Raw genomic sequence first — 57,671 nt, 5'->3', positions numbered from 1 at the left:
TCAGAATCTGCTAATACATGTGTTGTATATGGTATGCCTAAAGCGGCATTTGAAACCGGGTTAGTCGATAATGTTGAAGATGTTGATGATATTGCACAAACAATTATGAAATATATTCCATAAGAGGAGGCTTAAAATATGGATACAAACCAATACTTAGAAGTATTCATTGATGAAAGTACGGAACATTTACAATCATGTAACGAAAATTTATTAGCACTGGAGCAAAATCCACATGATTTATCAATTGTAAACGAGATTTTTCGTAATGCACATACATTAAAAGGCATGTCTGCAACAATGGGATTTGAAGATTTGGCGGATTTGACGCATAAAATGGAGAATGTTTTAGATGGGATTCGTAATGAAAAAATCGAAGTTTCACCTGAGATTTTAGATGTTGTTTTTGAGTCTATTGATCACCTTGAAGCCATGATTGGAGATATTTCTGAGGGTGGAGATGGAAAAAGAAATGTTAGCGAGACTGTTGAAAAATTAAAGCGTATTGAAAATGGAGAACTAATTGATGGTTCAAATGCCAAAGCTGTTGTAGAGGATAGCAGTGAAGATAGATTGGTTTCAGTAACAGCACTTACTTATGATGATTTTGAACGTACAATTATTGAACAATCTAATGAACAAGGTTTTGGCACATATGAAATCGCAATTACTCTACGCGATGATTGCTTACTAAAAGCAGCACGAGTATTTATGGTATTTGAAGTTCTTGAAAAATGCGGAGATGTAATTAAATCTGTCCCTGCAGTAGAACAATTAGAAGCAGAACAGTTTGATACAGATTTTTCAATTGCTTTTGTTACAAAAGAAGCTATTGAGACTGTAGAAGAAGCTATTAAAAAAGTGTCAGAAGTAAAAGAAGTAGTTGTTAAAAAAATGTTCTTTGATTTAGTAGAGGAAAATGTTTTAGAACCTGTTGTTGCTTCTTCAACAGCCAAAAGTATTGATGTGGAAGTGATTTCCCAAGAAGCAACAAAAGTCGTAACCAACTCAACTGCTAAGCAATCTGAAAAGCCAGTTAAATCTTCTCATGCCACAAGTAAAACAATTCGAGTAAATATTGAAAGACTGGATATACTGATGAATTTATTCGAAGAATTAGTAATTGACCGAGGACGTTTACAATCAATTGCAGCAGAGCTTAATCATAATGAATTAAATGAATCAGTTGAACGCATGTCGCGCGTTTCGAGCGACTTACAAAATATTATTTTGAATATGCGTATGGTACCAGTAGAAACGGTCTTTAATCGCTTTCCTAAAATGGTTAGACAATTATCACGTGATTTAAATAAAAAAATCAAATTAGATATTATTGGTGCAGAAACTGAATTAGATCGAACAGTTATTGATGAAATCGGAGATCCTCTTGTTCATTTAATTCGAAACTCACTTGATCATGGTATTGAAAGTCCAGAGGTTCGAGTAGCAGCTGGAAAACCTGAAGAAGGACGTGTTGAACTACGTGCTTATCATAGTGGGAATCATGTGTTTATTGAAATTGAAGATGATGGTGCCGGTATCAATAAAGAACGTGTTTTAAGTAAAGCATTAGAAAAAGGCGTCGTTACCTCAGAGTTAGCATCAAAACTAACAGATACTCAAATTAATGAATTAATCTTAGCTTCAGGATTCTCAACAGCTGAAGTATTATCGGATATTTCTGGTAGAGGTGTTGGCCTTGATGTTGTAAAATCAACAATTGAATCATTGGGAGGAACCATTACAATTGAATCGGAAGAAGGAAAAGGTTCGTTATTTTCTGTTCAATTACCGCTGACTTTATCAATCATCTCGGTTATGTTAATTGAAATTGAACAAGAAATTTATGCAATTCCTTTAACGTCAATTATTGAAACGTCAATTATTCATAAGGCAGATATAATGAATGCTCATAATCAGAAAGTGATTGATTTCCGTGGGAAAGTAGTACCACTTGTGTTTTTAGAAGAAATTTTTGAAGTTCCACGCACTGATGATCCAGGAGATGATTTCCACTCTGTTGTTATTGTACGAAAAGGGGACAAAATGGCGGGATTAGTTGTTGGTTCATTTATTGGTCAACAAGAGATTGTTCTTAAGTCTCTAGGGAATTATTTGACAAATGTTTTTGCGATTTCAGGAGCAACAATTTTAGGGAATGGTCAAGTAGCACTAATTATTGATTGTAATTCACTTATTAAATAAGAGAGGTGTTAGAAATGACAGAAAATGTAGCAATGGACGTCGAAGTAATGAAAGTAATTGTTTTTCAATTAGGAGACAAGGAATATGCATTACCTGTTGAACAAGTTCAAGGAATTGAAAAAATGATGCATATTACGCGTGTACCACGTACAGCGCATTATGTAAAAGGCGTCATTAATTTACGTGGAGTTGTAACACCAATTATTGATTTACGTGATCGTTTTGGTGTTACAACAACTGTGAGCAGCGAAAATACGCGTATTATTATAATTTCTGAAGAAGATATGGAAGTTGGATTTATTGTAGATGCAGCGAACGATGTAATGGATATTCAAAAAGAGACAATTGAACCACAACCAGAAGTCGTTGGTTCATTAGAAGAAGAATTTATTTCAGGTGTCGCAAACATAGGAAATCGTCTATTGATTCTATTAAACTTAGAAAAAGTACTAAGTACGTTAAAATAAGAGAGGATTTTTAGATGGATATTCAACAAAATATTACCTCTTTTCATTTAGATGTCCTGAAAGAAATTGGGAATATCGGAGCTGCACACGCGGCAACAGCTTTATCTACATTACTTAATACGAAGATAGATATGCATGTACCTCAAGTAGAAATGGTATCATTCAACGATATGATGGAACGTGTAGGCGGAGCAGAAACTTTTGTTACCGGAATTTATTTGAGAATCGAGGGGGATGTAGCTGGAGGAATGTTTTTTATCATGCCAGTAGAACAAGCGAACCAATTAATTCGAAAATTAATCCATGAAAAATCTTTTGATTTTGCGCAATCACCTTCAGAATTAGGACTCTCAGCTATGCAAGAAATGGGAAATATTTTATCGGGTTCGTATTTATCTGCACTTTCGGACTTTACAAAGCTAAAATTATATCCAACTCCTCCTGCGTTAGCGAGCGATATGTTTGGTGCAATTATTAGTATCGGATTAATAGAAGTATCTCAAATTAGTGATTATGTAATTGTAATAGATACATCAATTATTGAACATGAAGAAAATGCTAAAGAAGAAGTCAGCGGTCACTTTTTCTTGATTCCAGACCCAAATTCATTTTCTACAATTTTTACATCATTAGGTGTTGGATAATATGTTTACAAGTCTAGATGTTGTTAAAGTAGGGATTGCACAATTAGATGTAGCAACGCAAAAGCAGACGATTCGAACATCAGGATTAGGTTCTTGTGTAGGTGTTGTTATATATGATGAGGTAAAGCAAGTAGCAGGTCTTGTCCATGTTATGTTGCCAGATTCATCTTTGAGTAGAGGTGGTCAGCTGACCGTTGCGAAATTTGCTGACACAGGTGTTCCCGCTTTAATTGATGCAATGAAATTGAAGGGCGCTAATGCAGTTAAGTTGAAAGCTAAAATTGCTGGTGGCGCGCAAATGTTTAAATTCACATCAAATCAAGATTCTATGCGTATAGGACCACGTAATGTAGAAGCCGTAAAAAATCAACTACGAAAGTTTGGTATTCCAATTGTTTCTGAGGATACTGGGGGTAATAGTGGTCGTACGATTGAATTTAATCCTCAAACCTCAAAATTACAAATACGTACTGTAAATCAAGGAGTGAAAGATATTTAATGGCAGGCTCATTTTATATTAATTGTTGGGCAGCACTTGGATCTTTTGCCATTTACTTTTTATTAATATTTCAAACAGCTCGCACACCAGGTGAGATTCTTATTCAATCTTTCACTGTAGCATTTGTTGTATTTATTACAACGTTCGTTGTTCGATTCTTAATAGGTTATGCTTTCTATAATCCAAAATCAGAAGAAATTTTAATAGAAGAACAAGTAGCTGAACAACAAGAACAAAATCAAGTAACAAACCAGTCAATAACTATAGAGAAAAATGATATAGAAGAAACACAGGCAAAAGAAGTAGCAAAAGTAGTGAAAACGTTAATGGCCCAAGAAAGCTAAAAAAGAAGGATTATCCCTATTTCTAATCACCTTAAGAATCTGAAAATTGTAAAGAGAAATTTTATTAGAAGATTTTTCTCTGAATTCTACAAATTCTTAAATGGTAAGTAAATTTATTAGGGGTAATCCTTTTATTTACGCATATTCTGTTGTATATACATTCCAAAATATAGGTGAGATTTGCTATAATAATTGAAGGGAATGTAGATAGAGTGAGGAGGGTAATTTGATGCAAACAACTTCAGTAGAAGAGCAAAAACTATGGCAAAGTTGGAAGGCCAATCGAGATCCTCATGCAGGAGACGTACTAATGCGAAAGTATAAGCCATTAGTATCTTACCATGTGCAAAGAATTGCTGTTGGATTACCTAAAAGTGTGTCGCGTGATGAACTAAATAGTTTAGGTATGATGGGATTATTTGATGCTTTAAATAAATTTGATCCTACACGGGATTTGAAATTTGATACGTATGCTTCATTTCGAGTGCGTGGTGCTATTATTGATGGACTTAGAAAAGAAGATTGGCTACCACGTTCAGCGCGTGAGAAAACAAAGAAAATGGATATGCTTATTGAAGAAATGGAACAAAGATTGCAAAGGCATGTGACACCTGAGGAAGTAGCGATTGAATTAAATATAACGGTTGATGAAGTGTTTCAAACGGTTCGAGAACATTTTGCTTCAAATATTTTATCAATGGATGAACAATTACAGGATGATGAATCAGATAATAAAACTTTTTCAATTCGAGATGATTCAATCAAAACACCGGAACAAGAAGCAATGCAAGCAGAGTTAATACAAGATTTATCTGCAAGTATTTTAAAATTAAATGATAAAGAGCAATTAGTATTAAGTCTTTTTTACACAGAAGAAATGACGCTAACAGAAATAGGTGAAATGTTAGAACTATCAACTTCCAGAATTTCACAAATACATTCAAAAGCCTTATTTAAATTACGTAACTTACTAACAAAAGAAATGAGAAACTTATAATTTAATGGGGGGAATGTAATGTCATTAAAAAGTATTGAACTTCAAATTGCGTTACCTAAAACGTTTGAAGCTGGTAAGATGGCTGATAATGCGCAGCAATATGTTAATGGTAATCAATCAATGGCTCAAATGGCTACAGAAAAACAGACGTTGAAAAATCGGACGACTGTTTTAAAGTCAGAAGATACATCGAAAGTCGGAGATGAACACCCAGATAAACGAAAAAAATCTAATGAATCATCACATTCAAAAAAAGAAAAATACCAATCAAAAGAACATTCAACGCAACATCCATTTAAGGGTAATTTTTTTGATTTTAGTGGTTAGGAGATACAATGATGCTCAGCATAATTATTATTTTTCTTGTCATTGCTCAGTGTCTAAGTTTTTATTTTATCGTTCTTTTAAACCTCAAGATTTCTTCTTTAAAAGAAGTAGAAGAAAAACAACAGCGCATGAAAGACGATATGGATGATGCCATAGGAGCTTATTTAGCTGAAATGAAAGATGAAAATAATCGTTTGATTCAAGAGATGAAAACGATAAAAAAACAATCTACGAATAGCTTATCATCGTTTATTAATAAGCAAGATAGCTCAGTGTATACAAAAAATACAGCTGATCGTGACGATGAAATAGAAACAATACAAAACAACTTCAAGGTCCCTAAAGCCTATGTTAAAAAAGCATATCAAACCAAACAATCTGATGAAAATAAACTTACAGTTGAAGAGCAAGTAATTCAAATGTATAAAAAAGGACTTTCTATTTCAGACATTGCTAAAAGAGTAAATAGAGGTAAAACAGAAATTGAATTATTACTAAAATTTCAACAATAACTAAATAAAAATAGTTGCTAGTGAATAGGGACTATGGTATATTAACAATTGGTGTTATTATTACACACGCATTCTGATATATAGGGTGGTGCTTTGAATAATTAAAGTTCTCTATATAAATGATGAATGCGGAGGAAAATTAAATCAAAAACCTTTAGGAGGAACCAAATCATGTCAGTAATTTCAATGAAACAATTACTAGAAGCTGGTGTACACTTCGGTCACCAAACTCGCCGTTGGAATCCAAAAATGAAAAAATTCATCTTTGTTGAACGTAACGGTATCTACATTATCGATTTACAAAAAACAGTTAAAAAATTAGAAGAAGCTTATAACTTCATGCGTCAAGTTGGCGAAGAAGGCGGTAAAGTTCTTTTTGTTGGTACTAAAAAACAAGCTCAAGAAGCTATTAAAGAAGAAGCTGAACGTTCAGGTAACTACTACATCAACCAACGCTGGTTAGGTGGTACATTAACTAACTTCGGTACTATTCAAAAACGTATCGCTCGTTTAAAAGAAATCGAACGTATGGAAGAAGACGGTACTTTCGAAGTACTTCCTAAAAAAGAAGTTGTTCAACTTAAAAAACAACATGAACGTCTTGTACGCTTCTTAGGCGGTATCCGTGATATGCAAGCTATTCCAGACGTAATGTTTGTTGTTGATCCTCGCAAAGAACGTATTGCTGTTGCAGAAGCACACAAATTAAACATTCCAATCGTGGCTATGGTTGATACTAACTGTGATCCAGATGAAATTGATTACGTTATTCCATCAAACGATGACGCAATCCGCGCTGTAAAATTAATCACTTCTAAAATGGCTGATGCTTTAATCGAGTCTAAACAAGGTGAAGAAGAAGCGCAAGTTGAAGCTACAGAAGCAGCTTCAGCTGAGTAATTTCTTATTTTAGAGACAGGTGATAAGCGGATAATCCCTCTTATCACCTTTTTTTGAGAAAAATAAACTTTTCAATTGTATAGGAGGAACTATCAATGGCAGTAACTGCTAAAATGGTTAAAGAATTACGTGAAAAAACTGGTGCTGGAATGATGGATTGTAAAAAAGCATTAGTACAAACTGATGGAGATATCCAAGCGGCTGTAGATTTCTTACGCGAAAAAGGCTTAGCTGCAGCTGGTAAAAAAGCTGACCGTATTGCGGCAGAAGGTACTACTTTCATCGCTGAAAAAGGTAATGAAGCTGTACTTTTAGAAGTAAATGCTGAAACTGATTTCGTTGCTAAAAACGAAGGTTTCCAAACTTTAGTTAAAGAATTAGCTGAACAATTATTATCTGCAAAACCTGAAAATGTTGAAGCAGCTTTAGAATCTAAAATGGAAAGTGGCGCAACTGTTGCTGAACATATTTCATCAGCAATCGCTACTATCGGTGAAAAAATTACTCTTCGTCGTTTCGTAATCGAAACTAAAACAGATGCGGATGCTTTCGGTGCTTATTTACACATGGGCGGTCGTATTGGTGTATTAACTGTTGTTGAAGGCACTACTGACGCTGCTAAAGCGAAAGATGTAGCTATGCACATTGCTGCAATCAACCCTAAATATGTTTCTCACGACCAAATTTCTTCTGAAGAAGTTGAACACGAACGTAAAGTTTTAACTGAACAAGCTTTAAATGAAGGCAAACCAGAAAACATCGTTGCTAAAATGGTGGAAGGCCGTTTAAACAAATACTTCAAAGAAATTTGCTTACTTGACCAACCATTCGTTAAAAATCCAGATGAAACTGTTGCTAAATTCTTAGGCGACGCTAAAGTAACTGAGTTTGTACGTTACGAAGTAGGCGAAGGTATCGAAAAACGTGAAGATAACTTTGCAGAAGAAGTTATGAACCAAGTTAAAGGTAACTAATTTTTTCAATCAAATAGTTTTATTAAAGTAGGGAGCACAGTAACACCGTGTTCCCTATTTTTCAAGAAAAAAATATGGAGGTCTAAAGAGCTTATGCCAGAACAATATAAACGCGTAGTCATTAAATTAAGTGGGGAAGCATTAGCTGGTGAAGCAGGTTTCGGCCTAGCACCAAAAGTTGTTAAATCAGTAGCAGCGCAAATTAAAGACGTAGTAGACTTAGGAGTGGAAGTTGCCTTAGTAGTAGGCGGTGGGAACATTTGGAGAGGTAAAATTGGAGCAGAAATGGGTATGGAGCGTGCCAATGCAGATTACATGGGCATGTTAGCGACTGTTATGAATGCTTTAGCTTTACAAGATTCATTAGAAAACCTAGGTGTACCAACTCGTGTACAATCTTCAATTGTGATGACACAAGTTGCTGAACCTTACATTCGACGTAAAGCAGTTCGTCATTTAGAGAAAAAACGTGTAGTAATCTTTGCTGCCGGTACAGGTAACCCATACTTCTCTACTGATACAACGGCTTCATTGCGTGCAGCTGAAATTGGCGCAGATGTCATTTTAATGGCGAAAAATAATGTAGATGGTGTATACTCTGCAGATCCACAAGTTGATGAAAATGCTGTTAAGTACGAAGAATTGACATATTTAGATGTTATTCAAAAAGGATTACAAGTAATGGATTCAACTGCTTCAACGTTATGCATGGACAATGATATCGATTTAGTAGTATTCTCATTATTAGAAGATGGAAACATCAAACGTGCTGTAATGGGCGAAAAAATCGGTACTACAGTGCATAAATAAAACTCAGGAGGATTAAGCATGTCAAAACAAGTTATCGATCAAGCAACAGATCGTATGTCTAAAGCAATTGATGCATTTTCTCGTGCACTTGCGGCAATCCGCGCAGGTCGTGCAAATGCTTCACTATTAGACCGTATTTCTGTTGACTATTACGGAGCTCCAACACCATTAAATCAAATGGCAGGTATTTCAGTTCCTGAAGCTCGACTTTTAGTCATCCAACCATATGATAAAACAATTTTAGGCGATATTGAAAAAGCAATCTTAAAATCAGATCTTGGTATTACACCAACAAATGATGGTTCAGTAATTCGCTTAACAATCCCAGCGCTTACAGAAGAACGTCGTAAAGATCTTGTAAAAGTGGTGAAAAAAGAAGCTGAGGAAGCGAAAGTTGCTGTTCGTAATATCCGTCGTGATGTAAATGATGATTTCAAAAAAGCTGAAAAAGCTGGCGAAATTACAGAAGATGATTTACGTGGATATAGCGATGATGTTCAAAAATTAACTGATGATCACATCAAAGAAATTGATGAACTAGCTGCTGAAAAAGAAAAAGAAATTCTATCAGTTTAATAGAACTTTCCAAAATAAAAAGACGTCCTCTATATAATAGGGACGTCTTTTTTAGTGATATAGAGGAAAAAGAATGTTATTTTTGTTATGATAGATGAAGTATACGTTCCGATATGCAAGCTAGTGGAGGATTTTAAATGTTAGATAAACTCGGATGGAGAAAAACAGATAAAAAGGACGCTACATTACAAGAACGCATGTTAAAAGTGCGTAGTGAGAGCGTACCACAACACATTGCGATTATTATGGATGGCAATGGTCGTTGGGCACAAAAACGTGCTCTACCGCGTGTAGCAGGACATCATGAAGGGATGAAAAATATACGTACAATTACGCGCTGTGCAAATAAAGTAGGTATTGGTGCGTTGACATTGTATGCTTTCTCAACAGAAAACTGGAAACGTCCACGTAAAGAAGTAGAATTTTTAATGCGCTTACCAGAAGAATTTTTAACTTCATTTTTACCTGAATTAATGGAGTTAAATATTCGTGTTCGAATGATTGGCGAAATAGATGCATTACCTACACATACGCAAAAAGCTGTTCAAAATGCGATGAATACGACTGCAAGTAATACAGGTATGATACTTAATTTTGCATTAAATTATGGTAGTCGTCGTGAAATGGTTTTATCTGTTCAAGAAATTGTTACCCAAGTTCAAAATGGAACGTTAAGCTTGGAAGACATTTCAGAAGAAACAATTTCGAATCATTTAATGACATCACAGCTACCAGATCCAGATTTGCTTATTCGTACCAGTGGAGAGCTTCGCTTAAGTAACTTCCTATTATGGCAGCTTGCTTATAGTGAATTTTGGTTTACAGAAGTGCATTGGCCTGAATTTAGCGATAAAGATTTGCTAGAAGCAGTAGAAAGTTATCAATCGCGCAATCGCCGTTATGGTGGATTGAAAGGAGAATAAATCGTGAAACAGCGTATTATTACAGCCATTATTGCGGCATTATTATTTGTACCGTTTGTTGTATATGGCGGAACGCCATTAACAATCGTTATTTATATAATCGCAGCAGTAGGGCTTTTTGAAATGCTTAAAATGCGCAATCTATCACTATTCTCTGTACCAGGTATATTAGCATTAGTTGGCTTATTTGCTATGTTAATGCCTGAAGGATGGGAAAGTGCTATTATCGACGCAACAAGTTATTCAAAATTGGAATGGCTTGTCCTTGTTACAGCATTATTATTAATTTATGTTGTATTAAAGAAAAATAAATTTACATTTGACGATGTTGGTTTTTTACTTATATCTGTATTTTATGTTGGTGTAGGGTTTTATTACTTTATGGCAACACGAGATGCATCAGATGGCCTGTTATATATTGTCTTTGCATTAGTTGTTGTATGGTCAACTGACTCAGGAGCCTATTTTGTAGGGCGCAAACTTGGTAAAAATAAACTTTGGCCAGAAATTTCACCGAAAAAAACAGTTGAAGGTTTTGTGGGTGGTATTATTATCGCTATCATTGCTGTTTTTATTTTTGAAATGATTACACATCTTGAAGTACAGTGGTGGAAATTAATTGTTGTAACAATTATTGCTTCTATTGTTGGGCAAATGGGTGATTTAGTAGAATCAGCTATTAAACGTCATTATGGGGTAAAAGATTCAGGGAAAATCTTACCCGGACATGGTGGTATTTTAGATCGTTTTGATAGTCTATTGTTTGTATTACCACTGCTACATTTTTTACATTTTGTTGGATAGGAGATCATCATTATGAAGTCGATTAGTTTGTTAGGTGCAACAGGTTCAATTGGACAGCAAACACTTGATATTGTAAAAGATCATCAAGAAGAATTTGAAATTGCTGCATTAGCATCAGGGAAAAATATTGAAAAAACGAAGGAAATTATTCGTGAATTTTCTCCAAAACTTGTTTCTATGCAATCAGAAGAAGATGCACGAGCTTTATCAAAAGAATTTCCGGAATTAGAAGTAACACATGGGTCACAAGGATTAATTGATGTTGCGACATATAGTGATTCAAATGTGTTATTAAATGCTGTATTAGGTAGTATTGGATTGGAGTCTACCCTGGCTGCAATTCGTCAAAAGAAAGCTATTGCAATTGCAAATAAAGAAACCCTTGTGACAGCAGGGCATCTCGTAATGGCGGAAGCAAAAAAATATGGAGCACCTATTTTACCAGTGGATAGTGAACACTCAGCACTTTGGCAATCAATGAATGGCGAAAATCCAAAATCTGTAGAACGCTTGATTTTAACTGCATCAGGTGGTAGTTTCCGTGATAAAACACGTGAAGAGCTTGAAGGTGTGACAGTCAAACAAGCATTGAATCACCCGAATTGGTCAATGGGTGCAAAAATCACAATTGATTCAGCGACATTAATGAATAAAGGGCTGGAAGTAATTGAAGCTGCTGTATTGTATGGCATGTCATATGATAAAATTGATGTTTTAATTCATCGCGAATCAATTATTCATTCGATGGTTGAATATCACGATTCAAGTGTTATGGCACAGCTTGGTACAGCGGATATGCGTACACCAATTCAATACGCTTTAAGTTATCCAGAACGTTTACCACGTTCAACAGCTGAACGATTAGATTTAGCGAAGATTGGTCAATTACATTTTGAAAATGTTGATTTTGATCGTTTCCGTTGCCTAGGCTTTGCATATGAAGCAGGACGTATGGGCGGTACGATTTTAACAGCAATGAATGCAGCTAATGAAGCAGCTGTTGGTTCGTTTTTACAAGAAAAAATTACATTCCTTCAAATTGAAGATGTTATTGAACGTGTGATGCAAACACATGACAATGTTCAAAATCCAGATTTAGAAACAATTTTAGCTGTAGATAAGGAAACAAGAAAAATTGTTGAAGGCATGATAAAATAGCATACAGATGACGGGGCGTGCAATCTTGCATGAAAGTCAACTTTATTATTAAAGGTGGGATTTGATGCAATCAGCAATTGCATTTATATTCGTATTTGGTATGATCGTTTTTTTCCATGAGTTAGGACACTTTATTTTTGCAAAACGCTCTGGCATTATGGTACGTGAATTTGCAGTCGGTTTTGGACCGAAATTATTAGGCATTAAAAAGGGTGAAACACTATATACAATTCGTCTGCTACCAATGGGTGGTTATGTACGGATGGCTGGCGATGATTTAGATAATGTTGAATTACAGCCAGGTTATCGTATCGGGTTTACACTAAATGAAAATGATGAAATTACTCGTCTTGTCATGAATCAAAACAAGCAATTGCCCGATATGCTTTTTCTAGAAGTTGAGAAAGCAGAACTTCAAAAAAAATTATGGGTGGAAGGCTATGATGAAGATGAGCAACTCGTACGTTACAATGTCGCGCGTGACTGTATCATTGAGGAAAATGGTCAAGAAACACAAATTGCACCATATGACCGCACATTTAATGCAAAATCACTGGGTAAACGTGCGATTACAATTTTTGCAGGGCCGTTATTTAACTTTATTTTAGCGATTGTGATTTTCGTCATCATTGGTTTCGTGCAAGGGATTCCGACGAATGAACCTTTAATTGCTAAAGTAGTAGATGATAGTCCGGCTGCTGTAGCAGGCTTTGAAGAAAAAGATTTAATCACGTCTGTTAACGGTAAAAAAGTTGATAAATTCCAGGATTTATCAGCAGTTATTCAAGGAAGCCCTGGTAAGGAAATTACGATTGGTGTCGTACGTGATGGGCAAGATAAAACCTTGAAGGTAACGCCAAAAGAAGTGGAAGTAAATAAAGAAAAAGTGGGGCAAATTGGTATTCAGTATGCGAATACGTATGATAAAAATCCACTTAAAGCAATTCCATATGGATTTGAACAAACATGGACTTGGCTTGTTCAAATTGTGAAAATTTTAGTTGTGCTCGTAACAGGTGGATTTACGCTAGACGCTTTATCTGGTCCTGTAGGTATTTATGAGGCAACATCTGAAGTGGCTAAATATGGTTTCGTAACATTATTAAGTTGGGCTGCCGCACTTAGTGTAAATCTTGGTATTATGAACCTATTACCATTCCCCGCACTAGATGGTGGACGACTTGCATTATTTTTCTATGAATTAGTACGTGGTAAACCACTTGATAAAAATAAAGAAGGTATTATTACGTTTGTTGGCTTTGCATGTCTGATGGTCTTAATGGTCGCGGTAACATGGAACGACATTCAGAGATTCTTCTTTTAGATAGTGAGAAAAAAGTTCATTTGCACAGCAAATGAACTTTTATTGCTTAAAAACATAACAAAAGGCTCTTTGTCTTGTATAATAGAGTCAACTATATTCAAAGGTGAGGTTAAACATGAAACAATCTAAAACATTTATCCCAACTTTACGTGAAGTACCAGCAGATGCTGATGTAAAGTCACATCAATTATTACTTCGCGCAGGATTTATTCGCCAAAGTACATCAGGCGTTTATTCATACCTACCATTAGGTAAAAAAGTGCTTGCAAACATTGAAAAAATCGTTCGTGAAGAAATGGATGCAGTAGGTGGTAACGAAGTATTACTTCCAGCACTACAACAAGCTGAATTATGGCAAGAATCTGGTCGTTGGGAACATTACGGCCCAGAATTAATACGTTTAAAAGATCGTCATAACCGTGATTTTGCATTAGGACCAACTCATGAAGAAGTTATTACAGCATTAGTTCGCGATGAAGTGAAATCATATAAAAAATTACCATTAACACTTTATCAAATTCAAACAAAATTCCGTGATGAAAAACGTCCTCGCTTCGGATTATTACGTGGTCGCGAATTCATTATGAAGGATGCTTATTCTTTCCATGCAACACAAGAAAGCCTTGATGAAACATATGATGATATGGTTCAAGCATATAAAAATATTTTCACACGTCTAGGCTTGAACTTCCGTGCAGTTATTGCTGACTCAGGTTCAATTGGTGGTAAAGATACACATGAATTCATGGTGTTATCTGAAATTGGTGAAGATACAATTGCCTACTCTGATACATCTGATTATGCAGCCAACATTGAAATGGCAGAAGTAAAAGTAGATTATTCAGCACCAGATGTTGATATGACAGAACTTCAAAAAGTAGAAACACCAGATCAAAAAACAATTGAAGATGTTGCAGCATTCCTAGAAGTACCTGCTAGTAATATTGTGAAAACATTAGTATTCAAAGTAGATGAAGAATTAGTAGTTGTTCTTGCTCGTGGCGATCATGAAGTAAATGATATTAAATTAAAACATGCACTAGATGCAGAAACAGCAGAATTAGCAACAGATGAAGAAATCGTTGAATTATTAGGTAGCCATATAGGTTCACTTGGCCCAATTAAATTACCAGTTGGCGTTAAAGTGGTAGCAGATCATGCAATTAAATCGATTCGTAATGGTGTAGCCGGCGCAAATGAAGATGGCTATCATTATACAGGGGTTAACCCAGGTCGTGACTTTGCTGTTGATGCATATGAAGATATTCGCTTCATTCAAGTAGGCGATCCTTCTCCAGATGGTGAAGGTACAATTAAATTTGCTGAAGGAATTGAAGTAGGCCACGTATTTAAACTGGGCACAAAATATTCTGAAGCATTAAATGGCATGTTCTTAGATGAGAATGGTCGTAATCAACCATTTATCATGGGTTGCTATGGTATCGGTGTATCACGTGTAATGGCTGCAGTAGCAGAACAATATCAAGATGCATATGGTTTCACGTGGCCTCAACAAGTAACACCGTATGATGTGCACTTAATTACAGTGAATACAAAAGATGATGCACAAAATGAATTATCAGAAGATCTTTATAAACTATTAACTTCTTATCGTTATGATGTACTTCATGATGACCGTAAAGAACGTGCGGGCGTTAAATTCGCAGATTCAGATTTAATTGGGTTACCAGTGCGTGTAACAGTAGGTAAAAAAGCTGTTGACGGTATTGTTGAAGTAAAAGTTCGTCAAACAGGCGAAACATTTGAATGGGCAAAAGAAGAATTAATTGATCGTTTAAATAATCTATTAAAAACAACAAACTAATTTATAGATAGACTAAAAAAAGCTTGAGCAATCAAGCTTTTTTCTTTTGTCTAAATTGGAAGTATGAGCCTTTGTATGATGCTACGATTTCACGTACAATAGAAGATGAACGTTTAAAGAAAGTAGGTGCAAGCATGTCTAATGAACATGAAGCAAAACAACGTTTTCAGATCTTATTACAACAAATTGGTCTGACAGATGATGTTTACATGCCGTTTTTTGAAGCGGCAGAAATGACACGAATGACGGTGCATAAACAGCAACGTGTTTGGAAGTTTACTTTGAAAACACCAAATATTTTACCGTATCGTGTGTATCAATTATTTAAAATGAATGTGGAAAAAGCATTTTCACAAATTGCACAAGTACAACTGCAATTTACGACAGAACAACCACAAGTGACAGAACAATTAATTCAAGATTATTGGATGACAGTTGTTAATGATTTAGAAGAGATTTCACCACCATTACGAAAAGGTTTAGCAGAGCAAATACCGCAATGGAATGGTCAAAAACTTTCGTTAACATGTAAACGTGATTTTGAACTTGAAGCCTATAAACATAAATATACTGATAAAATCTCAATGAATTATGGTTATTATGGATTTCCAAATTTGCCTGTAGAGTTTGCTTTAAGTGAAGCTACAGAAGAATTGGTAGAGGAACAACAGAAATTTTTAGAGCAGCGTCGTATTGAAGAAGAACAATTTGCGAAAAAAGCTGTAGAAGATATGCAAAAACGTGAGCAAGAAAAAGCGAATAGTGGAGACGAAGATGATGACCGTCCATTCCAACTTGGTATTGCAATGAAGCCTGATGATACATTAATGGAAATTCAACAAATTCAAGATGAAGAACGTCGTGTGACAATTGAAGGATTTGTATTTGATGTGGAAGTGAAAGAGCTACGTAGTGGTCGTTCGCTCTTAACGATGAAAGTTAGTGACTACACGGATTCTATTTTAGTGAAGATGTTTTCACGTGATAAAGATGATGTATCAATTATGCAAAAAGCAAAAAAAGGCATGTGGGTACGCGCACGTGGGTCGATCCAAAATGATACTTTTGTACGTGATTTAGTGATGATGGCACAAGACATGCAAGAAATTCGTCCGCAAATTCGTTCGGATAAAGCGCCAGAAGGAGAACGTCGTGTAGAGCTCCATATGCACTCATCAATGAGCCAAATGGATGCGACATCTTCAGCGGCAGAGCTTGTGACACAGGCAGCTAAATGGGGACATCCAGCAGTAGCGATTACAGATCACGGTGGAGCACAAGCATTTCCAGAAGCTTATGGCGCTGCAGAGAAAAATGGCATTAAAGCGATTTTTGGCGTTGAAGCTAACTTAGTGGATGATGGGGTGCCGATTGCTTATGAACCTCGTCATATTGAGCTTGAGCATGCAACATTCGTTGTTTTTGATGTAGAAACGACAGGTTTATCAGCTGCATACGATACAATTATTGAATTGGCTGCTGTGAAGATTGTAGACGGTGAAGTGATTGATACATTTGAAAGTTTTTCAAATCCACATCACCCATTATCTGCTACAACAATTGAATTAACAGGAATTACAGATGACATGGTTCGTGATGCACCAAAAGTAGAAGAGATGATTGCAAAATTCCACGATTTTATTGGAGATGGAATTGTCGTCGCACATAACGCTTCATTTGATATTGGTTTTTTATATGAAGCATATAAAAAAGCGGGAATCGACCATTTTGATCACTCTGTAATCGATACACTGGAATTAGCTCGCATGCTATATCCAACGATGAAAAATCATCGTTTAAATACATTGTGTAAAAAGCTAAATATCGAACTAACGCAACATCACCGTGCGATTTATGATACAGAAGCGACAGGTTATTTATTACTTCATCTATTAAAGGATGCCGTGAAAGAAAAAGACATCGCATTCCATGATGATTTTAATAAATATGTTGGCGGCGGAGATTCTTATAAACGTTCTCGCCCAACGCATTGTACGATTTTAGCGCAAACACAAGACGGTTTGAAAAATATGTTTAAACTAATTAGTGAGGCGCATACAGAAACTTTTTATCGCGTCCCTCGTATCAAGCGTTCATCATTACAAAAATATCGCGAAGGATTATTAGTGGGTTCTGGTTGTTCAGATGGTGAATTTTTTACAGCTGTTATGCAGAAATCCGTTAATGAAGCGATGGAAGTAGCAAAATTTTACGATTATTTAGAAGTACAACCCAAGGGCGTATATAAGCCTTTATTAGAACGTGAATTAATTAAAGATGAATGGAATATGGAGGATATTGTGCGTAAAGTTGTGAAAATCGGTAAAAAGCTGGACAAGCCGGTTATTGCGACAGGAAATGTACATTACCTCCACAAAGAGGATTCGATTTTCCGTAAAATTCTGATTCGTTCACAAGGTGGAGCGAATCCATTAAATCGTGCGGAACTGCCTGAGAGTCACTTCCGTACAACCGATGAAATGCTAGAAGACTTTGCTTTCTTAGGCGAAGATTTAGCGAAAGAAATTGTTGTGACAAACTCACAAGCTTTAGCTGAATCGATTGATAAGGTAGTGCCAATTAAAGATGATTTATATACACCTAAAATTGAAGGGTCGGATGAAGAAGTAACTCGACGAACATACAAAATGGCACATGAAATCTACGGTGAGATACTACCGGAAATCGTAGAAAAACGAATTGAAAAAGAATTGAAATCTATTTTAGGACATGGATTTGGTGTTATTTATTTAATTTCTGCGAAGCTCGTAAAAAAATCATTATCTGATGGTTATCTAGTAGGTTCGCGTGGTTCTGTAGGGTCTTCCCTTGTTGCAACATTTATGGAGATTACAGAAGTAAATCCATTAGCACCTCATTATATTTGTCCAAACTGTAAGCACTCAGAATTCTTCGAGGACGGTTCGGTTGCTTCGGGTTATGACTTACCGAATAAGGATTGTCCAGAATGTGGTACGGCTTATAAAAAAGATGGGCAAGACATACCATTTGAAACGTTCTTAGGATTTAAAGGGGATAAGGTACCCGATATTGATTTGAACTTCTCTGGTGAATATCAACCGCAGGCACATAATTATACAAAAATTTTATTCGGTGAAGATTATGCTTTCCGTGCAGGAACAATTGGTACGGTAGCAGAAAAAACAGCTTACGGTTATGTAAAAGGATATGGTCAAGACCATAACATTAACTTCCGTGGTGCTGAGGTGGATCGTCTTGTACAAGGTTGTACGGGTGTTAAACGTACAACTGGGCAGCACCCAGGTGGTATTATTGTTGTACCAAGCTATATGGATATTTATGATTTTACGCCAATTCAATATCCTGCAGATGATCAAAATGCAGAATGGCGTACTACACACTTTGATTTCCACTCGATTCACGATAATATTTTAAAACTCGATATTCTAGGACATGATGATCCGACCGTTATCCGTATGCTACAGGACTTATCGGGTATCGATCCAAAAACGATTCCAACCGATGATACAGAAGTAATGAAAATCTTTACTGGTCCAGAAGTTCTTGGAGTAACGGCTGATCAAATTATGTGTAAAACAGGTACGCTAGGAATTCCTGAATTTGGTACGAAGTTTGTACGTGGTATGTTAGAAGAAACGAAGCCATCGACGTTTTCTGAGCTTGTCCAAATTTCGGGATTGTCTCATGGAACGGATGTATGGCTAGGGAATGCAAGTGATTTAATTGCCGATGGTACATGTGTGTTATCTGAAGTAATTGGTTGTCGTGATGATATTATGGTGTATTTAATTTATCAAGGTTTGGAGCCTTCATTAGCCTTCAAAATTATGGAGCATGTGCGTAAAGGGAAAGGTTTAACTGAAGAAATGGAAGCAGCGATGATGGCTGAAAATGTACCAAAATGGTATATCGAATCATGTAAAAAAATCAAATACATGTTCCCGAAAGCCCATGCGGCAGCCTATGTATTGATGGCGATTCGTATTGCGTACTTCAAAGTGCATTTACCAATTCTTTATTATTGTGCTTATTTCACTGTACGTGCTTCGGATTTTGATTTAATCGCGATGGTCAATGGACCAGAAATGATTAAAGCACAAATGAAAGAAGTGAGTGATAAAGGCTTAGATGCTTCTGTTAAAGAAAAAAGTTTATTAACAGTACTTGAATTATCACTAGAAATGTGTGAACGTGGCATGCATTTCCAAAAAGTTGACTTGTATCGTTCAAAGGCAACAGAATTTGTAATTGATGGGCAAAGTTTAATTCCACCATTTAATGCGATTCCTGGTTTAGGGAATAGTGTAGCAGAGATGATTGTCACAGCGCGGGAACAAGGTGAATTCTTATCAAAAGAAGATTTACAAATTCGTGGGCGTGTTTCAAAATCATTAATCGAGTATATGGACCGCTTAGGTTGTCTTGAAGGATTACCAGAAGCGAACCAATTATCACTGTTCTAGCCTATTCTATTGCATTGTAGCGCTATTTGTGATAGGATTTAAGTAATTATTTGTTGATAGTACGACGGCAAAAGAGTGGGATTTCCCGCTCTTTTCTGTTTGTCTATGACAATAACTAGTCAGGAGGAGAGTATGAGTAAAGTTACGTCTGAAATTGAACAGCTCGCAATGCCAATCGTTGAAGAGTTAAAACTAGAACTTGTCGATGTAGAGTTTGTGAAAGAAGGGCGCGATTGGTTTTTACGCGTCTATGTAGATACTCCTGAAGGAAATATTGATATTGATCAATGTGCCCAAGTTAGTGAAAAACTGAGCGAGAAGTTAGACGAATCGGATCCTATTTCGCAAAACTATTTCCTTGAAGTATCTTCACCAGGAGCAGAACGTCCTCTGAAAAAGGAAGCAGATTACATTAAAGCAATCGGCCAATTCGTTCACATGAAAACATATGAGGCAGTCAATGGAATGAAAGTCTTTGAAGGTTACCTAAAATCATTTACTGATGAAGGTGCCGAAATTGATATGCTAATTAAAACTAGAAAACTGAAAGTTCTTATTCCAAAAGATAAAATTGCCAATGCTAGGTTAGCAATCGACTTTTCGAAACACAAAGAATTTTAAATATTGTAGGAGTGAAAAAATAAAATGAGTAAGGAATTAGTTGGTGCATTAAAAGCACTAGAACAAAAAGGGATTTCTCGTGAAATTATCGTAGATGCAATTGAAGCGGCATTAATCAACGCTTACAAAAAAAATTATGAACAAGCTGCCAATGTACGCGTTGACTTAAACCTAGAAAAAGGAACAATGCGCCTTTATTCACGTAAAGATGTAGTCGGTATCGTAGAAGATGAACGTTTACAAATTTCATTAGAAGATGCTAAAGAAGTGAACCCATCATACGAACTTGGCGATGTTGTAGAAAAAGAAGAAGTTCCTCGTGATTTCGGTCGTATCGCAGCAACAACTGCTAAACAAATCGTTACACAACGTTTCCGTGAAGCAGAACGTGGTCTTATCTATGAAGAATACGTAGACCGTGCAGATGATATCATTAATGGTGTTGTTGAACGTATGGATGCTCGCAATATTTATGTGGGTATTGGCAAAATCGAAGCTGTATTACCGCAAAACGAACAAATTCAAGGCGAAACGTACGAACCACATGATCGTATCAAGGTTTACATCACAAAAGTAGAACGCTCTACTCGTGGTCCACAAGTATTCGTATCACGTACTCATCCTGGTTTACTTCGCCGTTTATTCGAACTTGAAGTACCAGAAATCTTTGAAGGTACTGTAGAAATTAAATCGATTTCACGTGAAGCGGGCGATCGTTCTAAAATCTCTGTAGTAGCTCATAACGAAGAAGTAGATCCTGTAGGTGCTTGTGTAGGTGCTAAAGGTGCACGTGTTCAAACAATCGTTAATGAATTAAATGGTGAGAAAATCGATATCGTTGAATGGTCAGAAGATCCAATCGAATTTGTTGCGAACGCACTTAGCCCATCAAAAGTTCTTGATGTTCAAGTAAATGAAGAAGAAAAATCAACAACAGTTGTTGTACCGGATTATCAATTATCATTAGCAATCGGTAAACGCGGTCAAAATGCTCGTCTTGCTGCAAAATTAACTGGTTGGAAAATCGATATTAAATCAGAAACGGATGCACGCGAATTAGGTATTTACCCTAACGAAAATTCTACATTTGTACCAGTAGAAGATGAAACAGTTGCTTCTGAAGAAGTAGAAATCGATTTATACCAAGACGGCGAAGAAGCATAATCGTCCGAATCAATTTGGAGGGTGAAAAGTATGCCAACAAATCGTAAAGTGCCACTGCGCCGTTGTGTTGCAACAAATGAAATGCATCCTAAAAAAGAGATGATTCGTGTTGTACGCTCAAAAGAAGGCGAAGTATCAGTAGATGTAACAGGTAAAAAATCAGGACGGGGTGCTTATGTTTCAAAAACAGAATATGCTGTTAATGAAGCAAAACGTAAAAATGTATTAAAGCATCAGCTTGAAGTAGAAATTCCAGAACAAATTTATGAAGACTTACTAGCAGTTATTCGAAAGGAATCGTAAAATGACAACAGAACAAGCCATTTTTAATTTATTGGGAATCGCTGCCAGTGCAAGAAAAGTCGTATCAGGCGAAGAACAAGTGGTAAAAGAAGTACGTGGGAATGATGCCAAACTTGTCATTATCTCAGCAGATGCTTCACAAAACACAACAAAAAAATTGCACGATAAATGTGCATATTATAATGTGCCGATTTATGTCTTTGGTTCGCGTGAGCAATTAGGTCATGCGACAGGACGTGAAACGCGTGTATCTCTAGCAATTATGGATAACGGCTTTGCTAAAAAGCTATCGCAGTACTTCAATGAGTTAGCGTAAGTTGTCTGTCTATGAGATACTGGTGTTGACCACTTCAGAAAGGCCATCATTACAGCCGAAGGACAGCCAGGAACTCGTCCTGCGATAAACGGGATGGCGATCTAATGTCGTTTATCGTAAAAAGACAAAACTAAACAACAAGTAAGGAAGTACTATGACTAATAATTCATCATCTAAAAACAATAATAGCAATAGTAACACTAACAATAGTAACTCTCGCAATAATAATAACCGCGGTGGTGGACGTCCAGGTCAAGGTGGACGTCCAAACCAACGCCGTCGACCAGGTATTCATGGCGGACAACGTCGTAAAAACCGTCCAACACCTCCACCACCAGTGAAAAAAGAATTGCCAGAACAAATTACGTTCTATGAATCATTATCTGTTGGGGAGTTAGCGAAAAAATTAGGTCGCGAACCTTCTGAAATCATTAAAAAATTATTCATGTTAGGTATCATGGCTACAATCAACAACGAACTTGATAAAGATGCCATCGAATTAATTTGTGCTGATTATGGTGTAGAAGTTGAAGAAGAAATTCGTATTGACCGTACGGACTTAGGTACGTATTTCGAAGACGAAGAAGAGCACCCAGAAGATATTAAAGAACGCCCACCAGTTGTAACAATCATGGGTCACGTCGATCATGGTAAAACAACATTACTTGACTCAATTCGTAATACAAAAGTTACGGAAGGTGAAGCAGGCGGTATCACACAACATATCGGTGCTTACCAAGTAAAAGTTAACGACAAAAAAATCACATTCCTTGATACACCTGGACACGCAGCTTTCACCACAATGCGTGCTCGTGGTGCAAAAATCACGGATTTAACAATCTTAGTTGTTGCAGCTGATGATGGTGTCATGCCTCAAACAGTAGAAGCAATCAACCATGCGAAAGCGGCAGAAGTGCCAATTATCGTAGCAGTAAACAAAATGGATAAACCTTCTGCAAACCCTGATCGTGTAATGCAAGAATTAACAGAACATGGTTTAATTCCAGAAGATTGGGGCGGCGATACAATCTTCGTACCAATCTCAGCACTTAAAGGTGACGGAATTGACCAACTTTTAGAAATGATTCTTTTAGTTTCTGAAGTAGGAGAATTAAAAGCAAATGAAAAACGTTTAGCTATGGGTACAGTAATTGAAGCACAACTTGATAAAGGTCGTGGTTCTGTTGCAACACTATTAGTTCAAAACGGTACATTAAACGTTGGGGATCCAATCGTAGTAGGTAACACATTTGGTCGTGTACGTGCTATGGTGAATGATCTTGGTCGTCGTGTTAAATCTGCAGGTCCTTCAACTCCAGTTGAAATTACAGGTTTAAACGACGTCCCTCAAGCTGGTGACTTATTCGTTGTATTTGAAGACGAAAAACGCGCACGCCAAGTTGGTGAAGCTCGTCAAACATTAGCTATCCAAGAACACCGTAACGAAGGTTCTCGTGTAACATTAGATAACTTGTTCGAACAAATGAAACAAGGCGAAATGAAAGAGTTAAACTTAATCGTTAAAGCCGACGTTCAAGGTACAGTAGAAGCTATGGCTGCATCACTTATGAAGATTGATGTTGAAGGTGTAAATGTTAAAATCATTCACACTGGTGCTGGTGCAATTACTGAATCAGATATCGCATTAGCAGCTGCTTCTAATGCGATCGTTATCGGTTTCAACGTACGTCCAGATACAAACGCAAAACGCGCTGCTGACGAAGAAGGCGTAGATATTCGTTTACATCGTATTATTTACAAAGTAATCGAAGAAATCGAACAAGCGATGAAAGGTATGCTTGATCCAGAATACGAAGAAAAAATCATTGGTAATGCAGAAGTACGTGAAACATTTAAAGTTTCTAAAGTGGGTACAATCGCAGGTGGTTACGTAACAGAGGGTAAACTTGTTCGTGATGCTGGCGTACGTGTTATTCGTGACTCAATCGTTATTTTTGAAGGTGAATTATCTTCATTAAAACGTTTCAAAGACGATGCAAAAGAAGTTGCAAAAGGTTACGAATGTGGTTTCACTATCGCGAACTACAATGATATTCAAGTAGGCGACATTATTGAAGCATTCGTAATGGAAGAAATTAAACGATAATGATTGTTTACGCCGAATGTGAATTTTTTATTCCAACGGTGCATTCGCTAAAGGAAAAAAGAGCTGTTTTACAAGGTATGATAATGCGTGCAAAACAACGCTTCAATGTTTCTATAGCAGAAATTAATTATCAGAATGTATGGCAAAGAACGGTTGTTGCGCTTGTAGCAGTTGCATCAGATACAGTTGCCGCGAAGCGAGAACTAGACCGCGCCATTGCATTTTTAGAGACAAACCCCGAGTGGGAATGTACGAATATCAACATCGAGTATCTATAGCAAAGAGGTGAGACTTGTATGTCACAAGTACGTTCAAACCGAGTTGCTGAGCAAATGAAAAAAGAGCTAGGCGACATTATCGGTCGAAAATTAAAAGATCCTCGTGTAGGCTTTATTACAGTCACAGATGTTGAAGTAACAGGTGATTTGCAACAAGCTACGGTTTATATTACAAGCCTAGGCAACGAACGTGAGAAAGAAGCTACATTAAAAGGGCTTGAAAAAGCAAAAGGCTTCATTCGTTCAGAAATCGCAAAGCGTATTCGTTTACGCATCACACCAGAATTAACATTTGAATTTGATGCTTCAACTGAATATGGTAATAAAATTGACCAATTACTGCGTCAACTACATGAATCTGAAAAAGATTATTAACATTAAAAGACTGAGAAGCTTCGGCTCCTCAGTCTTTTTTATTGAAATCATACACGCAAAAAGCTATTCTTAAAGAATGAATAGCAACAAAGGAGAATGAACATGCACGGTATTTTACCTTTATGGAAAGAACGCGGAATGACGTCACATGACTGCGTATTTAAAGTGAGAAAAATTTTAAGAATGAAAAAAGTAGGGCACACAGGAACACTTGACCCTGGTGTTGATGGTGTATTACCGATTTGTTTAGGTAATGCAACACGTTTAGCAGAATATATTACCGATGCAGGTAAGGTGTATCAAGCAGTGATTTCAATCGGACGTTCAACGACGACAGAAGATGCAGAAGGCGATACGGTTGAAGAAAATAATGATGAGAAACATTTTTCTCGTAAAGAATTAGAAGCTGTATTTGAAAAGCTTACAGGCAAGATTACACAAATACCACCGATGTTTTCAGCTGTTAAAGTGAATGGTCGTAAACTATATGAATATGCTCGTGCAGGTGAAACAGTTGAGCGTCCAAGCCGTCAAGTGATGATTTATAGTATTGAATTACTTGATAATGAGAAGTCTTATTCAGGAAATGAAGTAACTTTTCCTGTACGCATTCATTGTGGTAAAGGTACGTATATTCGCACATTGGCTGTTCAAATGGGCGAGTTATTAGGATACCCAGCTCACATGGCACAATTGACACGCGTCATGTCAGGTAGCTATACGCGTGAACAATGTGTAACTTTAGCAGAACTACAGTTATTAGCTGATGAAGACCGTTTAAATGAAGTGATTCGTCCGTTAGAAACAGCATTGTCCGAGTTTCCTCAACAAGAAATAACAGCACAAAATGAAAAACAAGTGAAAAATGGTATGGTCCTTCCAATGCACCCAGAGCTAGTAGAACATGATAAACTAGTCTTTGTAGAACAGCAAAAAGCCGTGGCGGTATATGTGAAACATCCATCTAAAAAAGATCAAATGAAACCTGAAAAAATGTTTCCAAACATAGATTAGGAGGAACGTTCAATGCAAGTGATTCAATTGATGTATCCACATCACATTCACACAGAAGAAGTGAGTGGCCCTTATTCACTCGCATTAGGCTTTTTTGACGGCGTACATAGAGGTCATCAAAAGGTAATCAATGCAGCGAAAGAAAAGGCACAACAAACGAATACAAAGTTAGCGGTAATGACCTTTGATCCACATCCTTCGCTTGTTTTAGGGGGACGTAAAGAAGCTATTTTTTACATTACACCGCTTCAACAAAAAATCGAGGTTTTAGAAAAATTAGGTGTTGATACATTATTTGTCGTACGTTTTACATCTGATTTTGCTAAATTAAGTCCAGAAGATTTCGTACAATTATTTGTAAGAGATTTAAATGTAGTTCATGTAACTGCAGGCTTTGATTATACGTTTGGTAGTCGAGGTTGCGGTAATATGGATGTGATGAGAGAGCTTTGTGGTACGGATATTTCCGTACAAGTTGTAGAAAAATTAGAGGATGGTGACGATAAGGTGAGTTCAACACGTATTCGAGGACTACTAAAAGAGGGCAATATTGAAGAAGTTCAAACATTATTAGGACGACCATATCAAACACCAGGTGTCGTCGTTCATGGGGACAAACGAGGTCGTCAAATTGGTTTCCCAACAGCAAATGTTCAAGTACCTGAAGGAACATTTATTCCGGCAAATGGCGTCTATGTTGTGAAAATTCGTGTGCAAGATGAATGGTATGAAGGTATGTGTAATATTGGTTTTAAACCAACATTTAAAAATCCAGATGAAAAACTACTAACAATTGAAGTAAATATTTTTGATTTTGATCGTAATATTTACGGAGAAGAAGTAGCGATTGATTGGTATAAACGTTTGCGCGATGAACAACGTTTTAATGGTATTGAAGCGCTTATTGCACAATTACAAGCGGACAAACAACAATGTATGGAATATTTTGAGGCACAAAAATAATCCATACGCGTGATAAGAATGTAATGGCTAAAAATAAAGAACTATACTTGCAAATGATGTGAATATAGTTGCAACATAAAGCCTTTATATGATACACTTCTTTAAGTGATTTAATCACGGACAACCATTACTTGGTCAATCGATTCTCCAACGATGAACTCAGTAAATGGGGGTTTTTATAATTTTAGGAGGTGTAGAGCATGGCTCTAACAAAAGAACGTAAAAACGAAATCATCGCGGAATTCCGCACACACGAAAGTGATACTGGTTCTCCAGAAGTACAAATCGCTGTACTAACTGCAGAAATCAATTTATTAAACGATCACTTACGTACACACAAAAAGGATCACCACTCTCGTCGCGGTTTATTCAAAATGGTAGGTCGTCGTCGTAACCTATTAAAATACCTTCGTGAAAACGATGTAACTCGTTACCGCGAAACTATTCAAAAATTAGGTTTACGTCGCTAGAATTTAATTCAGCACACAAAAGCGGGCTAGCCCCGCTTTTTCTTATGTTTTCAAACATTTCCTAGATGTTAAAAATGATGGAATTTGATAAAATATACTATTACATAGATAAAAAATGGTGTTAGATAATCGTAGAGAGGAGTTCATTTTACAATGAGCGAAAAAAAGGTGTATACCTATGAATGGGCTGGTCGTCCACTTCAAATTGAAGTCGGTCAATTAGCAAAACAAGCAAATGGTGCAGTAATGGTTCGCTATGGTGATACAGCTGTGTTATGTAATGCGACAGCATCAAAGAAACCAAAGCAAACAGATTTCTTTCCATTAACAGTGAATTATGAAGAAAAGATGTATGCGGCAGGTAAAATTCCAGGAGGCTTTATTAAACGTGAAGGTCGTGCTTCTGAAAAAGCAATCTTAACGTCACGCTTAATTGACCGTCCAATTCGCCCATTATTCCCAGATGGCTTCCGTAATGAAGTACAAGTTATTTCAATGGTTATGTCTGCAGATCCAGATTGTTCAACTGAAATGGCTGCTATGTTGGGATCTTCTTTAGCGCTTATGGTATCCGACATTCCATTTGATGGACCAATTGCCGGCGTGCAAATTGGTTTGATTGATGGCGAATTTATTGTCAATCCAACACCAGAACAAGAAGCCGTATCGTTAATTAACTTAGCAGTAGCTGGTACAAAGGAAGCAATCAACATGGTAGAAGCGGGAGCACTAGAAGTTCCTGAAGAAACAATGCTTGAAGCAATTCTTTTCGGTCACGAAGAAATTAAAAAGGTCATCGCTTTCCAAGAAAAAATTGCAGCTGAATGTGGAAAAGAAAAAATGGCTGTGGAATTACATGAGTTAGATGCTACGCTTATTGCAGAAATCAATGATGCATATGAACCTCAAATGATCGCTGCTATTCAAACATATGAGAAGCATGCACGTGATGAAGCAATTAATGCAGTAAAAGCACTTGTAATGGAAGCTTATACTGAGAAAATTGGCGATGTTGCAGATGCAGAAGCGCAATTAAAACAAGTTTCACAGGTATTGGATAAAATGGTTAAGGATGAAGTACGTCGTTTAATTACGGATGAAAAAATTCGTCCTGATGGTCGTAAATTAGATGAAATTCGTCCACTTTCTTCAGAAGTTAATTTACTTCCTCGTGCGCATGGTTCAGGCTTATTTACACGTGGTCAAACACAAGCGTTATCTGTTTGTACATTAGGCTCATTATCAGAAGTGCAATTAATTGATGGCTTAGGTGTCGAAGAGAATAAACGTTTCATGCATCATTACAACTTCCCTCAATTCTCAGTTGGTGAAGTTGGTCCAATGCGTGGTCCAGGTCGTCGTGAAATTGGGCATGGTGCTTTAGGTGAACGTGCATTACTTGCTGTCATTCCAGATGAAAAAGATTTCCCTTACACAATTCGTTGTGTATCAGAAGTGCTTGAATCAAATGGCTCGACGTCACAAGCATCAATTTGTGGTTCTTGTCTTGCAATGATGGATGCTGGTGTACCATTAAAAGCACCTGTAGCAGGTATCGCAATGGGTCTTGTGAAAAAAGGTGACAACTATGCGGTATTAACAGATATTCAAGGTATGGAAGATCATCTTGGTGATATGGACTTTAAAGTAGCAGGTACAGCTAAAGGTGTAACGGCACTTCAAATGGATATTAAAATTGATGGCATTAACCGTGCAATTTTAGAAGAAGCTTTAGAACAAGCAAAACGTGGTCGTATGATTATTTTAGATTCAATGCTTGCAACATTATCAGGTCCTCGTGAAGAGTTATCAACACATGCTCCGAAAATCAAAAAAATGCAAATTAAACCAGAAAAAATTCGTGATGTTATTGGACCTGGGGGTAAGCAAATTAATAAAATCATTGATGAAACGGGTGTTAAGATTGATACCGAACAAAATGGTACGATTTTCATTGCTTCTGTTGATCAAGAGATGATTCAAAAAGCGCAAGAAATGATTGAAGGAATTGTTCGCGAAGCACAAGTTGGCGAATATTTCATGGGGAAAGTAAAACGTATTGAAAAATTCGGTGCTTTCTTAGAAATTTTCCCAGGTAAAGACGGCTTGCTTCATATTTCTGAAATCCAAGAAGAACGTACAAATAATGTTGAAGATGTTTTAAAATTAGGTGATGAATTACGTGTGAAATGTATTGAAGTTGATGCGAAACATCGTGTGAACTTATCACGCAAAGTTGTTATTCAAGAAGAGAAAGCAGCTGTAGAAGAAATTTAGTCTTTTTATAAAATAAAGTGTAATACGCCATGTATTGCGCTTTTTTTGTGTTGTTGTGCTATAGTAGGCTGAGTAAAATGGAGATTAAAAGTGAGGTGAAAGCTGTTAATTTAATTGTAAAAAATGAATTAGCAGGCGAATATGACAACAAAACAAGTATGCCCTAATGGCTTAAGAATTATTACAGAAAAAATGCCACATATGCGCTCGGTAGCGATTGGTATTTTTGTGAATGTGGGTTCTCGCTATGAAAAACCTGAAGACAATGGGTTAACACATTTTATTGAACATATGTTGTTCAAAGGGACAGCTGAACGTACAGCAAAACAACTAGCAGAGGAATTTGACCGATTAGGTGCACAGACAAATGCATTTACTTCAAAGGACCAGACTTGTTATTATGCTGTATCGCTTGATTACGAGGCACGAAAAACGATTGCCCTTTTAGCTGATTTATTTTTTAATTCAGCATTTCGTGAAGAAGATATTGAAAAAGAACGCCAAGTTATATTAGAAGAAATTGCAATGAGTGAGGATGATCCAGAGGATAGCGTAGATGAACGTTTATGGCAAACAATGTTTGCCGGTTCACAAATGGCGGCACCCATTTTAGGGACAGAGGAAACACTTCGCACTTTTACGAAAGAAAAAATTAAAGCATTTATGAATGAACATTATACACCGAGTGAAGTGATTATTTCATTAGCGGGTAATATTGATGATGCACTCATTGATTTTGTTATAGAAACATTTAATCAATTTGATAATGAGGCACGTGAACAGGTACATCATACAAAACCAATCTTCCATGCAGATGCAGTAGAACGAAAAATGGCGATTGAACAAGCTCATCTTGTACTAGGGTATGAAGGCCTAGCAGTTTCGGATCCAGACATCGTTAGCTTACTTGTATTAAACAATATTATTGGGGATTCGATGTCTTCACGTTTATTCCAAAAAGTTCGTGAAGAAAAAGCATTAGCATACAGTGTTTATTCATATTATTCTTCTTATGAAGATATGGGCGCATGGATGATTTATGGTGGTACATCGATGAAACAGCTTGCTCAAATGGAAGAAACGATTCTTGCGGTTATTGAGGATATTAAAAATAATGGTGTAACGTTAGAAGAAATTCAACGTGCAAAAATTCAATTAGAAAGTGGTTTATTATTAGGCTTAGAAACGAGTTTTGATTACATGAACCGTAATGCACGAAATGAATTAACATACGGGGAAGAGCGAACAGTAGAACAATCTTTAGCGGAATTGGCTGCGGTATCAGAGGCAAGTGTTGAACGTGTAATTGAACGTATTTTAACGAAACCACATGCTAGATCCGTTATTTTTAATGATAAAGAAAAATAAAGAAATGAGATGCAGTCAAATGCATCTTATTTCTTTTTTGTTTAAATGAACACTTCAGTTCATGTTATATTTCGTTATGTAAACGCTTTAAAATGCTAGAATATCCAAAATAGTCGGATTATTATACACAATACTGAATTATTGTGATACAATAACGCCAATTATAGTTTTTTATAAACATAGGGAGAGATGGATGATGACGAAACAATTAACAGTAGCAGTTGTCGGTGCTACAGGAGCAGTAGGAACAAAAATGATGGAGCAACTTTCAAAGAGAAAGTTTCCAGTAGGTAAATTGAAGTTACTTGCATCAAAGCGTTCTGCTGGCAAGGAGTTATCATTCAATGGCGAAACATATGTACTTGAAGAAGCAACACCAGAATCATTTGAAGGAGTCGATGTAGCATTATTTTCAGCAGGTGGTTCTGTATCAACGGCATTAGCACATGCTGCAGCAGAACGAGGCGCGGTCGTAATTGATAATACGAGTGCATTTCGTATGGACCCCGATGTTCCGCTTGTTGTGCCAGAAGTAAATCGTGCAGATATTAAAGAACATAAAGGAATTATTGCAAATCCAAACTGTTCAACAATTCAAATGATGGTAGCACTTGAGCCAATTCGTCAAGCATACGGTTTAAATAATTTAATTGTGTCGACATATCAAGCTGTATCAGGCTCTGGTGTGAGTGCAATCGAAGAACTGCATGAGCAAAGTGTACAATGGGAAAAAGGGAAAGATGTAGAAGCAACTATTTTACCAGTTAAAGGCGATAAACGTCACTTCCCAATCGCACGTAATGTATTACCACAAATCGATGTTTTCACTGATAATGGTTTTACATACGAAGAAATGAAAATGATTAATGAAACAAAAAAAATCATGCATGCACCTGAACTACCAGTAGCAGCAACTTGTGTACGTGTTCCTGTTGTAGCGGGGCACTCTGAATCAATTTTTATCGAAGTAGAACAAGCAGGTGTTACAGTTGCAGATATTCAAAATGTCTTAAAAGCTGCACCAGGGGTTGTATTACAAGATGATCCAGCAAACCAAGAATACCCAACACCACTTGAAGCAGAAGGTAAAGGTGAAACGTTTGTAGGTCGTATTCGTAAAGATTTAAATAATGATAAAGGCTTCCATCTGTGGGTTGTATCAGACAATCTATTAAAAGGTGCAGCACTTAACTCAGTGCAAATTGCAGAAGCAATGCTTGAAGACGGCTTACTATAAAATTTAAGGGGATGGCAAAAATGGATTTAGGTAATATTGGAACAGCAATGGTCACACCATTTACGAAAGATGGAGCAATGGTAGACTATAAACATTTAGCGGGTATGATTGAACATTTAATTTCAACTGGAACAGATACAATTGTTGTATTAGGTACAACAGGAGAAGTTCCAACATTGTCAACGGAAGAAAAATTAGATGTTTTAAAATATACAGTAGACCGCGTTAACGGTCGTGTACCAGTTATTGCAGGTGTTGGTGATAATGAAACATACTACTCAAAAATTATGGCTCAAAAAGCTGAAGTTGCTGGGGTAGATGGTGTTATGCTAGTAGCACCTTACTATAATAAGCCAAATCAACGCGGAATCTACGCTCACTTTGTTGATATTGCGCAGTCTGTAGATATTCCAGTAATGCTTTATAATATTCCAGGACGTACAGGCATTAATATTGCACCGGAAACGGTTGCCAAACTGGCACAAGTACCAAATATCCAAATCATTAAAGAAGCAAGTGGTGATTTAGACCAAATGTCTGAAATCCTTGCTTCAACTCCAGATGATTTCAAAGTGTATAGTGGGGATGACGGCATTACATTACCATTATTAGCAGTTGGTGGACATGGTGTTATATCAGTAGCGGCACATGTTGTTGGGAATGATATGCAAACGATGATTTCTTTATTTAAAGAGGGCCGTCATGCAGAAGCAGCAAAAATTCATCAAGCATTATTACCGTTAATTCGAGCATTATTCGCGCAACCAAGTCCATCACCAGTTAAATATGCGTTATCAAAATTAGGTTTATGTAATGAGAATGTACGTTTACCAATCGTAGCGTTAACAGATGAAGAGAAGGCAGCATTTGATATTGTATGGGATGCTTATTTTGAACAACAAAAATCTTTTGCTACGGTTTAAGTAGATTAATTGACCGAGAGTATTCGAGAGTATTCTAGAGAAAATCTAGATACTCTTTTTTTTTGGAAACGTGATATAACGGCATGAATTGACATTTTTTTAATTGTGTAATATTGGGTAAACAATTATAATGAGTGTAAGTGGTTGCTGTACGGGATATATTTTAGGAGGAAAAGAAGTGGCAAAAATTAAAAATGAAACGATTCGCGTTATTCCACTAGGTGGCGTGAGTGAAATCGGTAAAGCGATGTACGTTGTCGAAATCGACGATGATATTTTCGTAGTAGATAGTGGATTAATGTTTCCAGAGGACGAAATGTTAGGGATTGATTACGTCATTCCAGATATGAGTTACTTAGTAGAAAATAAAGATCGTGTCAAAGGGATTTTCTTAACACATGGTCACGAAGATGCTATCGGTTCGGTGGCTTACTTATTAAGTAAAGTAAATGCACCAGTATATGGCTCTCGTTTAACAATTGCGTTAGCAAAAGAACATTTAAAAGCAAATCCAGCACCTCATCAAGTAAAATTCTTTGAGGTAACAAACAAAAGCCGTATGAACTTTAAAACGACGTATGTGACATTCTTCCATACAACGCATAGTATTCCAGACTCATTAGGTGTTGTATTCCATACATCAGAGGGTGCTATCGTTCATACAGGTGAATTTAAATTTGATCAATCAGCAAAAGGTAAATATCGCCCAGACATCGCTAAAATGGCAGCGCTTGGTGATGAAGGTGTATTCATCTTAATGTCAGATTCTACAGAAGCTGAAAAAGAAGGCTATACATTATCAGAGAACGTTGTAAAAACTCGTTTAGAAAAAACATTCCACAAAGCAGAAGGCCGTATTCTAGTAGCGTTATACGCATCTAACTTCATTCGTATTCAACAAGTATTTGATCAGGCAATTGCTTCAGGTCGTAAAGTGGCAATCGTAGGTCGTAGCTTAGAAACAATTTTTGAAGTAGGTATGCGTTTAGGCTATTTAGAAATTGATTCAGAAAAAATCATTCCAGTTAATAAAATGTCTGATTATGAAGATAATGAAATCGTTGCAATTATTACAGGTAATCAAGGTGAACCACTTGAAGGATTAGAAAAAATTATCCGTAAACACCACCGCGATTTACGCATTAAACAAAATGATACGGTTTTAATTACATTTACACCATCTCCAAGTATGGAAGTGCAAATGGCTGATACAATGAATGAATTATCTAAGCTAGGTGCAAAAGTATTCTCAGCAGATAAAAAAGTTCACGTATCAGGACATGGTTCACAAGAAGATTTAAAATTAATGCTAAATCTAATGCAACCTAAATACTTTATCCCAATCCAAGGTGAATATCGTATGTTAATTACGCATTCAAAATTAGCGCAAGATGTCGGTTTACAAAAATCACAAATCTTTATCGCGGATAAAGGTGATATTGTCGAATACAAAAATGGTAAAATGCGTATGGCTGGCCGCATAACAGCGGGTAATGTATTAATCGATGGTATTGGTGTCGGCGATGTGGGTAACATCGTATTGCGTGATCGTAAATTACTATCACAAGATGGTATTTTCATCGTTGTTGTAACAATTAATCGTAAATTGAAAAAAATTGCCTCAGGTCCAGAAATCTTATCTCGTGGGTTCGTGTATGTACGTGAATCTGAAGAGCTAATGGATGAATCAGCAAAACTTGTACGAGGCGTTGTTGAAAAATACGTAACAAAAGGTTCTTATGAATGGACAAGTATTAAACAAGAAATTCGTGATACGTTAAATGGTTACTTATACCAAAAAACAAAACGTCGTCCAATGATTATTCCAATTATCATGGAATATTAATTATTCTAAAAGGGATTCCTTGCCTCTTGGCAGGGAATCCTTTTTTTCATTTTTACTACAAGGTATAATGAAGAAAGAAAGTAGGTGACGGCATGGCGTCGAACAAGACAAAGCAAACGACGACTCGCAAACAACAAACGACAACAACGAAGCGTGAGTCTTCAAAGAAGCCTAATGCTCGTAAAACACCGATGAAAAAACAAGCGACAGCAAAAAAGCGACCTTCCTTGTCTTATGAAATTGTCGGACTAGTTTTAATAGCAGTTGCTTTTATTACAATGTTTCAGTTTGGTTTAATTGGGCGTTTTTTTCAAGGACTCAGTAAATTATTAATTGGTAATTGGTATTTATTATTACCAATCTTTATGATTTGGTATGCGGTTTATTTGATGATGCGACGTACGCTACCAGCATTTAAAAATCGCTATATTTGGGGTGTCATCAGTTTATTATGTAGTGTGACATTGTTTAGTCATATTGCGATGTTTAATGATTTATATAATGGAGAATCGATTGACCGTAATACAAGTATTTTAAGCGAAAGCTGGGGCTTAATTGTACATGAAAAATCGTATATAGAACCAGATGGGTTTCTTGGAGGCGGCCTTTTAGGAACGGTTTTGTATGCAGTATTTCACAATCTCGTGGACATGACAGGGTCGAAAATAGTAGCTGTATTATTTATTGCGATTGGCATCATCTTATTGACAGGGAAAGCACTTGTACCGTATTTAATGGAACAAATTCCAAAGTGGCGTGAGGAAATTGCTAAAAGACGTGACGAGGTTATGTATGCTCGTGAAGAAAAAATGGAAGAAGAGCTAGAGCCAGTTATTTCTGATAAGTCAAAGCAACACAAAACTAGTCAGAAAGCTAAAGAAGAAACTGTTATAGCAGATAGTAAATCTGACAGTATAAAAAAACCAGCGTTGAACATTTCAGCTTATACGCAAAATATTGCAGTCGAAGAAGAACAACCAGTAGTTAAAGAAGAGGAAAAAATAGACAAAAATTCACAGAAACAACAAGATACTATTATGTCAGAAGCGGGTATAGTACAAAATGAGGCTTATGATTTACCAAAAATGGATTTACTCGCCTTGCCGCCCGTAAAAGATCAGTCTGCTGAATTTGAAGTTATTGAACAAAATGCTAGAACGATTGAGCAAACATTAGATGCTTTTGGTGTTCAGGCTAATGTGACAGAAGTGCATTTGGGGCCAGCTGTTACAGAATATGAAGTTTTACCTAAACGTGGCGTGAAGGTTAGTAAAATCGTTAATTTACAAGATGATATGGCATTGGCATTAGCTGCAAAAGATATTCGTATTGAAGCGCCAATTCCAGGTAAATCTGCTGTGGGGATTGAAGTGCCGAATAAAGAAATTTCAATGGTTAGCTTACGTTCTGTATTAGAAGCTTCTCCAAGTAATAAACCAGATGAAAAATTGGTTGTTGGCTTAGGTCGCGATATTTCAGGAGAGGCAAAACTAACAAAATTAAACAAAATGCCACATTTATTAGTAGCAGGTTCTACTGGTAGTGGTAAATCAGTTTGTATTAATAGTATTATTATTAGTATTTTAATGCGGGCTAAACCACATGAAGTAAAAATGATGATGATTGACCCTAAAATGGTTGAATTAAGTGTTTATAATGGTGTGCCGCATCTATTGGCACCCGTTGTAACGGACCCACGCAAAGCTTCTGAAGCCCTAAAGAAAGTAGTTAGTGAGATGGAACGACGCTATGATTTATTTTCACATACAGGCACAAGAAATATTGAAGGTTATAATAAACATGTAGATCGATTTAACGAAGAAAATAATGAAAAGCATCCACATTTACCTTTTATTGTTGTGATTGTGGATGAACTTGCTGATTTAATGCTTGTAGCAGCAGGCGATGTAGAAGATTCGATTATGCGTTTAGCACAAATGGCGCGTGCGGCAGGCATTCATTTAATTATTGCCACTCAAAGACCTTCTGTAAATGTGTTAACGGGGGTTATTAAGGCGAATATTCCATCTCGTATTGCATTCGCTGTATCGTCACAAATTGATTCACGTACTATTTTGGATATGGGCGGGGCAGAGCGTTTACTAGGACGTGGGGATATGCTATTCCTACCTTCTGGTGAATCAAAACCGACACGTGTTCAAGGTGCATTTGTTTCAGATGAAGAAGTACAAGATATTGTCGCATATGTCATTAGTCAGCAAAAAGCACAATACCAAGAAGAAATGATTCCAACAGATGAGGACATTGCACCTGAGGCAGATGAGGATACAGATGAGCTTTATAATGAAGCGGTGCGCCTTGTTGTAGAACAGGACAATGCATCTGTATCATTTTTACAGCGCAAGTTAAAAATTGGCTATGCGAGAGCTGCTCGCATCATGGATCAGATGGAAGAACATGGTGTTGTAGGTCCTGCGGAAAAAAGTAAGCCACGTCAAATATTAATAAGTAAGTAAATTGATATAAATGCAGGGAAGTTTTTGGAGTCCCTGCATTTTTTTACTATACAATTGACGAAAAAATTATAAATGTTAGAAAATTTTCGCTGTTTTAACACAGTTTTTGTTTAAAGCTATTTATTTATTAAATTAAAAGTGATATAGTATTGTCTGATTAGCAGAAATGTTCTACGTCTGATGTCTGATGACTGATTGGTGGTGATTTGAATGGCTATAAAATCAGATCATCGTCATCTGTATCTCCAAGTAATTGATCATTTAAAGACGGATATTGAAAATGGTGTTTTTAAAGAAAATGAAAAACTACCATCAGAATTTGAACTTTCTAAATCATTAGGAGTCAGTCGCGCAACGCTTCGTGAAGCATTGCGACTGTTGGAAGAGGAAAATATCATTGTTCGCAGGCATGGTGTAGGTACTTTCGTTAACCCAAAACCCGTGTTCACATCAGGAATTGAACAACTTTCGAGCATTTCTTCAATGATCGAAGAAGTAGGCATGGAGCCTGGCACAACATATATTAGTTCCACGGCTTCTATTTCGACTGAAGAAGATATTAAGCGCTTTCAATGCGATGAAGATGAATCTATAATGACGATTAAACGTGTTCGTACAGCGGATGGGGAACCCGTCGTCTATTGTGTAGACCAAGTGCCAAGTAGTTATCTATCGGCAGATTTTTTAACAATGGAGAATCCATCGATTTTTCAATCTTTAGAACAATCAGGTGATATTCACGTGTCATATGCAGTGACATATATTGACCCTATTGGCTATCACAATGAAGTATCTCCAATCTTAAATTGTAAAGCAGATCAAGCTTTACTCGTATTAAAGCAGTTCCACTATGATGATAACGATCGAGTGGTTCTTTACTCACGCAACTATTTCCGAGCTGATAAATTTAGCTTTCATGTAGTTCGTAAGCGTGTATAACAAATCAGCGTATTCATTTCTGCTATCGTAGCAATACAAAAAATAAAAATTTCACTTTTTTGGGAGGACTCCAAATTGAAAAAGCGTAAAATTGGTTTAGCATTGACAGCATTATTAGCGTCAGGTACTTTATTGGCAGCTTGTGGTTCAAGTGATTCGAAAGACGATTCTAAAGGTGGAGACAACAAAGATTCATTCTCAGTAGCAATGGTAACGGATACAGGTGGTATTGATGACCGTTCATTTAACCAATCAACTTGGGAAGGTCTACAAGCTTATGGGAAAGAGGCTGGTCTGAAAAAAGGCGATGGTGGTTACGATTATTTACAATCAGCTTCTGACTCTGATTTTACAACAAATATTAACAACTTAGTTCGTCGTGACTTTGACTTAGTATTTGCGGTAGGATTTAAATTAGAAGACTCAGTGAAAGAAGTAGCCGCTCAACAAAAAGATGCGAAAATCGCTATTATCGATTCAGTAGTACCAGATTTAGATAATGTTACATCAATTATGTTTAAAGCAAACGAAGCTTCTTACTTAGCGGGTGTTGCCGCAGCATTAGAATCAAAAACTGGTAAAGTTGGCTTCTTAGGCGGTATGGAAGGTAATATCATCGGTGGTTTTGAAGCAGGTTTCGTAGCAGGTGCTAAAGCAGCTGATCCTAAAGTGAAAGTTGACGTTCAATATGCTGGTTCATTTGGTGACGCAGCGAAAGGTCAAGCAATCTCTAAACGTATGTATGACGGTGGCGCGGATATCGTATTCCATGCAGCTGGTGGTACAGGTCAAGGTTTATTCACTGAAGCAATTGCTCAGAAAAAATCTGGTAATGACGTATGGGCAATCGGTGTAGACCGTGACCAATATGATGAAGGTAAAGTTGACGATAAAACAAATATTGTGATGACATCTGTATTAAAACGCGTTGACGTTGCTGCGCAAGATATGATCAAACGTTCAGCTGATGGTGATTTCCCAGGTGGCGAAACAGTAACTTACGGTCTTAAAGATGATGGTGTAGGTCTTGCTGATTCACACGGTGCAATTTCTGATAAAACACAAAAAGAAGTTGACTCAGCAAAAGAAGATATCATCGCTGGTAAAATTGAAGTTCCTGAGCAACCAGAAAAATAGTAGTATTGCCGCGATTATGTCCGGTATTTCATGAGGGCAAATGTCTGCCCTCATGTTTATTTTGTAATAAATTTTTAATTTATTACATGTAAAAATTTGAACATTTCGAATTTTTACATGTGTTAATTTAATTAACCTTATAAATCCATTACAAACTATTTTTAAGAGAATTTTGAAGGAGTGAGCACATTGGAATATGTGATCGAAATGCTTAATATCCGTAAGCAATTTGGGGATTTTGTAGCAAATGATAATATCACCCTTCAATTAGCAAAAGGAGAAATTCATGCATTATTAGGAGAAAATGGTGCAGGAAAATCGACGTTGATGAATGTTCTGTTTGGTTTATATCAACCAGAAGCAGGTACGATTAAAGTTCGTGGAGAAGAAGTGAAGATTTCAGATCCAAACAAAGCGAATGATTTAGGTATCGGCATGGTTCACCAACACTTTATGTTAGTTGAAAACTTCACGGTGACGGAAAATATTATTTTGGGAAATGAGCCAACAGCGCTCGGCACAGTAAATATTAAAAAAGCTGCTAAAAAAGTGCAGCAACTGTCAGAACAATATGGTTTGAATGTTGATGCCTATGCAAAAATTGAAGATATTTCAGTAGGTATGCAGCAACGTGTGGAAATTCTAAAAACGCTTTACCGTGGTGCAGATATTTTGATTTTCGATGAACCAACCGCTTCGTTAACACCGCAAGAAATTACGGAATTAATTCAAATTATGAAGCGCTTAATTTCAGAAGGTAAGTCGATTATCTTAATTACGCATAAGCTAAAAGAAATTATGGAAGTTTCAGATCGTGTAACAATTATTCGTAAAGGGCAAGGGATTGGTACTGTGACAACTGCACAGACAAATCCAGATGAACTAGCTGAGATGATGGTAGGTCGTCAAGTAGTATTTAAAACAGAAAAAACGGCTGCTACGCCGAAAGAAACGATTTTAGAAGTGACAGGTTTAAATGTGAAAGACAATCGAGGCGTCGATCGCGTGAAAGATTTAAGTTTGACCGTCCGAGCTGGAGAGATTGTGGGGATTGCTGGTATTGATGGTAATGGACAATCCGAGCTAATCGAAGCAATCACCGGTCTTCGAAAGATATCTTCAGGTAAGGTACTCTTAAAAGGTCAAGAACTTACAGGATTGAAGCCACGTAAGATTACAGAATCTGGCGTGGGGCATATTCCACAAGACCGTCATAAGCATGGTCTGGTATTGGATTTCCCAATTGGACATAATATTGCACTTCAAACCTATTATCAATCGCCTATTTCTAAAGGTGGTATTATCGATTATAAAAAAATCGATAAATTAGCAGAAAAAATCATTCAAGAATTTGATGTGCGTACACCAAGTGCATCAACTGAGGCACGTGCATTATCAGGTGGTAACCAACAAAAAGCAATTATTGGTCGTGAAATCGATCGTGACCCAGAGTTATTGATTGCGGCATTACCAACACGTGGGTTGGATGTAGGGGCAATCGAATTTATTCACCGCCGTCTAATCGAGCAACGTGATAAAGGAAAAGCCGTATTACTGATTTCGTTTGAATTAGACGAGGTTATGAACGTATCGGATACAATTGCAGTTATTCATGACGGACATATTATTGATACGGTAAAACCACAAGAAACAACAGAACAACAGCTTGGTTTATTAATGGCTGGTCAAACAGTGAAAAAACCATCATTAGATAAGGTAGGTGGAGAATAATGTCACAACGTATGGTCAATATTCTCGTGCCAGTTGTTTCAGTTATTTTAGGATTAATTGTCGGCGCGATTGTGATGCTTGTTTCAGGATTTAATCCAGTAGCAGGGTATTCAGCGCTTTGGAATGGGATATTTGGTGACACTTATAATATAGGTGAAACCGTTCGTACGATTACACCGTATGTTTTTTCTGGTTTAGCGGTCGCTTTTGCATTCCGTACAGGGATGTTTAATATCGGTGTTGAAGGCCAATTAATTATGGGATGGCTTGCAGCAGCGTATGTTGGTCAAGCCTTCGAAATGCCAACAGGCTTACATGCTGTTGTCGCAATTTTAGCGGCTGCAGTAGCGGGTGGTATTTGGGCCTTTATTCCAGGATTATTAAAAGCAAAATTACAAGTGCATGAAGTTATCGTAACAATTATGATGAACTATATTGCCCTTCATACAGCTAACGCAGCCATTTCAGCAATTAGCGATGGCGGCGAGAAAACGGATAAAATTTATCCATCTGCGTCACTTGCATCTGAATGGCTATCATCAATGACACAATTCTCTCGTTTACACTGGGGCTTTGTTGTCGCAATTTTAGCTGTTATTATTATGTGGATTTTATTAGAAAAAACAACATTAGGTTATGAGTTGAAATCAGTTGGTTTCAACAAGAATGCCTCTGAGTATGCAGGGATGAATGTTAGTCGTAATATTATTTTAGCAATGGTCATCTCAGGTATGTTTGCGGGTGTTGGTGGTGCGATGGAAGCACTTGGTACATTCGGCAACATGATGAAAATGACCGCTGCAACAGGTATTGGTTTTGATGGTATCGCCGTTGCATTATTAGGCGCTAACCAACCGTTTGGTGTGCTATTAGGTGCCATTTTATTCGGTGCACTGAAAAATGGTGGTTTGAATATGCCAAATGAAGCAGGCATTCCAACAGAAATCGTATCGATTGTTATCGCATTAATCATCTTCTTCGTCGCATCAGGTTACCTTATTCGATTAGGTCTTGAAAAATTCGGCAAGAAAAATAAAGATACTCAGAAAATAAAGGAGGGAAAATAACATGAGCTTTTTAGATGTGTTATACTTCATCATCCCTTCTGCCATTTTCTATGCGGCCCCGCTTATTATGACAGCTATCGGTGGTGTATTCACGGAGCGTTCAGGTGTTGTTAATATCGGGCTTGAAGGTATTATGATTATCGGTGCCTTCATTAGTATTATTTTCAACTTAACATTTGCAGATAAACTAGCAGGATGGGCCCCTTGGTTAGGCTTAGTAGTTGCCATGGTAGTCGGTGCCATCTTCTCACTATTATTAGCTGTTGCAGCGATTTCATTCCGAGCGGATCAAACCGTAACTGGGGTAGCGCTTAACATGTTAGGGTTAGCGCTTGCTGTATTCTCTGTGAAAATGATTTATGATAAGGGACAAACGGATTCGATTTCAGAGCGTTTTGGACGTTATGATGTGCCGGTATTAGGCGATATTCCTGTTATTGGCCGTATGTTCTTCCATGATTTACACATGACATCTGTGTTAGCAATTGCTGTTGCATTTCTTGCATGGTTCGTTATTTATAAAACGCCATTTGGTTTACGTCTACGTGCAGTAGGGGAACATCCTGTTGCCGCAGATACAATGGGTGTCAATGTAACGAAAATGCGTTATATCGCGGTAATGATTTCAGGTGCACTAGGTGGTATTGGTGGCGCAATCTATGCACAGGCTATCGCTGGTAACTTCAGTGCATTAACGATTTCAGGACAAGGTTTCATGGCCATTGCGGCGATGATCTTTGGTAAGTGGCATCCACTAGGTGCATTAGGTGCGGCGTTATTCTTCGGTTTAGCGCAGTCATTAAGTATCGCGGGTGCTTCGATTCCGTACGTAAAAGATATTCCGGAAGTAATCTTATTGATTTTACCGTATGTCTTAACGATTCTAGCGCTTGCAGGATTCATTGGGAAAGCCAATGCACCAAAGGCGTCTGGTAAGCCTTATATTAAAGGAAAACGTTAGTGGTTTTTCGCATAAAATAAAGAACGAAGCACAGTGTTTTTGCGTTGTGCTTCGTTTTTTATTGTTTTTAGCCACCATTAGTTGCCAAAGCAAAGAAAACTCATATATAGTGGTACTAATGGTGTTTTACCCAGGAGAATTAGGAGGGGTCACATGTTTAACAGAACGGAAATCGCGGAAGGTGTTACAATTTTCACGCGTAAATCAGAGCAATTTAAAACAGTTAATTTTTCAATTAAATTAAAGCGACCATTAAATACAGAAGAAGCGGCAAATCGTACAGTGCTGACAAATGTATTACAACATAGTAATGCGAAATTCCAATCAGCGGCAGCGATGCGCATGAAATTAGATGATTTATATGGTACGGTGCTTTACTTAGATACGACAAAACAAGGAAATGAGCAAATCGTTTTATTAAATGTTGAAACAGTAAATGACCATTATTTAAAAACAGGCGATGTATTAAATGAAGTATTATCATTAATGCATACGGTGCTGTTTGAACCAAATCTTGATGAACAAGGACTTTTCCAACAAACGATTGTCGAACGTGAACGTGAAATGGTTGTTGAACGTATTCAATCTATATTTGACGATAAATCACGTTATGCACAAAAACGTCTGCAAGAAATCTTACGTCCAAATCATCCAGTATCAACATCAGTAAATGGTACGGTTGAAACGGTTCAAGCTGTTACACCAGCGAGTTTAAAAGAAGCATACGAAGCGATGCTAAATGAAGATGAAATTGATATTTTTGTTATTGGTGACATTGACGAACAACAAATGATTCAATCGCTTAAAGAAGTATTCCCATTTAGTGCACGTAAACCAAAAGTGGCACCTGCATTACCAGAATCACACGCAACAGCGGACTACACAAAAGAAACATTTGATACACGCCAAGGGAAACTACATATCGGTTATTCAACGCCGGTGCAGTTTACAAGCCCTGATTTCCCGAAAATGCAAATCTTTAACGGGATTTTTGGTGGTTACCCACACGCGAAATTATTTATGAATGTGCGTGAAAAAGAAAGTCTTGCTTACTACTGCTCAAGCTCATACTCAGCACAGTACGGTTTAATGTACGTGATGTCAGGAATTGAAGCAGAAAATGAAGAAAAAGCGCGTCGTTTAATCGATGAACAATTAGAAGCAATCCGTCAAGGTGATATTTCGGATTTAGAAATTATGCAAACAAAGGCAATGCTGAAAAATCAATTAAAAGAAGCATTAGATTCAGCTCGTGGCCAAATCGAGCTTTACAATCAATATCGTGAATTACCAGAAGAATTTACAGTTGAAAATATGAGTGCGAAATGGGATGCAGTGTCGAAAGAAGATGTTGTAGCAATGGCAGCACAATTGAAAAAAGAAACTGTTTACTTCTTAAGCGGGGAGGATGCACAGTAATGGAAAAAATCCACTTTGATCAATTAGAAGAAACATTACATTATGAAAAATTACCGAATGGTTTAGATGTCTATATTTTACCGAAAAAAGGCTTCTCGAAAACATTCGTTACCTTTACAACAAAATATGGTTCAATTGACCGTTCATTCGTGCCATTAGGTGAGGAAGAGGCAGTGACTGTACCAGATGGTATCGCGCATTTCTTAGAGCATAAAATGTTTGAAAAAGAAGAGGGCGATATTTTCCAAAAATTTAGTGAGTACGGGGCTTCAGCAAATGCCTTTACGTCATTTACACGTACAGCGTATTTATTCTCAGCAACGGACCATATTAAGGAAAGCACGAATACATTATTAGATTTCGTGCAACAGCCTTATTTCACAGAGCAAACGGTTAATAAAGAAAAAGGCATCATTGGACAAGAAATCCAAATGTACGATGACCAACCAGATTGGCGCGTTTATTTTGGCTCAATCGAAAATCTTTACCACGAGCATCCTGTGAAAATTGATATTGCGGGTACTGTTGAATCGATTGATGGCATTACAGCAGAGCATTTATATACGTGCTACAACACATTCTACCATCCATCAAATATGCTATTATTTGCGATTGGAAATGTGGATCCAGAGGAAATGATGCAAACGATTCGTAATAATCAACAGACGAAAACATTTGCAGCGCCACAACCAATCAATCGCATTCATGTAGAGGAAGCATCGGATGTAGCGGTAAAAGAACGTACATTAGAAATGGACGTATTAAAACCGAAAGCGTATGTATCATTTAAAGCGCGTGAAGTGAGCTTGCAGGGTGCGGAAATGATGAAGCATGAATTAGCTATCCAGTTAGCGCTTGATTTATTATATGGTCGCTCTTCAACATTTTATGAAGAAGTGTACCAACAAGGTTGGATTGATGAATCGTATTCATATGACTTCTCATTAGAAGAAGGTTTCGGTTTTGCGATGGTAGGTTCAGATACTGCTTATCCGACTGAATTGATTACAGCAATGAAACAAGTTATGGAGGATGCATCAGTACAACTACCATTTACACAAGAAGATTTAGACCGTGTGAAACGTCGTAAAATTGGCTTTAATTTACGTGCGTTAAACTCAATTGAGTTTATTGCGAACCAATTTACACGTTATAAATTCAATGATATGAACCTATTTGATATTGTCCCAGTTATTGAGGAGTTAACGATAGCGGATGTCGAGCAAGCATTAACATCGATCACAGGTGAAAGCCAACAATCTGTCTTTACGATTAATCCATTAACAAAAGAGGCGCAAGCTTAATGAAACGCTTTTGTTTAGTGTTAGGTGCTTCTGGGGCAATTGGTTCGGCGACGGCTCGTGAGCTTGCAAAGGATGGTTTTAGCTTATACTTACAATACAATCGCCACCCCGTGACTGCATTAACAGAGGAATTAATGGCGCTTTATCCTGAGCAAGAATTTATGATGATTCAAGCGGAGCTCAGTATACCAGGAGCTGCAGAAAAGCTTGCACAGTCTATCTTTGATATCGAAGCGATTGTTGTAGCGAGTGGACAAGCCTTATATAAATTGATTGATGACACAACTGCGAGTGATATGCAGTCGCTTTGGATGGTGCATGTGCAATCGCCTGTAGAAATTATTCGAGAACTAGCACCTAAAATGCGTCGTCATGAATCGAGCTACATCGCCATGATTGGCTCAATTTGGGGCGAAGCGGGTGGCGCTGGCGAAGTGATGTATTCAGCGGTTAAGGGTGCGGTGCATAGTTTTGTAAAAGCCTATGCACAGGAAGTCGCTTTTAATGGTATGAAAGTAAATGCTGTGTCACCGGGGATGATTCAAACATCGATGAATGGGCATTTAACCGAGCAAGAGCTTGCGGATGTTGTATCGGAAATTCCGATGGCACGAGCAGGCCAACCACAAGAAGTGGCACATTTTGTATCATTTTTATTATCTGGAAAAGCAGATTATATGACCGGACAAATCATGCGTGTTAATGGTGGCTGGTATATTTAATGAAAAAAGCTGGAAACGTACAAGGTGACGATTTCAGCTTTTTTTCATTCAACAAGTATTTGGCAATGTACATAAAAAAAGTATGAAATAGATTTTGAAAATGAAAGGAATGTCATCGTTTTGTCGTAGTTTTCCTTTTTTTCTTTTAATCTGTTACAAAATCCGCTATTATGAAACATAGAAATGTTTTAATCGTTATATATGAAGGGAGAACCTTGTATGAACGAATGGTATTTTGAATATGAGATACAGGTAAATCGTCCGGGTTTATTAGGAGATATTGCGTCGCTATTAGGTATGCTGCGTGTCAATATTGTTACAATTAATGGTGTCGATTTAGTGCGTCGCGGTATGTTGATTCGCGCTGAAAAGGCTGAGCAAATTGAACGATTTCGAAATATTGTCTCTACGATGGAAATGATTCGTGTGACAAAATTTAGAAAACCAACAACGCGAGATCGGTTAGCAATTCGTCATGGTCGTTACATTCAACGGGAGGGCGACGAAACGAAGACATTTCGTTTTGTACGCGATGAACTAGGGATTTTAGTGGATTTTATGGCCGAACTATTTAAAAAAGAAGGACATAAATTAATTGGGGTACGTGGTATGCCTCGTGTTGGAAAAACGGAATCTATTGTAGCAGCCAGTGTTTGTGCGAACAAAAAATGGCTCTTTTTATCGTCTACAATGATTAAACAGACGGTGCGTCAGAAGCTACATGGTGATGAATATGGTGGTAATAATGTATTTATTATTGACGGAGCAGTGACGCGCCGTTCGCCAGACGAACGACATCAACAATTAGTGCGAGAAATGATGCAACAACCATCCATTAAAGTAGTGGAGCATCCTGATATTTTCGTTCAACATTCGGAATACACGCTAGAAGATTTCGATTATATAATCGAATTGAGACATCATCCAGAGGAAGAAATTACATATCAGATTCTTGAAAAGCATGAGCAACAAAATGATTTCTTCAACGAATCAGGTGGTTTCGGCGGTTTTGGAGACTTTAACTTTTAACAGGTAGGTGTTTAACTTGGCAGAACTAGGTACTCGCTTAAAAGAAGCGAGAATGGCCAAAGGGTATAGTTTGGAAGATTTACAAGAAATCACAAAAATCCAAAAACGCTATTTGTCTGCCATCGAGGAAGGCAATTTTAGCGTAATGCCCGGTGCATTTTATGTACGTGCATTTATTAAACAATACGCAGAGGCAGTCGGATTAGATGCCAATGAAATTTTAGAAACATATAAATCTGAAATTCCTGCGAATAAAGCAGCAGAGGCGGCTGGAACAGTATCAACTGCGATTCAGCAACCAAAAGGTGGTACGAATCAACGTACAGCACAACCTGCAGCGAAAATTAAGCAAACAGCTAAGCCACAACGTAAAATGACCGATTTAATGCCGAAAATTGCGGTGGCTGTCGTTGTCATTGTTGTGATTGCAGTGATTTGGTTCTTAGCGAATCATCAATCTAAAAATAATGATGTAACAGATGACGTGAAGCAAGAACAAAAAGCAGCTACATCTACAGAAACTAAAGTAGATACAACGAAAGAACAAGAAGTAAAAGATCAAGAAGCGGAAGAAAAAGCAGCGAAAAAAGAAGCTGCTGCTAAGAAAAAAGCGGCGAAAGAGAAAGCTGCTAAAGAAAAAGCAGCGAAAGAAAAGAAAAAAGCTGGTAAGTTATCAAAAGGTACAGATGCTGGCGATGGTGCAACAACGAAATACACATTATCTAATACGAAAAACTTCAAAGTTCGTGTTGAAATGACTGGCGAAAACTGGGTTGGTATTACAACTGCTTCAGGTGCAAATCTTGTAACAGGTAAAATGTATTCAAGTGGTCAAAAGTTAGAATATAATGCAAAAGACCAAGAATCAATTCGAATTCGTTTAGGTGCTGCTTCAGCAGGGAAAGTATTTATTAACAACAAAGAAGTAAAACTATTAGTTCCTGCTTCAAGTCGTCCAACGCAAAATATTGTTATTGAAATGAAATAATGTCAGAAGATAGTCATCATTTGATGGCTATTTTCTTTGAAAAAGGGTGAAAGAAATGAATTTACCAAACAAAATAACCGTTTCTCGTGTCGTGATGATTCCGATTTTCGTTATTTTAATGGTTGTCAATTTTGGATGGGGTAACATTACGTTACTTGGCGCTACAATGCCAATTGAACATTTAGTCGGTGCGATTGTATTTATTATTGCATCAATTACCGATTTCTTTGATGGTCACTTAGCTCGTAAATATAATTTAGTAACGAATATGGGGAAATTTTTAGACCCATTAGCGGACAAATTATTAGTCACAGCAGCATTTATTATTTTAGTGCAATGGGGTGTAGCACCTGCATGGGTAATCATCGTCATTGTAGCGCGTGAGTTTGCTGTTACAGGCCTTCGTTCAATTGGCGCGGAGCAAAATGTCATTATTGCTGCAAGTAACTTAGGAAAGCTTAAAACATGGTCTCAAATGGTAGCATTAGCGTTTTTACTATTGCACAACATCATTTTTGAAATGTGGAATTTCCCATTTGACCAAATCATGTTATATGTAGCATTCTTCTTTACATTGTTATCAGGTCTCGATTATTTCTGGAAAAATCGTCGTCTTTTATTAGACTCAATGTAATTTAATTAATCAATTTTGAATACTTTCTATACTTTATGGTAAATATGTATAGAAAGTATTTTTTTATTTGGAGGAGAAAACGCATGAATGCAGAAATTATTGCAGTAGGTTCGGAGCTATTACTTGGGCAAATCAATAACACGAATGCACGATTTATTTCAAGTCAATTAACGGAATTAGGAATTCATATTTACCATCATACAGTTGTTGGGGATAATCCGAGACGATTGTTGCAAGCGATTGAGATTGCTGAGAGCCGAGCAGATATCATTATTTTTAGTGGTGGATTGGGTCCAACAAAGGATGACTTAACGAAGGAGACCATTGCACAGCATTTAGGCGTAAATCTCGTACAAGATGATCAAGCAATGGCGAGTATTCAACATTTTTTTGATGTGAGAAATCGCGTGATGACAGACAATAATAAAAAACAAGCACTTGTCCTAGACGGTGCGACGGTGTTGACAAATCGTCATGGGATGGCGCCCGGAATGCTTTATGAAACAGATAAGCATTTCTATATGTTATTACCTGGACCACCGAGTGAGTTAGAACCAATGTTTCAATTTGAGGCAAAACCTTTATTAGCATCGATTGTTAGTGATGGCGAGCAAATCGTATCGCAGGTGCTTCATTTTTATGGTATTGGGGAATCAGCACTCGAGGTAGAAGTATCGGATTTGTTAGATTTAACGAATCCAACGGTTGCACCGCTTGCTAGTGACGGAGAAGTCATGCTACGAATTACAGCTCAAGCAGAGAGTGAAATACGTGCCCGTGAGTTAATTGAACCAATTCAACAAGAAATTTTACAACGTGTTAGGAAACACTTTTACGGTATTAATGACGATTCACTATCGTCTAAGCTAGTGGAAATGCTTATCGATAATAAGTTAACAATAGCTGCTGCAGAAAGCTTAACTGCAGGACGTTTTATGGCAACATTAGCGGATATTCCTGGAGTAGGAGAAGCATTACAAGGTGGTGTTGTTGTTTATAATGAAGAAATGAAAATTAAACAACTAGATATCTCTCGAGAACTTCTTGAAGAATATACGGTTGTGAGCTCACAGTGTGCAGAAGCAATGGCTTTAAGTGCCCGTGAGAAATTTGATGCGGATATTGGAGTTGGTTTGACGGGTGCTGCAGGTCCTGATGCACATGATGGTAGCCCAGCTGGTACAGTATGGATTGGAATTGCGATAAAAGATACAGTGCATACGTATAAGCTTCAGTTGTCAGCTCAGCGCAATACGAATCGTTTGTTAGCTGTTAAAGCATGTCAAAATTTTATTATTCAATTATTAAGCGAACAGGGTTATTCAAAATTAAAAAATAGCTAATAAATTTGGGACGTTTCGTTTGAACGTCCAAAAAAAACAACTTATAATTACAGAACAGCAGAAAAAAGTACGAATAAATGTTCGCTTTTTTCTTGAGTATTTTATGAAATTGAAGTATAGTAGTATGTATAGACACAACAGACGTGTAATGAAGGAGGAAATACATTGAACGATCGTAAAGCTGCCTTAGATATGGCATTAAAGCAAATTGAAAAACAATTTGGTAAAGGTTCAGTAATGAAATTAGGGGAACAAGCAGATAGAAAAATTTCTACATCATCAACTGGTTCATTAACACTTGATTTATCTCTTGGAGTTGGTGGTTTCCCTAAAGGTCGTATTATTGAAGTATATGGACCCGAATCATCAGGTAAAACAACGGTTGCGCTTCATGCAATTGCTGAAGTACAACGCAATGGTGGTCAAGCAGCATTCATCGATGCTGAGCACGCATTAGACCCATCATATGCAGAAAAATTAGGCGTTAATATCGACGAACTATTACTATCTCAACCAGATACAGGTGAACAAGCACTTGAAATTACTGAAGCATTAGTACGTAGTGGAGCTATCGATATTATCATCATTGACTCTGTTGCAGCATTAGTACCGAAAGCTGAAATCGAGGGAGAAATGGGCGACTCTCACATGGGTCTACAAGCTCGTTTAAGTGTGACACGTTGCTAATTGAAAAGATTAGCCACTAATTAGATGGAATTTGAGACTACGAATCGTGTTGATTCACGTTGTGTTTAGGTAGTTATACAATTCTAAAGATTAGGAGAACTAACATTTTGAAAGATGGAATGATGGAGTAACGCCCTGAAACGTCTTCCCTAATACTACGGTGTGCATAGAAGTGAGTAAGAACTTATATGTATAAAGCCCGTTGAAGACGGCTGAATGATGCCCTAACGTTGATTTAGAGGCGAGGAAAGACCTTTGGAGGCAAAGGTTGTGTCAGATAGGTCGGGGGTCTATAAAACACCTATGGTGAGAATGTTCCTTACAAAATGGAACTGACGAACTACCGAATGTACGAACCTATAAGCTGGACAACAGAAATGTTGTTGTCATCAAATAGATGACGTTCGTAAGGTTGAGTAAAACTTTAGACTATGAAAGACCTTATAATGTTAAAGGCATTATCAAGCGAACAGGTTTAAAGGTAGCACCTAAGGGTTGTATGTACAGATAAAAATGTTGGAACGTGGTAAGCAACGAACACGGAGAGACTTACTATCTATGAAGTGTTGATATGGAAAGGACTTGTCTATAACATATCTTTATCGTTGTGAAAGTAGTGGCACAGTACCGTTGAAACCCCGATAATAAAGGGTGGAGGGATAGCCACAAGTCAAAGAATTTTAATCAGATGAAATTAATGTATGATTGAAGGTTCGAGTAAGAAGCATAAGAGGTGAGCCAAGAAATTGGGGAAACCGACTTCACTACCCGAAAATCCAAGAAAGAAAGATAGTCTTCGACATTCGGAATACTACCAAACGCAAGATATGTACGATGAATTACACAAGTTAAGTAAAGAAAATAAACATTTTACAAAACTATATGAATTAATCGTAAATGAGCAGAATATTGTTAGAGCATATCGAGCAACAAAGAACAATAAGGGCGCAAAGACAGCGGGAGTAGATGGTAAAACAATCGATGACATAAAAAGCTTAACGGAGACAGATGTAATCAAATTGGTTAGAAATAAACTGGAAGATTACAAACCGCAAGCAGTCAAAAGAATAATGATAACTAAAGCTGATGGGAAATTAAGACCCCTCGGAATCCCAACGATAAGCGACAGACTGGTACAACAATGTATCTTACAAATTCTTAAACCAATCGCTGAAGCAAAAATGCACCCACATAGTTATGGATTTAGAGATAATAGGTCAGCACATCACGCAATTGCGAGAGTTCACCATATGGTACACCAATCGCAAATAACGTATGTAGTAGATGTAGATATAAAATCTTTCTTCGATAATGTAGACCATAATATACTAATCAAACAAATGTGGAATATGGGCATTAGAGATAAACGAGTAATCAGTATAATAAAGAAGCTCGTTAAAGCTCCAATAGAGGGAATAGGAATCCCAACAAAGGGAACACCTCAGGGTGGAATCATAAGTCCAATTCTAAGTAACATATACCTGAACGAACTTGATTGGTGGGTTTCCTCACAATGGGAAACTTTTGAAACGAGACACGAATACTCGTCAACAGGTAAAAAGTTTAGAGCGCTGAAAACAACTGATATGAAAGAAATATGGTTAGTTAGATATGCAGATGATTTTAAAATTATGTGTAGAGACTATCCAACTGCAGTTAAAGTATTTCACGCGGTTACAGAATGGCTTAAGAAAAGATTACGATTGGAAATCAGCCCCGAAAAATCAAAAGTAGTAAATTTGAAAACGAACTATACAGAATTCCTAGGGTTCAAACTGAAAGCAGTTTCAAAAGGTAACAAATGGGTTGTTCAATCCTATCTATGTGATAGAGCTAAAAAGAAAATCCTTACGGATTTAAAAAAGCAAATCAAAAACATACAAAAATGCAAACCAGAAAAAGTCAATTATCAGGTTGGTAGATATAACAGTATGGTTTTGGGATATCACAGCTATTATAAAGTGGCTACACACATTAATAAAGATATGTGTGAAATAGAACACAAAACAATAGCAACAATAAAGAACAGGTTAAAAAATATAATGAGTGTACGAAAGGGAAAAACAGATGATAAGTCTTATCAGAAACTTTATCCTGATTACGTAAATAGTTATAGGATTTATCACGTAGGTAAAAGAGCTTTATACCCTTTATCGGGTGTAAAGACAAAAGCGCCGATGAATCTTAATCAAACGACTTGCGATTTTACTGTTGAAGGTAGGAAACTAATTCACGATAACCTAATATCAGCTGATATGAGGATTGTAGAACACTTAGTTAGAAACCCTAATCCGAAAGAAACAATTGAATACAACGATAACAGAATCGGCCTGTATGTCGCACAAAATGGCAAATGTAGAATAACAGGAAAATCCCTGAATATAAATGAAATCTCTTGCCATCACAAGAAACCACGTAAATTTGGTGGTTCAGACAAATATGCAAACTTGGTAATTCTTCATAAAGAAGTTCATAAATTAATACACACAACAAAAGAAGAAACAGTCGAAACGTTACTCAAAAATGTACTTCGACTTTATGAACAAAATGGTAGTAAGAAGAATCCCAAAAAGCCGAACGAAATCATACATCTAATAAATCAGTATCGTCTCAAGGTAGAAAATACATTGATTACATCTTGATAAAATTCTTGATGGAACGCCGTATGAGGTGAAAATCTCACGTACGGTGTGGAGTGGGGGAAAAGATGGAGATAACATCAAAATCTTACCTATCACTATTGTCTCAAGCGTTACGTAAATTATCAGGTATCATTAACAAATCGAACTGTATCGCTATTTTCATTAACCAAGTACGTGAAAAAATCGGTGTTATGTTTGGTAACCCTGAAACAACTACAGGTGGTCGTGCACTTAAATTCTATTCAACAATTCGTTTAGAAGTGCGTCGTGCTGAAACAATTAAACAAGGTAGTGACATGGTCGGTAACCGTACAAAGATTAAAGTTGTGAAAAATAAAGTAGCGCCACCATTTAAAGTAGCAGAAGTTGATATTATGTATGGTGAAGGAATTTCATACGTTGGGGAAGTAGTTGACCTTGGTGTTGAATATGAAATCGTTCAAAAATCGGGTTCATGGTTTGCTTACGGTGACGAACGTTTAGGTCAAGGCCGTGAAAATGCAAAACAATTCTTAAAAGAAAATCCAGAAGTTTGCGCAGAAATCGCACAAAAAATTCGTGTGGCAGCAGGTATTGCTAGCGAAGAATATGTTGTTCCTGAAGAAGAGGAAGAAAAAATGGATCCAGCATTAGCTGCTGATTTAGGTTTAGACAAAGAATAAGACTATCGATTTATAAGTGAGCTGTTCTGTAAGTATCTTCTTATCAGAACAGCTCTCTTTTTATGTGTTTTTAATAAAAAAATACACATTTTTTATAATATGAAAATAATTCGTATGACGAAAGAAAAGAATATCCAAATACTGTGAATCCTTGACAGCCCTTTTCTTCATCTATACAATGAAATTGTATTATTTCTAAACTGAAATGAAATAGGCAGTATATTGTAATATGCAATGTATAGCCGACTGAAATGTTTTTTTAAAATAGCAAGAGGAGGTGTTCGAATGGGCATTGAAATCATAATCTCCGCTTTGCTTGGACTCATCGTCGGTGCCGCTGTTATCTATTTCGTCATGAAAAAAGTGAATGATTCAAAAGTGACAGGTGCTAAAAGTACCGCAGAAATGATTATCGAAGATGGTAAAAGAGAAGCGGAAGCACTGAAGAAGGAAGCACTTCTTGAAGCAAAAGATGAAACTCACAAACTTCGAACAGAAGCAGAAACTGAAATCCGTGATCGTCGTTCTGAATTACAAAAACAAGAAAACCGCTTGTTAATGCGTGAAGAAAACTTAGATCGTAAGGATGAATCTCTCGATAATCGAGAGACAGCTTTAGAGCGTAAGGAAACGTCTCTAGCTGACAGACAACAGCATATTGAACAGATGGAAGGCAAAGCAGAAGAGCTTGTAGCTAAACAAAGCGCTGAACTTGAACGTATTTCAGCTCTAACACGCGATGAAGCAAAAGAAATTATTCTTAAAGACGTAGAAACAGAACTTACTACTGATATCGCTGTTATGACAAAGGAAGCGGAATCAGGTGCTAAAGAAACAGCAGATAAGAAAGCGCGCGAAATTTTATCATTAGCAATTCAACGTTTTGCTGCAGATCATGTGGCTGAAACAACTGTTTCGGTCGTGAATTTACCAAACGATGAAATGAAAGGCCGTATTATTGGCCGCGAAGGTCGTAACATTCGTACACTTGAAACATTGACGGGCATCGATTTAATTATCGATGATACACCAGAAGCAGTTATTCTTTCAGGCTTCGATCCGATTCGTCGTGAAACAGCTCGCCTAGCTCTTGAAAAATTAGTACAAGACGGCCGTATTCACCCAGCGCGTATCGAGGAAATGGTGGAAAAATCTCGTCGTGAAATTGATGAACAAATTCGTGAAACTGGGGAACAAACAACATTTGACCTTGGCATTCACAATTTACATCCAGATTTAATGAAAATTTTAGGTCGTATGAAGTATCGCACAAGTTACGGTCAAAATGTTTTAAAACACTCAATCGAAGTAGCGCATTTAACAGGTTTACTTGCTGCTGAACTTGGTGAAGATGTGATGCTTGCGAAGCGTGCAGGGTTACTGCACGATATCGGTAAAGCAATTGATCATGAAGTAGAAGGCTCACACGTTGAAATCGGCGTAGAGCTTGCTACAAAATACAAAGAGCATCCAGTCGTTATTAATAGTATTGCTTCTCACCACGGTGATACAGAAGCAACATCTGTTATTGCGGTGCTTGTAGCGGCCGCTGATGCATTATCAGCTGCACGCCCAGGTGCTCGTAGTGAAACGCTTGAAAACTATATTCGTCGTCTTGAAAAGCTAGAAGAGATTTCCGAATCTTATGAAGGTGTCGAAAAATCATATGCGATTCAAGCAGGTCGTGAAATTCGTATTATTGTACGTCCAGATGCTGTAGATGATTTATCATCACATCGTCTTGCACGCGATATTCGAAAACGTATTGAAGATGAACTGGATTACCCAGGACATATTAAAATTACGGTCATTCGTGAAACACGCGCTGTTGAATATGCAAAATAAAGGGAAGAAGAGATTGCTTAGGCAAATCTCTTCTTTTTTAATGCATTTTCCAAAGCAGAAGCGTATTGTGGTAAAGTAAAGATAACTTGTATTATTAAGGAGCTTAAACAATGAAAGTTTTATTTATCGGCGATATCGTAGGGGACATCGGTTTAGATGCTGTAGAGAAATACCTACCAAAATTAAAGCGTAAATATGCTATTGATGTTGTCATCGCAAATGCAGAAAATGCCGCAAAAGGACGCGGATTAACACGTCGTATTTATCAAGATTTATTAATGATGGGTGTCGATGCTATGACAATGGGGAACCATACGTGGGATCAACGCGAAATTTTTGATTTTATCGATGACGCTGATTATTTAGTACGTCCAGCAAACTTCTCAGAGGATGCGCCGGGTAAAGGGATGACGACAGTAACAAAAAATGGTCAAACTATTTCAATTATTAACTTACATGGTCGTGTCTTTTTACCACCGCATGAAGATCCGTTTAAAATGGGGAAAGATCTTGTAGCAGAAGCAAAAAAAGTATCACCACTTGTTTTCGTTGATTTCCATGCTGAAACAACGAGTGAAAAAATTGCGCTTGGCTGGCATCTAGCGGGAGAAGCATCATGTGTTGTCGGCACGCATACACATGTTCAAACAGCTGATTCTCGTATTTTACCAGGCGGAACAGCTTATATTAGTGATGTAGGAATGACAGGTCCTTATAATGAAGTATTAGGGATGAAAAAAGAAAGTGTCCTTTATCGTTTCCAAACAAATTTACCTGTTCGTTTTGAAGTACCAACAAAAGGCGACGCGGTATTAAGTGCTGTATTTGTTGAGCTGGATGATAAAACGGGTCAAGCGAAACAAATGGAACGTATTTATATTAATCCAGATAATCCATTTAAAGGTTAATGGAAAGCTGATGTAAATCCTTTCTTACTTAATATTATATTTCTCAATAAAAAGAAGAGGCTGGGACAAAACCCTAGTCAATAAGAAAAGACATTCACGATTTTATTCAAATCATGAATGTCTTTTTTATCTGCTTGTCAGCCGTTGTTCATCGTTTCG

At 37.1% G+C, this 57,671-nt stretch carries 50 protein-coding genes and 2 pseudogenes (1 of these 52 running past the window's edge); all 52 read left to right on the top strand.

Going from position 1 to position 57,671, the window contains the following annotated elements; translation table 11 throughout:
- Nucleotides 1-123 carry the 3' end of a protein-glutamate methylesterase/protein-glutamine glutaminase gene (locus ACFSY7_RS19005; RefSeq protein ID WP_126990751.1) on the top strand. The gene continues 1,002 nt to the left of window position 1, outside the view, so the window shows 123 of its 1,125 coding nt (coding positions 1,003-1,125); the start codon falls outside the window, past its left edge; the stop codon is at nt 121-123.
- Between the two features lie 15 nt (nt 124-138).
- Entirely contained in the window at nt 139-2,205 is a 2,067-nt protein-coding gene (locus tag ACFSY7_RS19000; protein WP_380149190.1) for a chemotaxis protein CheW, read from the top strand.
- A gap of 14 nt (nt 2,206-2,219) precedes the next feature.
- Nucleotides 2,220-2,672 (top strand): chemotaxis protein CheW, encoded by a 453-nt coding sequence (locus ACFSY7_RS18995; RefSeq protein WP_020189465.1) that lies wholly within the window; start codon nt 2,220-2,222, stop codon nt 2,670-2,672.
- A gap of 14 nt (nt 2,673-2,686) precedes the next feature.
- Entirely contained in the window at nt 2,687-3,316 is a 630-nt protein-coding gene (locus ACFSY7_RS18990) for a chemotaxis protein CheC (protein ID WP_020189466.1), read from the top strand.
- A gap of 1 nt (nt 3,317) precedes the next feature.
- Nucleotides 3,318-3,815, top strand: coding sequence for a chemotaxis protein CheD (locus ACFSY7_RS18985; protein ID WP_380149188.1), 498 nt, complete (start codon nt 3,318-3,320; stop codon nt 3,813-3,815).
- Complete coding sequence (locus ACFSY7_RS18980; protein WP_020189468.1) at nt 3,815-4,159, top strand: hypothetical protein; 345 nt, start codon at nt 3,815-3,817, stop codon at nt 4,157-4,159. Before ACFSY7_RS18985 ends, ACFSY7_RS18980 begins: the two co-directional genes overlap by 1 nt.
- A gap of 229 nt (nt 4,160-4,388) precedes the next feature.
- On the top strand, nt 4,389-5,156 hold the full coding sequence (locus tag ACFSY7_RS18975) for a FliA/WhiG family RNA polymerase sigma factor (RefSeq protein WP_380149186.1): 768 nt from the start codon (nt 4,389-4,391) through the stop codon (nt 5,154-5,156).
- 18 nt (nt 5,157-5,174) lie between these two features.
- On the top strand, nt 5,175-5,483 hold the full coding sequence (locus tag ACFSY7_RS18970) for a hypothetical protein (protein ID WP_020189470.1): 309 nt from the start codon (nt 5,175-5,177) through the stop codon (nt 5,481-5,483).
- 11 nt (nt 5,484-5,494) lie between these two features.
- A complete protein-coding gene (locus ACFSY7_RS18965) occupies nt 5,495-5,995 on the top strand; it encodes a hypothetical protein (protein WP_380149183.1) in 501 nt (166 codons plus the stop codon).
- Between the two features lie 171 nt (nt 5,996-6,166).
- Nucleotides 6,167-6,895 (top strand): 30S ribosomal protein S2, encoded by a 729-nt coding sequence (gene rpsB, locus ACFSY7_RS18960; RefSeq protein WP_020189472.1) that lies wholly within the window; start codon nt 6,167-6,169, stop codon nt 6,893-6,895.
- 95 nt (nt 6,896-6,990) lie between these two features.
- Entirely contained in the window at nt 6,991-7,869 is an 879-nt protein-coding gene (gene tsf / locus ACFSY7_RS18955) for a translation elongation factor Ts (RefSeq protein ID WP_126990746.1), read from the top strand.
- Nucleotides 7,870-7,962: 93 nt separating this feature from the next.
- A complete protein-coding gene (gene pyrH, locus ACFSY7_RS18950) occupies nt 7,963-8,679 on the top strand; it encodes a UMP kinase (RefSeq protein ID WP_020189474.1) in 717 nt (238 codons plus the stop codon).
- 18 nt (nt 8,680-8,697) lie between these two features.
- Nucleotides 8,698-9,255: a ribosome recycling factor gene (frr, locus tag ACFSY7_RS18945; RefSeq protein WP_020189475.1), complete on the top strand. Its 558-nt coding sequence runs from the start codon at nt 8,698-8,700 to the stop codon at nt 9,253-9,255.
- A 137-nt stretch (nt 9,256-9,392) separates the two neighbouring features.
- Nucleotides 9,393-10,178, top strand: coding sequence for an isoprenyl transferase (locus ACFSY7_RS18940; protein WP_126990745.1), 786 nt, complete (start codon nt 9,393-9,395; stop codon nt 10,176-10,178).
- A 3-nt stretch (nt 10,179-10,181) separates the two neighbouring features.
- Nucleotides 10,182-10,982 (top strand): phosphatidate cytidylyltransferase, encoded by an 801-nt coding sequence (locus tag ACFSY7_RS18935; RefSeq protein ID WP_126990744.1) that lies wholly within the window; start codon nt 10,182-10,184, stop codon nt 10,980-10,982.
- A 12-nt stretch (nt 10,983-10,994) separates the two neighbouring features.
- A complete protein-coding gene (gene dxr, locus ACFSY7_RS18930) occupies nt 10,995-12,140 on the top strand; it encodes a 1-deoxy-D-xylulose-5-phosphate reductoisomerase (protein WP_380149179.1) in 1,146 nt (381 codons plus the stop codon).
- Nucleotides 12,141-12,204: 64 nt separating this feature from the next.
- Nucleotides 12,205-13,464: an RIP metalloprotease RseP gene (gene rseP, locus ACFSY7_RS18925; protein WP_380149178.1), complete on the top strand. Its 1,260-nt coding sequence runs from the start codon at nt 12,205-12,207 to the stop codon at nt 13,462-13,464.
- 115 nt (nt 13,465-13,579) lie between these two features.
- Nucleotides 13,580-15,289, top strand: a complete 1,710-nt coding sequence (locus tag ACFSY7_RS18920) for a proline--tRNA ligase (protein ID WP_380149177.1) — start codon at nt 13,580-13,582, stop codon at nt 15,287-15,289.
- A gap of 134 nt (nt 15,290-15,423) precedes the next feature.
- Nucleotides 15,424-19,755, top strand: a complete 4,332-nt coding sequence (locus ACFSY7_RS18915; RefSeq protein WP_380149176.1) for a PolC-type DNA polymerase III — start codon at nt 15,424-15,426, stop codon at nt 19,753-19,755.
- Nucleotides 19,756-19,887: 132 nt separating this feature from the next.
- Nucleotides 19,888-20,376 carry a ribosome maturation factor RimP gene (gene rimP / locus ACFSY7_RS18910; protein WP_380149174.1) on the top strand — a complete coding sequence of 163 codons (489 nt, stop codon included), beginning with the start codon at nt 19,888-19,890 and terminating at the stop codon, nt 20,374-20,376.
- Between the two features lie 24 nt (nt 20,377-20,400).
- On the top strand, nt 20,401-21,540 hold the full coding sequence (gene nusA, locus ACFSY7_RS18905; RefSeq protein WP_380149173.1) for a transcription termination factor NusA: 1,140 nt from the start codon (nt 20,401-20,403) through the stop codon (nt 21,538-21,540).
- 30 nt (nt 21,541-21,570) lie between these two features.
- The gene (rnpM, locus tag ACFSY7_RS18900; RefSeq protein ID WP_020189484.1) at nt 21,571-21,843 is read left to right on the top strand and encodes an RNase P modulator RnpM; all 273 of its coding nucleotides are present in this window, start codon (nt 21,571-21,573) and stop codon (nt 21,841-21,843) included.
- 1 nt (nt 21,844) lies between these two features.
- Entirely contained in the window at nt 21,845-22,159 is a 315-nt protein-coding gene (locus ACFSY7_RS18895) for a YlxQ family RNA-binding protein (protein ID WP_020189485.1), read from the top strand.
- Nucleotides 22,160-22,313: 154 nt separating this feature from the next.
- Nucleotides 22,314-24,266 carry a translation initiation factor IF-2 gene (gene infB / locus ACFSY7_RS18890; protein ID WP_380149172.1) on the top strand — a complete coding sequence of 651 codons (1,953 nt, stop codon included), beginning with the start codon at nt 22,314-22,316 and terminating at the stop codon, nt 24,264-24,266.
- A complete protein-coding gene (locus ACFSY7_RS18885) occupies nt 24,266-24,544 on the top strand; it encodes a DUF503 domain-containing protein (protein ID WP_380149171.1) in 279 nt (92 codons plus the stop codon). The genes infB and ACFSY7_RS18885 overlap by 1 nt, the downstream gene beginning before the upstream one ends.
- A gap of 18 nt (nt 24,545-24,562) precedes the next feature.
- Nucleotides 24,563-24,919, top strand: a complete 357-nt coding sequence (rbfA, locus tag ACFSY7_RS18880; RefSeq protein ID WP_020189488.1) for a 30S ribosome-binding factor RbfA — start codon at nt 24,563-24,565, stop codon at nt 24,917-24,919.
- 102 nt (nt 24,920-25,021) lie between these two features.
- Nucleotides 25,022-25,933: a tRNA pseudouridine(55) synthase TruB gene (gene truB, locus ACFSY7_RS18875; protein WP_380149170.1), complete on the top strand. Its 912-nt coding sequence runs from the start codon at nt 25,022-25,024 to the stop codon at nt 25,931-25,933.
- A gap of 12 nt (nt 25,934-25,945) precedes the next feature.
- Nucleotides 25,946-26,896, top strand: a complete 951-nt coding sequence (locus tag ACFSY7_RS18870; protein WP_020189490.1) for a bifunctional riboflavin kinase/FAD synthetase — start codon at nt 25,946-25,948, stop codon at nt 26,894-26,896.
- A 200-nt stretch (nt 26,897-27,096) separates the two neighbouring features.
- Nucleotides 27,097-27,366, top strand: coding sequence for a 30S ribosomal protein S15 (rpsO, locus tag ACFSY7_RS18865; protein ID WP_010286308.1), 270 nt, complete (start codon nt 27,097-27,099; stop codon nt 27,364-27,366).
- Between the two features lie 153 nt (nt 27,367-27,519).
- Entirely contained in the window at nt 27,520-29,643 is a 2,124-nt protein-coding gene (pnp, locus tag ACFSY7_RS18860) for a polyribonucleotide nucleotidyltransferase (protein WP_020189491.1), read from the top strand.
- Between the two features lie 141 nt (nt 29,644-29,784).
- On the top strand, nt 29,785-31,011 hold the full coding sequence (locus ACFSY7_RS18855; RefSeq protein ID WP_380149168.1) for a M16 family metallopeptidase: 1,227 nt from the start codon (nt 29,785-29,787) through the stop codon (nt 31,009-31,011).
- Between the two features lie 196 nt (nt 31,012-31,207).
- Nucleotides 31,208-32,248 (top strand): aspartate-semialdehyde dehydrogenase, encoded by a 1,041-nt coding sequence (locus ACFSY7_RS18850; protein ID WP_126990736.1) that lies wholly within the window; start codon nt 31,208-31,210, stop codon nt 32,246-32,248.
- Nucleotides 32,249-32,268: 20 nt separating this feature from the next.
- Nucleotides 32,269-33,171, top strand: a complete 903-nt coding sequence (gene dapA / locus ACFSY7_RS18845; protein ID WP_020189496.1) for a 4-hydroxy-tetrahydrodipicolinate synthase — start codon at nt 32,269-32,271, stop codon at nt 33,169-33,171.
- A gap of 178 nt (nt 33,172-33,349) precedes the next feature.
- On the top strand, nt 33,350-35,017 hold the full coding sequence (locus tag ACFSY7_RS18840; protein ID WP_380149167.1) for a ribonuclease J: 1,668 nt from the start codon (nt 33,350-33,352) through the stop codon (nt 35,015-35,017).
- 191 nt (nt 35,018-35,208) lie between these two features.
- On the top strand, nt 35,209-37,494 hold the full coding sequence (locus ACFSY7_RS18835; protein ID WP_380149206.1) for an FtsK/SpoIIIE family DNA translocase: 2,286 nt from the start codon (nt 35,209-35,211) through the stop codon (nt 37,492-37,494).
- A 210-nt stretch (nt 37,495-37,704) separates the two neighbouring features.
- The gene (locus ACFSY7_RS18830; RefSeq protein ID WP_020189499.1) at nt 37,705-38,433 is read left to right on the top strand and encodes a GntR family transcriptional regulator; all 729 of its coding nucleotides are present in this window, start codon (nt 37,705-37,707) and stop codon (nt 38,431-38,433) included.
- A 75-nt stretch (nt 38,434-38,508) separates the two neighbouring features.
- Nucleotides 38,509-39,570 carry a BMP family lipoprotein gene (locus ACFSY7_RS18825; protein WP_380149166.1) on the top strand — a complete coding sequence of 354 codons (1,062 nt, stop codon included), beginning with the start codon at nt 38,509-38,511 and terminating at the stop codon, nt 39,568-39,570.
- Between the two features lie 189 nt (nt 39,571-39,759).
- The gene (locus tag ACFSY7_RS18820) at nt 39,760-41,301 is read left to right on the top strand and encodes an ABC transporter ATP-binding protein (RefSeq protein WP_380149164.1); all 1,542 of its coding nucleotides are present in this window, start codon (nt 39,760-39,762) and stop codon (nt 41,299-41,301) included.
- Complete coding sequence (locus ACFSY7_RS18815) at nt 41,301-42,368, top strand: ABC transporter permease (protein WP_020189502.1); 1,068 nt, start codon at nt 41,301-41,303, stop codon at nt 42,366-42,368. The genes ACFSY7_RS18820 and ACFSY7_RS18815 overlap by 1 nt, the downstream gene beginning before the upstream one ends.
- A gap of 1 nt (nt 42,369) precedes the next feature.
- Nucleotides 42,370-43,329 carry an ABC transporter permease gene (locus tag ACFSY7_RS18810; RefSeq protein ID WP_020189503.1) on the top strand — a complete coding sequence of 320 codons (960 nt, stop codon included), beginning with the start codon at nt 42,370-42,372 and terminating at the stop codon, nt 43,327-43,329.
- Nucleotides 43,330-43,482: 153 nt separating this feature from the next.
- The gene (gene yfmF, locus ACFSY7_RS18805) at nt 43,483-44,748 is read left to right on the top strand and encodes an EF-P 5-aminopentanol modification-associated protein YfmF (protein ID WP_126990731.1); all 1,266 of its coding nucleotides are present in this window, start codon (nt 43,483-43,485) and stop codon (nt 44,746-44,748) included.
- Nucleotides 44,748-46,052 (top strand): EF-P 5-aminopentanol modification-associated protein YfmH, encoded by a 1,305-nt coding sequence (gene yfmH / locus ACFSY7_RS18800; protein WP_380149163.1) that lies wholly within the window; start codon nt 44,748-44,750, stop codon nt 46,050-46,052. Before yfmF ends, yfmH begins: the two co-directional genes overlap by 1 nt.
- Nucleotides 46,052-46,774, top strand: a complete 723-nt coding sequence (ymfI, locus tag ACFSY7_RS18795) for an elongation factor P 5-aminopentanone reductase (RefSeq protein WP_380149162.1) — start codon at nt 46,052-46,054, stop codon at nt 46,772-46,774. Before yfmH ends, ymfI begins: the two co-directional genes overlap by 1 nt.
- Nucleotides 46,775-46,993: 219 nt before the next feature.
- Entirely contained in the window at nt 46,994-47,803 is an 810-nt protein-coding gene (locus ACFSY7_RS18790; RefSeq protein ID WP_020189507.1) for a DUF3388 domain-containing protein, read from the top strand.
- Between the two features lie 16 nt (nt 47,804-47,819).
- A complete protein-coding gene (locus ACFSY7_RS18785; RefSeq protein ID WP_380149160.1) occupies nt 47,820-48,791 on the top strand; it encodes a helix-turn-helix domain-containing protein in 972 nt (323 codons plus the stop codon).
- 55 nt (nt 48,792-48,846) lie between these two features.
- On the top strand, nt 48,847-49,425 hold the full coding sequence (gene pgsA / locus ACFSY7_RS18780; protein ID WP_020189509.1) for a CDP-diacylglycerol--glycerol-3-phosphate 3-phosphatidyltransferase: 579 nt from the start codon (nt 48,847-48,849) through the stop codon (nt 49,423-49,425).
- Nucleotides 49,426-49,508: 83 nt separating this feature from the next.
- Entirely contained in the window at nt 49,509-50,768 is a 1,260-nt protein-coding gene (locus ACFSY7_RS18775; protein WP_380149157.1) for a competence/damage-inducible protein A, read from the top strand.
- A 165-nt stretch (nt 50,769-50,933) separates the two neighbouring features.
- Nucleotides 50,934-51,437 (top strand): annotated as a pseudogene (locus tag ACFSY7_RS18770) (recombinase RecA); the annotation flags it as partial.
- 845 nt (nt 51,438-52,282) lie between these two features.
- Nucleotides 52,283-54,097 carry a group II intron reverse transcriptase/maturase gene (gene ltrA / locus ACFSY7_RS18765; protein ID WP_380149155.1) on the top strand — a complete coding sequence of 605 codons (1,815 nt, stop codon included), beginning with the start codon at nt 52,283-52,285 and terminating at the stop codon, nt 54,095-54,097.
- 95 nt (nt 54,098-54,192) lie between these two features.
- Nucleotides 54,193-54,759: pseudogene (locus ACFSY7_RS18760) on the top strand (recombinase RecA); the annotation flags it as partial.
- 285 nt (nt 54,760-55,044) lie between these two features.
- Nucleotides 55,045-56,604, top strand: a complete 1,560-nt coding sequence (rny, locus tag ACFSY7_RS18755) for a ribonuclease Y (protein WP_126990726.1) — start codon at nt 55,045-55,047, stop codon at nt 56,602-56,604.
- Between the two features lie 110 nt (nt 56,605-56,714).
- On the top strand, nt 56,715-57,512 hold the full coding sequence (locus tag ACFSY7_RS18750) for a TIGR00282 family metallophosphoesterase (protein ID WP_380149153.1): 798 nt from the start codon (nt 56,715-56,717) through the stop codon (nt 57,510-57,512).
- The last annotated feature ends 159 nt before the right edge of the window (nt 57,513-57,671 follow it).

This window comes from Kurthia populi, assembly GCF_042686175.1.
Lineage (GTDB): Bacteria > Bacillota > Bacilli > Bacillales_A > Planococcaceae > Kurthia > Kurthia populi.
Note: the sequence above shows the minus strand (reverse complement) of the source record. Positions and strands in the feature narration are given on the sequence as shown.

What these genes read in the sequence shown, in the direction of transcription:
- nusA (WP_380149173.1), top strand. Translation starts at nt 20,401, where the DNA reads ATGAGTAAGGAATTAGTTGGTGCATTAAAAGCACTAGAACAAAAAGGG.
- ACFSY7_RS18995 (WP_020189465.1), top strand. Translation starts at nt 2,220, where the DNA reads ATGACAGAAAATGTAGCAATGGACGTCGAAGTAATGAAAGTAATTGTT.
- ACFSY7_RS18870 (WP_020189490.1), top strand. Translation starts at nt 25,946, where the DNA reads ATGCAAGTGATTCAATTGATGTATCCACATCACATTCACACAGAAGAA.
- pgsA (WP_020189509.1), top strand. Translation starts at nt 48,847, where the DNA reads ATGAATTTACCAAACAAAATAACCGTTTCTCGTGTCGTGATGATTCCG.
- pyrH (WP_020189474.1), top strand. Translation starts at nt 7,963, where the DNA reads ATGCCAGAACAATATAAACGCGTAGTCATTAAATTAAGTGGGGAAGCA.
- ymfI (WP_380149162.1), top strand. Translation starts at nt 46,052, where the DNA reads ATGAAACGCTTTTGTTTAGTGTTAGGTGCTTCTGGGGCAATTGGTTCG.
- ltrA (WP_380149155.1), top strand. Translation starts at nt 52,283, where the DNA reads ATGTACGATGAATTACACAAGTTAAGTAAAGAAAATAAACATTTTACA.
- ACFSY7_RS18835 (WP_380149206.1), top strand. Translation starts at nt 35,209, where the DNA reads ATGAAAAAACAAGCGACAGCAAAAAAGCGACCTTCCTTGTCTTATGAA.
- ACFSY7_RS18975 (WP_380149186.1), top strand. Translation starts at nt 4,389, where the DNA reads ATGCAAACAACTTCAGTAGAAGAGCAAAAACTATGGCAAAGTTGGAAG.
- pnp (WP_020189491.1), top strand. Translation starts at nt 27,520, where the DNA reads ATGAGCGAAAAAAAGGTGTATACCTATGAATGGGCTGGTCGTCCACTT.
- ACFSY7_RS18810 (WP_020189503.1), top strand. Translation starts at nt 42,370, where the DNA reads ATGAGCTTTTTAGATGTGTTATACTTCATCATCCCTTCTGCCATTTTC.
- rpsO (WP_010286308.1), top strand. Translation starts at nt 27,097, where the DNA reads ATGGCTCTAACAAAAGAACGTAAAAACGAAATCATCGCGGAATTCCGC.
- ACFSY7_RS18965 (WP_380149183.1), top strand. Translation starts at nt 5,495, where the DNA reads ATGCTCAGCATAATTATTATTTTTCTTGTCATTGCTCAGTGTCTAAGT.
- rpsB (WP_020189472.1), top strand. Translation starts at nt 6,167, where the DNA reads ATGTCAGTAATTTCAATGAAACAATTACTAGAAGCTGGTGTACACTTC.
- ACFSY7_RS18985 (WP_380149188.1), top strand. Translation starts at nt 3,318, where the DNA reads ATGTTTACAAGTCTAGATGTTGTTAAAGTAGGGATTGCACAATTAGAT.
- rseP (WP_380149178.1), top strand. Translation starts at nt 12,205, where the DNA reads ATGCAATCAGCAATTGCATTTATATTCGTATTTGGTATGATCGTTTTT.
- rny (WP_126990726.1), top strand. Translation starts at nt 55,045, where the DNA reads ATGGGCATTGAAATCATAATCTCCGCTTTGCTTGGACTCATCGTCGGT.
- yfmH (WP_380149163.1), top strand. Translation starts at nt 44,748, where the DNA reads ATGGAAAAAATCCACTTTGATCAATTAGAAGAAACATTACATTATGAA.
- truB (WP_380149170.1), top strand. Translation starts at nt 25,022, where the DNA reads ATGCACGGTATTTTACCTTTATGGAAAGAACGCGGAATGACGTCACAT.
- dxr (WP_380149179.1), top strand. Translation starts at nt 10,995, where the DNA reads ATGAAGTCGATTAGTTTGTTAGGTGCAACAGGTTCAATTGGACAGCAA.
- dapA (WP_020189496.1), top strand. Translation starts at nt 32,269, where the DNA reads ATGGATTTAGGTAATATTGGAACAGCAATGGTCACACCATTTACGAAA.
- ACFSY7_RS18750 (WP_380149153.1), top strand. Translation starts at nt 56,715, where the DNA reads ATGAAAGTTTTATTTATCGGCGATATCGTAGGGGACATCGGTTTAGAT.
- yfmF (WP_126990731.1), top strand. Translation starts at nt 43,483, where the DNA reads ATGTTTAACAGAACGGAAATCGCGGAAGGTGTTACAATTTTCACGCGT.
- ACFSY7_RS18850 (WP_126990736.1), top strand. Translation starts at nt 31,208, where the DNA reads ATGACGAAACAATTAACAGTAGCAGTTGTCGGTGCTACAGGAGCAGTA.
- ACFSY7_RS18775 (WP_380149157.1), top strand. Translation starts at nt 49,509, where the DNA reads ATGAATGCAGAAATTATTGCAGTAGGTTCGGAGCTATTACTTGGGCAA.
- rimP (WP_380149174.1), top strand. Translation starts at nt 19,888, where the DNA reads ATGAGTAAAGTTACGTCTGAAATTGAACAGCTCGCAATGCCAATCGTT.
- ACFSY7_RS18915 (WP_380149176.1), top strand. Translation starts at nt 15,424, where the DNA reads ATGTCTAATGAACATGAAGCAAAACAACGTTTTCAGATCTTATTACAA.
- rnpM (WP_020189484.1), top strand. Translation starts at nt 21,571, where the DNA reads ATGCCAACAAATCGTAAAGTGCCACTGCGCCGTTGTGTTGCAACAAAT.
- infB (WP_380149172.1), top strand. Translation starts at nt 22,314, where the DNA reads ATGACTAATAATTCATCATCTAAAAACAATAATAGCAATAGTAACACT.
- ACFSY7_RS19000 (WP_380149190.1), top strand. Translation starts at nt 139, where the DNA reads ATGGATACAAACCAATACTTAGAAGTATTCATTGATGAAAGTACGGAA.
- ACFSY7_RS18790 (WP_020189507.1), top strand. Translation starts at nt 46,994, where the DNA reads ATGAACGAATGGTATTTTGAATATGAGATACAGGTAAATCGTCCGGGT.
- ACFSY7_RS18885 (WP_380149171.1), top strand. Translation starts at nt 24,266, where the DNA reads ATGATTGTTTACGCCGAATGTGAATTTTTTATTCCAACGGTGCATTCG.
- ACFSY7_RS18980 (WP_020189468.1), top strand. Translation starts at nt 3,815, where the DNA reads ATGGCAGGCTCATTTTATATTAATTGTTGGGCAGCACTTGGATCTTTT.
- ACFSY7_RS18815 (WP_020189502.1), top strand. Translation starts at nt 41,301, where the DNA reads ATGTCACAACGTATGGTCAATATTCTCGTGCCAGTTGTTTCAGTTATT.
- tsf (WP_126990746.1), top strand. Translation starts at nt 6,991, where the DNA reads ATGGCAGTAACTGCTAAAATGGTTAAAGAATTACGTGAAAAAACTGGT.
- ACFSY7_RS18940 (WP_126990745.1), top strand. Translation starts at nt 9,393, where the DNA reads ATGTTAGATAAACTCGGATGGAGAAAAACAGATAAAAAGGACGCTACA.
- rbfA (WP_020189488.1), top strand. Translation starts at nt 24,563, where the DNA reads ATGTCACAAGTACGTTCAAACCGAGTTGCTGAGCAAATGAAAAAAGAG.
- frr (WP_020189475.1), top strand. Translation starts at nt 8,698, where the DNA reads ATGTCAAAACAAGTTATCGATCAAGCAACAGATCGTATGTCTAAAGCA.
- ACFSY7_RS18970 (WP_020189470.1), top strand. Translation starts at nt 5,175, where the DNA reads ATGTCATTAAAAAGTATTGAACTTCAAATTGCGTTACCTAAAACGTTT.
- ACFSY7_RS18895 (WP_020189485.1), top strand. Translation starts at nt 21,845, where the DNA reads ATGACAACAGAACAAGCCATTTTTAATTTATTGGGAATCGCTGCCAGT.
- ACFSY7_RS18920 (WP_380149177.1), top strand. Translation starts at nt 13,580, where the DNA reads ATGAAACAATCTAAAACATTTATCCCAACTTTACGTGAAGTACCAGCA.
- ACFSY7_RS18855 (WP_380149168.1), top strand. Translation starts at nt 29,785, where the DNA reads ATGACAACAAAACAAGTATGCCCTAATGGCTTAAGAATTATTACAGAA.
- ACFSY7_RS18990 (WP_020189466.1), top strand. Translation starts at nt 2,687, where the DNA reads ATGGATATTCAACAAAATATTACCTCTTTTCATTTAGATGTCCTGAAA.
- ACFSY7_RS18830 (WP_020189499.1), top strand. Translation starts at nt 37,705, where the DNA reads ATGGCTATAAAATCAGATCATCGTCATCTGTATCTCCAAGTAATTGAT.